56 protein-coding genes and 1 pseudogene (2 of these 57 cut by a window edge) are annotated in these 53,985 nt (G+C 72.5%); 27 read left to right on the forward strand and 30 right to left on the reverse strand.

The features are described from left to right. Positions 1 to 1,978, forward strand: partial view of a phosphocholine-specific phospholipase C gene (locus AB0O11_RS24450; RefSeq protein ID WP_363390764.1) — the 3' portion only. 1,142 nt of this gene lie to the left of the window's left edge; the window shows 1,978 of its 3,120 coding nt (coding positions 1,143–3,120); the start codon falls outside the window, past its left edge; it ends in the stop codon at positions 1,976 to 1,978. Between the two features lie 341 nt (positions 1,979 to 2,319). On the opposite strand, the gene AB0O11_RS24455 is transcribed toward AB0O11_RS24450, so the two are convergent. The 6 genes from AB0O11_RS24455 to AB0O11_RS24480 form a co-directional block, all read right to left on the reverse strand. Beyond that, complete coding sequence (locus AB0O11_RS24455) at positions 2,320 to 3,324, reverse strand: TIGR03571 family LLM class oxidoreductase (protein WP_363390767.1); 1,005 nt, start codon at positions 3,322 to 3,324, stop codon at positions 2,320 to 2,322. A gap of 74 nt (positions 3,325 to 3,398) precedes the next feature. After that, positions 3,399 to 4,229, reverse strand: coding sequence for an aldo/keto reductase (locus AB0O11_RS24460; protein WP_363390770.1), 831 nt, complete (start codon positions 4,227 to 4,229; stop codon positions 3,399 to 3,401). Further along, positions 4,226 to 4,600, reverse strand: a complete 375-nt coding sequence (locus tag AB0O11_RS24465; RefSeq protein WP_363390773.1) for a nuclear transport factor 2 family protein — start codon at positions 4,598 to 4,600, stop codon at positions 4,226 to 4,228. The genes AB0O11_RS24460 and AB0O11_RS24465 overlap by 4 nt, the downstream gene beginning before the upstream one ends. Beyond that, positions 4,597 to 5,019, reverse strand: coding sequence for a heme-binding protein (locus AB0O11_RS24470; protein WP_363390776.1), 423 nt, complete (start codon positions 5,017 to 5,019; stop codon positions 4,597 to 4,599). Before AB0O11_RS24470 ends, AB0O11_RS24465 begins: the two co-directional genes overlap by 4 nt. A gap of 44 nt (positions 5,020 to 5,063) precedes the next feature. Continuing rightward, positions 5,064 to 6,266 carry an MFS transporter gene (locus AB0O11_RS24475; RefSeq protein WP_363390779.1) on the reverse strand — a complete coding sequence of 401 codons (1,203 nt, stop codon included), beginning with the start codon at positions 6,264 to 6,266 and terminating at the stop codon, positions 5,064 to 5,066. A gap of 209 nt (positions 6,267 to 6,475) precedes the next feature. Further along, a complete protein-coding gene (locus tag AB0O11_RS24480) occupies positions 6,476 to 6,943 on the reverse strand; it encodes a MarR family transcriptional regulator (RefSeq protein WP_363390782.1) in 468 nt (155 codons plus the stop codon). 332 nt (positions 6,944 to 7,275) lie between these two features. On the opposite strand from AB0O11_RS24480, the gene AB0O11_RS24485 reads away from it, so the two are divergent. The 3 genes from AB0O11_RS24485 to AB0O11_RS24495 all read left to right on the forward strand — a co-directional run bounded on the left by AB0O11_RS24485 (position 7,276) and on the right by AB0O11_RS24495 (position 10,363). Next, complete coding sequence (locus AB0O11_RS24485) at positions 7,276 to 7,866, forward strand: lytic polysaccharide monooxygenase (RefSeq protein ID WP_363390785.1); 591 nt, start codon at positions 7,276 to 7,278, stop codon at positions 7,864 to 7,866. 258 nt (positions 7,867 to 8,124) lie between these two features. Beyond that, entirely contained in the window at positions 8,125 to 9,222 is a 1,098-nt protein-coding gene (locus tag AB0O11_RS24490) for a chemotaxis protein (RefSeq protein ID WP_363390788.1), read from the forward strand. Between the two features lie 97 nt (positions 9,223 to 9,319). After that, the gene (locus AB0O11_RS24495; RefSeq protein ID WP_363390791.1) at positions 9,320 to 10,363 is read left to right on the forward strand and encodes an MsnO8 family LLM class oxidoreductase; all 1,044 of its coding nucleotides are present in this window, start codon (positions 9,320 to 9,322) and stop codon (positions 10,361 to 10,363) included. Here the strand turns inward: AB0O11_RS24495 and lanKC are convergent. From lanKC to AB0O11_RS24510, 3 genes are all read right to left on the reverse strand, one after another. Next, positions 10,302 to 13,082, reverse strand: coding sequence for a class III lanthionine synthetase LanKC (gene lanKC, locus AB0O11_RS24500; RefSeq protein ID WP_363390794.1), 2,781 nt, complete (start codon positions 13,080 to 13,082; stop codon positions 10,302 to 10,304). The two genes, AB0O11_RS24495 and lanKC, sit on opposite strands and share 62 nt — an antisense overlap. 153 nt (positions 13,083 to 13,235) lie before the next feature. Further along, on the reverse strand, positions 13,236 to 13,415 hold the full coding sequence (locus tag AB0O11_RS24505; protein WP_363390797.1) for a hypothetical protein: 180 nt from the start codon (positions 13,413 to 13,415) through the stop codon (positions 13,236 to 13,238). 65 nt (positions 13,416 to 13,480) lie between these two features. Beyond that, positions 13,481 to 13,675: a hypothetical protein gene (locus tag AB0O11_RS24510; RefSeq protein WP_363390800.1), complete on the reverse strand. Its 195-nt coding sequence runs from the start codon at positions 13,673 to 13,675 to the stop codon at positions 13,481 to 13,483. Between the two features lie 594 nt (positions 13,676 to 14,269). On the opposite strand from AB0O11_RS24510, the gene AB0O11_RS24515 reads away from it, so the two are divergent. Next, positions 14,270 to 14,440: a hypothetical protein gene (locus AB0O11_RS24515; RefSeq protein WP_363390803.1), complete on the forward strand. Its 171-nt coding sequence runs from the start codon at positions 14,270 to 14,272 to the stop codon at positions 14,438 to 14,440. A 49-nt stretch (positions 14,441 to 14,489) separates the two neighbouring features. On the opposite strand, the gene AB0O11_RS24520 is transcribed toward AB0O11_RS24515, so the two are convergent. Both AB0O11_RS24520 and AB0O11_RS24525 read right to left on the reverse strand, forming a co-directional pair. Next, a complete protein-coding gene (locus AB0O11_RS24520) occupies positions 14,490 to 17,390 on the reverse strand; it encodes an AAA family ATPase (protein WP_363390806.1) in 2,901 nt (966 codons plus the stop codon). A gap of 142 nt (positions 17,391 to 17,532) precedes the next feature. After that, positions 17,533 to 17,922, reverse strand: a complete 390-nt coding sequence (locus AB0O11_RS24525) for a recombinase family protein (protein ID WP_363390809.1) — start codon at positions 17,920 to 17,922, stop codon at positions 17,533 to 17,535. A 341-nt stretch (positions 17,923 to 18,263) separates the two neighbouring features. Between AB0O11_RS24525 and AB0O11_RS24530 the strand changes: the two genes are divergently transcribed. After that, positions 18,264 to 18,467: a hypothetical protein gene (locus tag AB0O11_RS24530; protein WP_363390812.1), complete on the forward strand. Its 204-nt coding sequence runs from the start codon at positions 18,264 to 18,266 to the stop codon at positions 18,465 to 18,467. Between the two features lie 115 nt (positions 18,468 to 18,582). On the opposite strand, the gene AB0O11_RS24535 is transcribed toward AB0O11_RS24530, so the two are convergent. From AB0O11_RS24535 to AB0O11_RS24565, 7 genes are all read right to left on the reverse strand, one after another. Continuing rightward, a complete protein-coding gene (locus AB0O11_RS24535) occupies positions 18,583 to 19,755 on the reverse strand; it encodes a methyltransferase domain-containing protein (RefSeq protein WP_363390815.1) in 1,173 nt (390 codons plus the stop codon). Positions 19,756 to 19,758: 3 nt separating this feature from the next. Further along, positions 19,759 to 19,917: a hypothetical protein gene (locus AB0O11_RS24540; RefSeq protein WP_363390818.1), complete on the reverse strand. Its 159-nt coding sequence runs from the start codon at positions 19,915 to 19,917 to the stop codon at positions 19,759 to 19,761. A gap of 136 nt (positions 19,918 to 20,053) precedes the next feature. Continuing rightward, positions 20,054 to 20,896 carry a helix-turn-helix transcriptional regulator gene (locus AB0O11_RS24545; protein ID WP_363390822.1) on the reverse strand — a complete coding sequence of 281 codons (843 nt, stop codon included), beginning with the start codon at positions 20,894 to 20,896 and terminating at the stop codon, positions 20,054 to 20,056. Continuing rightward, the gene (locus AB0O11_RS24550; protein WP_363390825.1) at positions 20,893 to 21,303 is read right to left on the reverse strand and encodes a DUF6879 family protein; all 411 of its coding nucleotides are present in this window, start codon (positions 21,301 to 21,303) and stop codon (positions 20,893 to 20,895) included. The genes AB0O11_RS24545 and AB0O11_RS24550 overlap by 4 nt, the downstream gene beginning before the upstream one ends. Before the next feature lie 234 nt (positions 21,304 to 21,537). Beyond that, on the reverse strand, positions 21,538 to 21,729 hold the full coding sequence (locus tag AB0O11_RS24555) for a DUF397 domain-containing protein (protein ID WP_363390827.1): 192 nt from the start codon (positions 21,727 to 21,729) through the stop codon (positions 21,538 to 21,540). Positions 21,730 to 21,790: 61 nt separating this feature from the next. Beyond that, the gene (locus AB0O11_RS24560; protein WP_363390830.1) at positions 21,791 to 21,982 is read right to left on the reverse strand and encodes a DUF397 domain-containing protein; all 192 of its coding nucleotides are present in this window, start codon (positions 21,980 to 21,982) and stop codon (positions 21,791 to 21,793) included. After that, a complete protein-coding gene (locus AB0O11_RS24565; RefSeq protein ID WP_363390833.1) occupies positions 21,975 to 22,838 on the reverse strand; it encodes a helix-turn-helix transcriptional regulator in 864 nt (287 codons plus the stop codon). Before AB0O11_RS24565 ends, AB0O11_RS24560 begins: the two co-directional genes overlap by 8 nt. A gap of 266 nt (positions 22,839 to 23,104) precedes the next feature. Here AB0O11_RS24565 and AB0O11_RS24570 point away from each other — a divergent pair, with 266 nt between their 5' ends. From AB0O11_RS24570 to AB0O11_RS24600, 7 genes and pseudogenes are all read left to right on the forward strand, one after another. Next, positions 23,105 to 23,467: an ATP-binding protein gene (locus AB0O11_RS24570; RefSeq protein ID WP_363390835.1), complete on the forward strand. Its 363-nt coding sequence runs from the start codon at positions 23,105 to 23,107 to the stop codon at positions 23,465 to 23,467. Then, entirely contained in the window at positions 23,467 to 23,718 is a 252-nt protein-coding gene (locus tag AB0O11_RS24575) for a hypothetical protein (RefSeq protein ID WP_363390837.1), read from the forward strand. The genes AB0O11_RS24570 and AB0O11_RS24575 overlap by 1 nt, the downstream gene beginning before the upstream one ends. A 278-nt stretch (positions 23,719 to 23,996) precedes the next feature. Then, the gene (locus AB0O11_RS24580; protein WP_363390839.1) at positions 23,997 to 24,308 is read left to right on the forward strand and encodes a hypothetical protein; all 312 of its coding nucleotides are present in this window, start codon (positions 23,997 to 23,999) and stop codon (positions 24,306 to 24,308) included. Next, the gene (locus AB0O11_RS24585) at positions 24,232 to 24,762 is read left to right on the forward strand and encodes a DUF6879 family protein (RefSeq protein WP_363390842.1); all 531 of its coding nucleotides are present in this window, start codon (positions 24,232 to 24,234) and stop codon (positions 24,760 to 24,762) included. The genes AB0O11_RS24580 and AB0O11_RS24585 overlap by 77 nt, the downstream gene beginning before the upstream one ends. A gap of 30 nt (positions 24,763 to 24,792) precedes the next feature. Continuing rightward, positions 24,793 to 25,641, forward strand: a complete 849-nt coding sequence (locus AB0O11_RS24590; protein ID WP_363390845.1) for a helix-turn-helix transcriptional regulator — start codon at positions 24,793 to 24,795, stop codon at positions 25,639 to 25,641. Positions 25,642 to 25,811: 170 nt separating this feature from the next. After that, the gene (gene tgmA, locus AB0O11_RS24595; RefSeq protein ID WP_363390848.1) at positions 25,812 to 26,075 is read left to right on the forward strand and encodes a putative ATP-grasp-modified RiPP; all 264 of its coding nucleotides are present in this window, start codon (positions 25,812 to 25,814) and stop codon (positions 26,073 to 26,075) included. Next, a pseudogene (locus AB0O11_RS24600) lies at positions 26,075 to 26,443 on the forward strand (MvdC/MvdD family ATP grasp protein); the annotation flags it as partial. The gene tgmA and the pseudogene AB0O11_RS24600, both read left to right, overlap by 1 nt. A gap of 600 nt (positions 26,444 to 27,043) precedes the next feature. Here AB0O11_RS24600 and AB0O11_RS24605 read toward each other — a convergent pair. Both AB0O11_RS24605 and AB0O11_RS24610 read right to left on the reverse strand, forming a co-directional pair. Then, positions 27,044 to 27,958 (reverse strand): GNAT family N-acetyltransferase, encoded by a 915-nt coding sequence (locus AB0O11_RS24605; RefSeq protein WP_363390851.1) that lies wholly within the window; start codon positions 27,956 to 27,958, stop codon positions 27,044 to 27,046. Positions 27,959 to 28,048: 90 nt separating this feature from the next. Beyond that, a complete protein-coding gene (locus AB0O11_RS24610) occupies positions 28,049 to 28,255 on the reverse strand; it encodes a hypothetical protein (RefSeq protein WP_363390854.1) in 207 nt (68 codons plus the stop codon). A gap of 349 nt (positions 28,256 to 28,604) precedes the next feature. Between AB0O11_RS24610 and AB0O11_RS24615 the strand changes: the two genes are divergently transcribed. Next, entirely contained in the window at positions 28,605 to 29,627 is a 1,023-nt protein-coding gene (locus AB0O11_RS24615) for a DUF4232 domain-containing protein (protein ID WP_363390857.1), read from the forward strand. 59 nt (positions 29,628 to 29,686) lie between these two features. Further along, positions 29,687 to 30,520 (forward strand): hypothetical protein, encoded by an 834-nt coding sequence (locus AB0O11_RS24620; RefSeq protein ID WP_363390860.1) that lies wholly within the window; start codon positions 29,687 to 29,689, stop codon positions 30,518 to 30,520. 304 nt (positions 30,521 to 30,824) lie between these two features. Here the strand turns inward: AB0O11_RS24620 and AB0O11_RS24625 are convergent, their stop codons facing one another. Beyond that, positions 30,825 to 31,850, reverse strand: coding sequence for a helix-turn-helix domain-containing protein (locus AB0O11_RS24625; RefSeq protein ID WP_363390863.1), 1,026 nt, complete (start codon positions 31,848 to 31,850; stop codon positions 30,825 to 30,827). Between the two features lie 332 nt (positions 31,851 to 32,182). Between AB0O11_RS24625 and AB0O11_RS24630 the strand changes: the two genes are divergently transcribed. Continuing rightward, positions 32,183 to 32,698 (forward strand): hypothetical protein, encoded by a 516-nt coding sequence (locus tag AB0O11_RS24630; protein WP_363390866.1) that lies wholly within the window; start codon positions 32,183 to 32,185, stop codon positions 32,696 to 32,698. Here the strand turns inward: AB0O11_RS24630 and AB0O11_RS24635 are convergent. Continuing rightward, positions 32,623 to 33,432 carry a DUF1877 family protein gene (locus AB0O11_RS24635; RefSeq protein WP_363390869.1) on the reverse strand — a complete coding sequence of 270 codons (810 nt, stop codon included), beginning with the start codon at positions 33,430 to 33,432 and terminating at the stop codon, positions 32,623 to 32,625. The two genes, AB0O11_RS24630 and AB0O11_RS24635, sit on opposite strands and share 76 nt — an antisense overlap. 239 nt (positions 33,433 to 33,671) lie before the next feature. On the opposite strand from AB0O11_RS24635, the gene AB0O11_RS24640 reads away from it, so the two are divergent. Both AB0O11_RS24640 and AB0O11_RS24645 read left to right on the forward strand, forming a co-directional pair. Next, the gene (locus AB0O11_RS24640; RefSeq protein WP_363390872.1) at positions 33,672 to 34,682 is read left to right on the forward strand and encodes an aldo/keto reductase; all 1,011 of its coding nucleotides are present in this window, start codon (positions 33,672 to 33,674) and stop codon (positions 34,680 to 34,682) included. Between the two features lie 48 nt (positions 34,683 to 34,730). Next, entirely contained in the window at positions 34,731 to 35,150 is a 420-nt protein-coding gene (locus AB0O11_RS24645; RefSeq protein ID WP_363390875.1) for an SRPBCC family protein, read from the forward strand. A 9-nt stretch (positions 35,151 to 35,159) separates the two neighbouring features. Here AB0O11_RS24645 and AB0O11_RS24650 read toward each other — a convergent pair whose 3' ends face one another. Genes AB0O11_RS24650 through AB0O11_RS24665 form a run of 4 tightly spaced genes read right to left on the reverse strand, consistent with a single transcriptional unit; the run spans position 35,160 to position 38,641 of the window. Further along, the gene (locus AB0O11_RS24650) at positions 35,160 to 36,359 is read right to left on the reverse strand and encodes an ABC transporter permease (RefSeq protein ID WP_363390877.1); all 1,200 of its coding nucleotides are present in this window, start codon (positions 36,357 to 36,359) and stop codon (positions 35,160 to 35,162) included. Continuing rightward, complete coding sequence (locus AB0O11_RS24655) at positions 36,341 to 37,063, reverse strand: ABC transporter ATP-binding protein (protein ID WP_363390880.1); 723 nt, start codon at positions 37,061 to 37,063, stop codon at positions 36,341 to 36,343. Before AB0O11_RS24655 ends, AB0O11_RS24650 begins: the two co-directional genes overlap by 19 nt. Beyond that, positions 37,060 to 38,151, reverse strand: a complete 1,092-nt coding sequence (locus AB0O11_RS24660) for a peptidoglycan-binding protein (RefSeq protein WP_363390883.1) — start codon at positions 38,149 to 38,151, stop codon at positions 37,060 to 37,062. Before AB0O11_RS24660 ends, AB0O11_RS24655 begins: the two co-directional genes overlap by 4 nt. Further along, positions 38,144 to 38,641 carry a hypothetical protein gene (locus AB0O11_RS24665; protein ID WP_363390886.1) on the reverse strand — a complete coding sequence of 166 codons (498 nt, stop codon included), beginning with the start codon at positions 38,639 to 38,641 and terminating at the stop codon, positions 38,144 to 38,146. Before AB0O11_RS24665 ends, AB0O11_RS24660 begins: the two co-directional genes overlap by 8 nt. 123 nt (positions 38,642 to 38,764) lie before the next feature. Between AB0O11_RS24665 and AB0O11_RS24670 the strand changes: the two genes are divergently transcribed. The 3 genes from AB0O11_RS24670 (at position 38,765) to ligA (ending at position 42,775) form a co-directional block, all read left to right on the forward strand. Further along, the gene (locus tag AB0O11_RS24670; protein ID WP_363390889.1) at positions 38,765 to 39,430 is read left to right on the forward strand and encodes a response regulator transcription factor; all 666 of its coding nucleotides are present in this window, start codon (positions 38,765 to 38,767) and stop codon (positions 39,428 to 39,430) included. Between the two features lie 29 nt (positions 39,431 to 39,459). Continuing rightward, entirely contained in the window at positions 39,460 to 40,647 is a 1,188-nt protein-coding gene (locus AB0O11_RS24675; protein ID WP_363390892.1) for an ATP-binding protein, read from the forward strand. Positions 40,648 to 40,723: 76 nt separating this feature from the next. Then, positions 40,724 to 42,775 carry an NAD-dependent DNA ligase LigA gene (gene ligA, locus AB0O11_RS24680; protein WP_363390895.1) on the forward strand — a complete coding sequence of 684 codons (2,052 nt, stop codon included), beginning with the start codon at positions 40,724 to 40,726 and terminating at the stop codon, positions 42,773 to 42,775. 117 nt (positions 42,776 to 42,892) lie between these two features. Here ligA and AB0O11_RS24685 read toward each other — a convergent pair whose 3' ends face one another. Continuing rightward, the gene (locus AB0O11_RS24685) at positions 42,893 to 45,637 is read right to left on the reverse strand and encodes a WD40 repeat domain-containing protein (RefSeq protein WP_363390898.1); all 2,745 of its coding nucleotides are present in this window, start codon (positions 45,635 to 45,637) and stop codon (positions 42,893 to 42,895) included. 351 nt (positions 45,638 to 45,988) lie between these two features. On the opposite strand from AB0O11_RS24685, the gene AB0O11_RS24690 reads away from it, so the two are divergent. After that, positions 45,989 to 46,801 carry an arylamine N-acetyltransferase gene (locus AB0O11_RS24690; protein WP_363390901.1) on the forward strand — a complete coding sequence of 271 codons (813 nt, stop codon included), beginning with the start codon at positions 45,989 to 45,991 and terminating at the stop codon, positions 46,799 to 46,801. 54 nt (positions 46,802 to 46,855) lie between these two features. Here AB0O11_RS24690 and lipB read toward each other — a convergent pair whose 3' ends face one another. After that, positions 46,856 to 47,497 (reverse strand): lipoyl(octanoyl) transferase LipB, encoded by a 642-nt coding sequence (lipB, locus tag AB0O11_RS24695; RefSeq protein ID WP_363390904.1) that lies wholly within the window; start codon positions 47,495 to 47,497, stop codon positions 46,856 to 46,858. A gap of 66 nt (positions 47,498 to 47,563) precedes the next feature. Further along, positions 47,564 to 48,655, reverse strand: coding sequence for a transposase (locus AB0O11_RS24700; protein WP_363390964.1), 1,092 nt, complete (start codon positions 48,653 to 48,655; stop codon positions 47,564 to 47,566). A gap of 503 nt (positions 48,656 to 49,158) precedes the next feature. Here AB0O11_RS24700 and AB0O11_RS24705 point away from each other — a divergent pair. The 3 genes from AB0O11_RS24705 (at position 49,159) to AB0O11_RS24715 (ending at position 51,554) form a co-directional block, all read left to right on the forward strand. Next, a complete protein-coding gene (locus tag AB0O11_RS24705) occupies positions 49,159 to 49,845 on the forward strand; it encodes an SMI1/KNR4 family protein (RefSeq protein WP_363390907.1) in 687 nt (228 codons plus the stop codon). Positions 49,846 to 50,311: 466 nt separating this feature from the next. Then, positions 50,312 to 50,950 (forward strand): ATP-dependent Clp protease proteolytic subunit, encoded by a 639-nt coding sequence (locus tag AB0O11_RS24710; RefSeq protein WP_363390910.1) that lies wholly within the window; start codon positions 50,312 to 50,314, stop codon positions 50,948 to 50,950. Between the two features lies 1 nt (position 50,951). After that, complete coding sequence (locus AB0O11_RS24715; protein ID WP_363390913.1) at positions 50,952 to 51,554, forward strand: ATP-dependent Clp protease proteolytic subunit; 603 nt, start codon at positions 50,952 to 50,954, stop codon at positions 51,552 to 51,554. Positions 51,555 to 51,618: 64 nt separating this feature from the next. Here AB0O11_RS24715 and AB0O11_RS24720 read toward each other — a convergent pair whose 3' ends face one another. Further along, positions 51,619 to 52,071 (reverse strand): helix-turn-helix transcriptional regulator, encoded by a 453-nt coding sequence (locus tag AB0O11_RS24720; RefSeq protein WP_363390916.1) that lies wholly within the window; start codon positions 52,069 to 52,071, stop codon positions 51,619 to 51,621. Between the two features lie 557 nt (positions 52,072 to 52,628). Here AB0O11_RS24720 and AB0O11_RS24725 point away from each other — a divergent pair. Next, on the forward strand, positions 52,629 to 53,648 hold the full coding sequence (locus AB0O11_RS24725; protein ID WP_363390919.1) for a DUF4190 domain-containing protein: 1,020 nt from the start codon (positions 52,629 to 52,631) through the stop codon (positions 53,646 to 53,648). A gap of 142 nt (positions 53,649 to 53,790) precedes the next feature. Further along, on the forward strand, positions 53,791 to 53,985 hold the 5' portion of the coding sequence (locus tag AB0O11_RS24730; protein WP_363390922.1) for a carbohydrate-binding protein. The gene runs 27 nt beyond the window's last position; the window shows 195 of its 222 coding nt (coding positions 1–195); its start codon is at positions 53,791 to 53,793; the stop codon falls past the right edge of the window.

Genomic DNA, 53,985 nt, shown 5'->3' on the forward strand with positions numbered 1-53,985 from the left:
CTCCACCTACCACCGGGTGGTGAGCCAGGACGGCAGGTACCGGGTCAAGGCCGCCGACGGAACCCTCACCTGGTCCGACACCCTCCCGGCCGGCGAGACCCTGGTCTCCGGCCCCTACCCGATGGGCCTGGGCGTGCGGGTGCCGATGGTCGTCGTCTCGCCGTGGACCCGCGGCGGCGTCGTCGACTCCACCGTCTACGACCACACCTCCGTCCTGCGCTTCCTGGAGCAGCGCTTCGGCGTCCAGGAGCCCAACATCAGCCCCTGGCGGCGCGCGGTCTGCGGCGACCTCACCAACGTCTTCGACTTCTCCGGCCGCAACCCCGCCTGGCCGCAGCTGCCCGACACCAGCGGCAACCGCCAGAAGGTCGTCGACACCGGCAAGCTCCCCGCCCCCACCGTGCCCAGCCCGCAGACCTTCCCCCAGCAGGAGCGCGGCACCCGCTCCTCCCGCCCCGCCCCGTACAACCTGCTCGTCAAGCCCCGGCTCAAGGGCGACGAACTGACCGTCGACTTCGTCAACCAGGGCCGCCAGGGCGCCGTCTTCGCCGTCTACCCCGCACCCGGCGAGGCCCCCAAGCACTACACCGTGGCCGCCAGGAGCCGCCTCTCGGACGTCTGGAAGGTCGGCCCCGCCGGCTACGACCTGCGCGTCCACGGCCCCAACGGCGCCCTGTGGCACCTGCGCGGCGACACCACCTCCGCCTACGAGATCTCGCTCTCCGAGGAGAGCGACGGCAAGGTGCTGGAGGTCGACGTCATCAACCGCTCGCGCACCGCCCAGACCTTCCTGGTCGGCGACCTCGCCTACGGCGACGGCCTGCGCGAGGTGCGGGTGGCGGCCGGCGACGACCGCACCGTCAACCTCAAGGTCGGCCCCGAGGGCTGGTACGACGTCGCCGTCGGCGTCCAGGGCGAGCTCGGCTTCCGCCGCCGCATCGCCGGCCGCTTCCCCTGGGACGACCGCACCGTCACCGACCCGGCCCTCGGCCTGGCCGACCCGCTCACCGTGAACCTCGCCCTCGGCGCCGCCTCCGCCACCATCGACGAACCCGTCCTGCTGCCCGGGCGCCCCGCCACGATCACCGCCACCCTCACCGCCACCACCGCCCTCACCCGACTGGAGGCCCAGCCGCTGCTCCCGCCCGGCTGGACGGCCACCGCCGTCATCGCCGCGCCCGACAAGCTCGCCGCCGGCGCCACTGCCACCGCCGTCTGGCAGGTCACCCCGCCCGCCCAGCTGCCCGTCACCGCCACCCACCGCCTGCTGGTCACCGCCCGCGCCCAGGCCGACGGCCGCTTCGCCGTCGCCGACGGCGAACTCGCCGCCCGCCCCGCCCCGGTGATGACCGGCCACCTCCTCGACGAGGACTTCGAGTCCCTCGCCGACGCCCTGCGGCCCGAGGCCGGCCTGCTCGGCTGGACCGCCCAGGCCCCCAAGGGCTGGTCGGTGGTCAACGCCCCCGCCATGCCGCAGGGCACCGTCCGCCTCCAGGGCTGGACCTTCCACACCAAGCGCGAATGGGCCGCCCTCGGAGCCCAGGACCGCGGCAACTTCACCCGCGCCCTGGGCGTCGTCGCCGTCGCCGACCCCGATGACTGGGACGACACCGGCTCGCCCTCCCGCAGGGGCGTCTTCGACTCCACCCTGGTCTCGCCCGCCGTCACCATCCCGGCCGGCACCGACACCCTCCACCTCGCCTTCGACTCCCACTACCGCCAGGAAGCCCCGCAGAAGGCCTCCGTCACCGCCGTCTTCGACAACGGCACCGAGACCCGCCTGCTCGCCTACAGCTCCGACACCACCGGCAACGACAACGCCGGCAAGGACGCCCAGAACACCCGGATCACCCGCAGCTTCGCCGTCCCGGCCGGAGCCCGCTCGGTGACCCTCAAGTTCCGCATGTACGACGCCGGCAACAGCTGGTACTGGGCCGTCGACCACGTCCGCCTCGACACCCGCCCCATCACCGGCTGACCTCCTCAGCCCCGCCCGGGCCCGTCCGAGCCTTTGCGCCCGGGCGGGCCCGGCCGCCTCCCACAGCAGGTACAACTACGGCACGACCACAGGGGAGGAACCGACAGTGACCGACGCAACGACCCCCGCGGCCAGGGCCGCCCGGCTCCACGACCGCTACCCCACCCTCACCGAACTCACCGACACCGCACGCCAGTTGACCGCCGAGTGGCCGGACCTGTGCCGGATGCGCACCGTCGGCACCTCCCGCGCAGGGCGCCCCCGTGCGCCTGCTGCGCCGGGGCCTGCACGTGTGCCCGCGTCCCGGGGCGGGACGCGGGCGGTGCGGGTCCGCTGTCGGCTCAGCCGTGCTGTCCGGCGACGGTGGCGGGGGCGGCGAAGCGGGGCAGGACCTCCTCGGCGAGTTCCTGGAGCAGCTCGTCGACGGGGCGGTCGTTGGGGCGCAGGTTGAAGGAGACGTGGGCGACGCCGAGCCCGGACATCAGCTCCAGGTACTCGATCAGGGCGGTGCGCCCGGTGCTGAGGCCGAGCCGGATGGGGCGCGGCGCGGTGGCGGGGTCCTCGGCGAGGGTGAGCACCATCGGGGTCAGGTAGGGCTTGTCGCCGGCGAGGTCGCGCCACTGGCGCATCCGCAGGCGCAGTGCGTTCAGGTCGCGCGGGTAGTTGAGGGAGGCGTCGGGGTGCTCGGCGATCCACTCGGGGCTCTGCTGGGCGCCGCCGGCGACGGCGATCGGGATGCCCGCGGGGTGGACCGGCCGGGGCAGGACCTCCAGCCGGCGCTCGGTGCCGAGGCCTGCGGCGGGCAGTTCCAGCGGGCCGGGGCGCCAGGCGGCGCGCAGGGTCTCGACGCCGGTGCGGAAGGCCTGGCCGCGGCTGTGGAAGTCGCGCTCGAACAGCGGGTACTCCACGGGGCGGTCGCCGCTGGCCAGGCCGAGCAGCAGGCGGCCGCCGGAGAGCACGTCGACGGTGGCGGCGGCCTTGGCGACGAGCAGCGGTTCGCGCAGCGGCAGGACGACCGCGCCGGTGGCGAGGACCGCGTCGTGGGTGAGGGCGGCGAGGTGGCCGAGGTGGGTGAAGGTCTCGAAGACGCTGCCGGCGTCGCCGAACTGGACGGGGTCGTAGAGCGGGACGTCGCGTACCCACAGGGCGGCGAAGCCGAGGCGGTCGGCGAGTCGGGCGAGGCGGGCGTGCTCGGCGAGGTCGGGGACGCCGAAGGGGCGGCCGGCCTCGTGGTCGGCCCGGCCGCGGTCCTGGCCCCAGTCGTTGTCCAGGGGCAGTTCCAGGCCGATGGTCAGCCGGCCGTCGGCGGGGGCCAGTCGGGCGAGTGCGGGGTGGAGGAGTGCCATGGCGGGGTCCTTGAGGGGGCCCGTCCCGGGCGGCGGTGCGACCGCCCGGGACGGGAGTGGTGGGGCGGGTCGGATCAGTTGAACTGGTCCGGGTGCGGGCCGGTGCGCAGGCCGCGGTCGGTGGCGGCGATGGCGGCCATGTCCTGCTCGGTCAGCGCGAAGTCGAAGACGTCGAGGTTCTGCCGGATGCGGGCCGGGGTGACCGACTTGGGGATGACGATGTTGCCCAGCTGCAGGTGCCAGCGCAGCACGACCTGGGCGGGGGACTTGCCGGTGCGCGCGGCGATGGCGGTGATCGCCGGGTCGTCCAGGACGGCGCCCTGGGCGAGCGGGCTCCAGGCCTCGGTGGCGATGCCGTGCTTGGTGTGGAAGGCGCGCAGTTCGGCCTGCTGGAGGCCGGGGTGCAGCTCGACCTGGTTGACGGCGGGCACCAGCGAGCTGTTGTCCAGCAGGCGCTGGAGGTGGGCGGGCTGGAAGTTGGAGACGCCGGCGGCGCGGATGCGGCCCTCCTCGGCGAGGCGCTCGATGGCGCGCCAGGAGTCGAGGTAGAGGTCGCGGGCCGGGGTGGGCCAGTGGATGAGGTAGAGGTCGGCGTAGTCCAGGCCGAGCTTGGCGAGGCTGGCGTCGAAGGCGCGCAGGGTGGCGTCGTAGCCCTGGTCGGCGTTCCACAGCTTGGTGGTGACGAACAGGTCCTCGCGGGCCACGCCGGAGGCGGCCAGGGCGCGGCCGACGCCGGTCTCGTTGCCGTAGACGGCGGCGGTGTCGATGCTGCGGTAGCCGGCCTGAAGAGCGGAGGCGACGGCGGCGGTGGTCTGCTCGTCGGGGACCTGGAAGACGCCGAAGCCGAGCTGGGGGATCTCGACGCCGTTGTTCAGCTTCACGGTGGGGACGCTGGGGGTGGTCATGGCCGGGTGCTCCTTCGGGCGGTGCGGTCGGTGAGGGTGTAGTGGACGGTCTGGGCGCTGATGAGGCCGTCGCGGAAGACGAAGGTGTCGACGCCGTCGGCGACCTCGTGCCCGGGGGTGGTGGCGCTCCAGCGCAGGAGCAGTACCTCGCCGGCGAAGCGGGGGGTGAGCTGCCAGTCGGCGTCCGGCAGGTCGGCCAGCAGCCGGCCGATGGCCTGCCGGATGCCGGCCCGGCCGTGGAAGGTCCCGGCCGGGGTGACGGCGACGGCGTCCTCGGTGTAGTTGCCGCTGATCAGGTCGAGGTCGCCGGTGCCCAGGCGTTCGCCGTGGTCGGCGAAGACCTCCTGCGGGCTGCGGGTCGCGGCGCTCACCGGTCGAGCTGGGCGAGTGCGGCGGTGGCGAAGGAGTGGTCCTGCTCGGGGGCGCCGCCGCCGACGCCGATGGCGCCGATCAGCCGGCCGTCGCGGTGGACCGGGATGCCGCCGGCGATGAACAGCAGCGGGCGGTCCAGCGCGGTGGGCAGGGAGTGGAACGGCCCGTCGGGCTTGACCAGGTCGACCAGGTCGGCGGTCGGGGCGTTCAGCTGGAGGGCGGTGTAGGCCTTGCGGGTGCTGGTCTCGCCGGAGATCAGCACGGCGCGGTCGTCGCGGCGGAAGGCGAGCAGGTGGCCGCCCGCGTCCAGGACGGTGATGCTGACCGTCACGCCCGCGGCCTCGGCGGCGGTACGGGCGGCGGCGACGAGGGTCTCGGCGTCGGCGGTGGTCAGCGGGGCGACGGCGGTGGTGCTCACGGTGGTTCTCCCGGTGGTGGGGTGGGGTGGGGTCAGGTCGATGGTCAGTGGTGCAGGGCGGCGTGGCGGGGAGCCGCGCCCGTGGTGACGGCCTCACGGGCGTGGTCGCGGCGCTCCAGGGCGGCGGACCAGAAGGCCAGCAGCAGGGCCGCACCGGCGAGGACGGCGCCGACCCAGTTCGGGGCGGTGTAGCCGAGGCCTGCGGCGATGACGATCCCGCCGAGCCAGGCGGCCAGCGCGTTGCCGAGGTTGAAGGCGCCGATGTTGACGGCGGAGGCCAGGGTGGGGGCGCCGTGGGCCTGGTCCAGGACCCGCTTCTGCAGCGGGGGGACGGTGGCGAAGCCGAGGGCTCCGACCAGCAGGACGGTGACGGCGGCGAGGATCTTGTTGTGCGCGGTGAGGGTGAACAGCGCCAGCACCACGGCGAGCCCGCCGAGGGTGGTGTAGAGCATCGGCATCAGCTTGCGGTCGGCGTAGCGCCCGCCCAGCAGGTTGCCGAGGAACATGCCGACGCCGAACAGCACCAGCAGCCAGGTGACGGAGCCGTCGGCGTAGCCGGCGACGTTGGTCATCATCGGGGCGATGTAGGTGATCGCGGCGAAGACGCCGCCGAAGCCGAGCACGGTCATCGCCATCGCGAGCAGCACCTGCGGGTTGCGGAAGGCGGTCAGCTCCCGGCGCAGGTGGGCGCCCTCGGGGCGCGGCATGGCGGGCACGAGCCTGGCGATGCCGAGCAGGCCGAGCACGCCGAGTGCGGCGACGGCGGCGAAGGTGGTGCGCCAGCCGACGGCCTGGCCGACGAAGGTGCCCAGCGGCACGCCGACGATGTTGGCGACGGTCAGCCCGGTGAACATGGTGGCGATGGCGCCGGCCTTCTTCTGCGGGGCGACCAGGTCGGCGGCGACGACGGAGCCGATGCCGAAGAAGGCGCCGTGGGCGAGCGAGGTCACGATGCGCCCGGCCAGCATCACGGGGAAGGACGGGGCGGACGCGGAGAGCAGGTTTCCGGCCACGAACAGGCCCATCAGCAGCATGAGCATGGTCTTGCGGCTGATCCGGGTGCCGAGGGCGGTCATCAGCGGTGCGCCGATGACCACGCCGAGGGCGTAGCCGGTGACCAGCAGGCCCGCGTCGGGGATGGAGACGCCGTAGTCGCCGGCGATCTCGGGCAGGAGACCCATGATCACGAACTCGGTGGTCCCGATCCCGAATGCGCCGATGGCCAGGGCGATGAGAGCGAGAGGCATGGGCCCAACCCTTCTGTGATTGCTTGAGTGAGCGCCTTGCATGCTTAAACAATAGTTGCAGGCGCGCGATAAGTGCAAGCGCGGATATGGGGCATGCGCTACAGGGTTGGAGGTGTCGCGAACGCGACCGGGCCCGGCCCGTCCGGAGCCGCGCGTGCGGTTCGGGACGGGCCGGGCCCGGGGGAGTGGTGGTGCGGGGCCGGCCGGGGTCAGCGGGCGGGCGGGGCGGTGTCCACGGCCTCGACCGCCTGGACCAGTGAGGCCAGTGCGGGGGTGCGGGCGGCCTCGTCGAGCGCCTCGCGCAGCGCGGCGTCATTGGTCGGCCGGGCCTCCTCCAGGAGTTTCAGGCCGTCCTCGCTCACGTTGGTGTAGATGCCGCGGCGGTCGGTCGGGCACAGGTAGCGCGCCAGTAGACCGCGGTCCTCCAGCCGGGTGACCAGGCGGGTGGTGGCGCTCTGGCTGAGCACGACCGCGTCGGCGACCTGCTTCATCTGGAGGTGTCCGCCCACGCCGTCGTGCTGGCGGCTGAGCACGTCGAGCAGTGAGTACTCGCGCACGCTCAGGTCGTGTTCGGCCTGCAGGGCGCGTTCGATGTGGGACTCGATCCTGCTGTGCAGGAGGGACAGGGCGCCCCAGCCGTTGGCGAGGGCGGTGAGCGCGGGGTCCGTGGCGGTCATGGGGCCCGGCCTCCTTCCGAATGTGGCTGGGTCCAGGATAAGCCATGCATTGAAATATCGGCTAGAGCCTGTATAGCGCTCATGCAAGCAATTGGGGTGCGGGCTCGGGGGTGGGTGCAAGGCGTATGGTGCCGGGCGGTGCCCAGTGTTCGCGGGGCTTTGGCGCAAATGGTTCAGACCATTGACGCGAGGGGAAGGCAGATCCTACGGTGTCGGGCAACCGGCCTGGCGCGGGCATGCCATGTCTCCGGCGGACCGCCTTGCGCACCCCCATGCGCACGCGCACGCCCCGCGCCGGGCGCACACTCCATCCACCCCCGCGGAGGAGCACCATGCGCAAGCGCCATCTGATCGCCGCCGCCGCGGCCGCGATCGTCCTGCCGATCGCGGCGGCCCTGCCGGCCCAGTCGCACGGCTTCATCAACCTGCCGCCGAGCCGTTCCGCGCTCTGCGGCGCCAACGCCGTCCCGTGGGACTGCGGCGACATCCAGTGGGAGCCGCAGAGCGTCGAGGGCCCCAAGGGCTTCCCGGGCCGCGGCCCGGCGGACGGCACCATCTGCGCCGGCGGGGACGCCCGCTGGGCCCCGCTGGACAACCCCCGGAACGGAGCCTGGCCGACCACCAGGGTGACGGCCGGTCAACAGCTCACCTTCACCTGGGAGATCGAGGCCCGGCACTCCACCACGAACTTCAAGTACTACCTGACCAAGCCCGGCTACACCGCGAGCCAGCCGATCACCCGGGCCGCCCTGGACCTGACCCCGTTCCTGACCGTCCCCTACAGCGGCCGCCAGCCCGCCGCCACCACCACCCACACCGCGACCCTGCCCACCGGCCGCACCGGCCACCAGGTGATCGTCGCCGTCTGGGAGATCGCCGACACCGGCAACGCCTTCTACTCCTGCACCGACGTCCAGTTCTGACCCGTCCAGTTCTGACCCGTCCAGTTCTGGCCCGTCCGGTTCTGGCCGCCGCGCCCCGCAGGCGCCGCCCGACCCCGGACGGCGCCGGCGGGACGCCGCCCGCACCGCAGCCCCCCGGCCCGGGGCCGCATCCCGGGGCCGTGCTCGCGCGCCGAAGAAGCCGCAAATAGGTACATTGACGACATTTGGCAGCAGTGTCAGGCTTCGCGCGTTCAACGAAAGAAGGCCGGCCGCCTTCGGCCTTCGGAAAGGGTCTCCATGCGCCCCGACCTCAGCCCCGCCGTCCTCGCCGAGCTGCGCCGGCCGCGGCCCTATCCGGCGGTGTCGATCCTGATGCCCACGCACCGCCGGGAGCCGGACAACACCCAGGACCCGGTCCGGCTGCGCAACCTGCTGGCCGAGGCCAAGGAACGCGTCCAGGCCGACCCGAAGGTCTCCCGCGCCGACCGTCTCGACGTACTGGACCAGCTGGACCGGGCCCTCACGGAGGTCGACCTGGTGCACGCCGAGGACGGCCTGGCGGTCTTCGCCGCACCCGGCGAGCACCAGGTCTGGTCACTCGGGCGCACCGCCCCCGCCCGGGTGGTCCTGTCCGACACCTTCCTGACCCGCAACCTGGTCGCCGCGCAAGCCGCCGAGCGCCCGTACTGGGTGCTCGCGGTCGCCGCCGACAAGGTGGTGCTCTGGGGCGGCACCGAGGAGCGGGTCGCCGAGGACAGGGACCACGGCTTCCCGCTGGTGCGCACCTTCGACAACCCCGACCCCGAGCGGCAGGAACAGATCGGCGACACGCCCAGCACCTTCCGCGACGAGGCGACCAAGACCTTCCTGCGCCAGGCCGACACCGAGGCCGGCAAACTGCTGGCCGGCGCCCCCCGCCCGCTGTACGCGGTCGGCGAGGCCGCCGCGCTCGCCCTGCTGGACGCCGTCGGCCCGATCGCCAAGGAGTCCACCGCACAGCTCCCGCACGGCGGCCTGGCCCAGGCCGACGCCGAGACCGTCCGCAAGGTGGTCGAGCCCGCCGTGCGCGCCCACGCCCAGCGCGAGATCGAGGAGAGCCTCGCCCAGCTCGACAGGGCCCGCGGCGCCCAGCAGTTCGCGGCCGGCCTGGACGAGGTCTGGCAGGCCGTCGGCCAGGGCCGGATCGCCCGCCTGGTGGTCGAGGAGAACTACCGCGCCACCGTCCGCGACGACGGCGAGCACCTCGTGCCCGCCGAGGCCGGCCAGACCGGAGCCCGCGAGGACATCGTCGACGAGGTGATCGAGCGCACCCTGGACACCGGCGCCCAGGTCGGCTTCGTCCCCGACGACACCCTCGCCGACAGCGGCCGGATCGCCGCCGTCCTGCGCTACTGACCCGCCTTCAACCCCGCCCGCCCCGTGGCCGTCCGCCCGGCCACCGCCGCGGCCGTTTCTCGTTGAGCCGTCCGCTGCGGTGTGCGAGCATCCAGCCATGCTGACCCCAAATCCTCCCTATTTGTCCGTTCTTGATGTTGCCGCAGTAGGCCCGGGGATCGCGGCGACGCAGGCGCTGGCCTGGACGACCGAGGTGGCCCGGACGGCCGAGAGCCTGGGGTTCCTCCGGCTCTGGGTGGCGGAACACCACGGGGTCCCCGACATCGGGTCGAGTGCACCGGCGGTGCTGGTCGCTCATCTGGCCGCGAGGACGCGGACGCTGCGAGTCGGATCGGGCGGCGTGATGCTTCCGAATCATGCGGCACTGGTGGTGGCCGAGCAGTTCGCCACCCTGGCTGCGCTTCATCCGGGTCGGATCGACCTCGGGATCGGCCGGTCGAAGGGCACGGACGAGGTGACGGCGCAGGCGCTGGGCCGGCTGCCGGACGGCGGCGAGCCCGGGCCGTTCTCCGAGCAGCTCGACCAGCTGGCCGGCTTCCTGGACGGGGGCCTTCCAGCCGGGCACCGCTTCGCGGGCGTGCGGCTGTCCCCGAAGACGGACCCTCCTGCGCTGTTCCTCCTCGGTTCCGGCGTGGAGAGCGCACGGATGGCGGGATCGCGCGGCTGGGGATTCGCGTTCGCCAACCATCTCGTGCCCGAACTGACGGCCACAGCGCTGGAGGCGTACCGCGCGTCGTTCCGCCCGTGCGCGTCGCGGCAAGAGCCCCATGCCATTGCGACGGCCCTGGTGGTGTGTGCCGCGACGCAGGACGAGGCGGAGAGGGCGGCGGTCGGCGCGGCCGCCGTTCGCGTCCGACGCAGGCTGGCCGGACCGAACGCGTCCTCGCTCACCCCGGCCGAGCTGTTGAGTCCCGAGTTCACCGAGGAGGAGGCCCTGGGCGTGACGCAGGGGCTCTCCGGCGGCCGTGCCCTGGTCGGCACGCCGCGGTCCGTCGGGGCGGACCTGTCCTCCTTGCACCGTGCAAGCGGGGCGGACGAGTTGATGCTGTGCCCACTGGAGTTCGACGGTCCCGCGCGGATCAGGTCGCTGACGCTCGTGGCCCAGGCGCTGCCCGAAGCAGTTCGTCGACCACGAAGTTGAAGTTGCCGGCGGTGGCCTTGCCCACGTTCAGCAGGCGGTCCAGGAAGAGCGCGACGCCGGCGGCACCGGTGGCGAAATCCGCGCTCTCCCGCACTGCCTGCTCGCCGGGGAAGGCGACCCCCTCGGGGCAGGGGATGCGGGAGAGCAGGACTCCTTCGGCCGTCCGCCAGGCGGAGTGCAGGTACCGCGCATCCTCGGTGAAGTCCCACAGGTCGAGCAGGGCGTTCCCCAGGCCTGCCAGGCCGTGGAACAGCTGCGGGAAGACGGTGTACTTGCGTTCGGCGTCACGTGCGAGCGGCTCAAGCCAGTTCTCGAGGTCGGCGTCGGGGGCGACCGCGAGGTAGCGGATCAGTGTCGTGAGAACTCCGGCCGAGCCGATGTCCCAGTAGCAGCGCGGAACGACCTCCTCGGCGTCGAGGTCCCGTGGTTCGAAGGCGGGGAAGCCTGCGAGCTCCCCCGGGGCGTGCCACCTGGCCTGGCCCAGTTCGAAGGCCAGGGCGGAGCGGCCTGCTTCCAGGGCCCGGGGCTCGCCGGTCGCGCAGTACAGGTAGAGCAGGAACAGGGCGATGCCGCTGCCACCGAAGGCGTACCCGAGAGGCGTTTCCCCCGCGCTGTCGCGCCATCGCGTTCCCCGGTCGTCGCGGACGGCGATGGTCAGGAGATGGTCGCCGATCCGGGAGGCTTCCTCAAGGAGCCCGTCGTCCAGCCCGTTCTGCCACAGCCTCAGGCAGGCGAGACCGTAACCGGCCGCGCCGTGAAGCACGTTCGGCGAATCGAGCAGCAGGTCGTGCCGGCGTGCATCACGGAGGACGGTGAGGGCGAGTTCCGGGCGGCCGAGTTCGTCGAGGACCCATGCGACGCCTGCCTGCCCCAGGTAGAGGCCCGGCGGGAGCAGGTCGTTTCCGGCGTCCCGGTCCAGGAGCCACTGTGTGAGGTGCGGGGGTACCGCGCCGCGGATCCCGTGGACGGCGTGAAGAACCCCCGCGGCGCCGAATGCCACCGAGAGCGGGTTCGTTTCGAAGACGGACAGATCGGCCGGGAACAGCCGGTCGTCGCGCGCCGGGTCGGCCGTGCCGAGGAGGTACTCGACGGCCGCGTCACGGGTCTGCGCGCAGAGCTCGCGGGTGTCGTCGGACGGTGCATCGGGTGGGCGAGGGGAGGAGCCGGCGAACCGGGCGGTCGACCGGGAGGTCAGGCCGCGTACGGCAGCGGTTCGGACGGGGACCTCGGCGATGACCTCCGCGACCTCGTCCATGGCCGGTTCACGGCCGGGCACCGGTTCCATGAGGTCGTCGACGAGCGCGACGAACTCCGCGGACAGCGAGAGGTCGGAGGTCAGGGCCGCCAGGAACCGCCGACGGGCAGGCTGGTGCAGACCGATGATGCCATTGGCGAGCATGACGCTGCCGAGAATGATCGAGCCCAGCGCGTAGCAGTCGTTCGCACGGTCGCTGGTTCCGGTCCGCAGTGTCCGCTGCGCAGCCATTCCGGGCGTGTGCAGGCCGACGTGCGGATCGATCCCGTCCTCGACGGCGCATTCCATGTCGATGATCCGGATCCGGGTGTCGTCCTCGACCAGGACGTTGCCGAAGGAGAGGTCCCCGAGCACGATGTCCTGCCGGTGCGCCGACGCGATCGCGCGGGCCAGCTGGGTCCAGAGCCCGCGCATGTCGGCGTAGTACCGGTCCAGAGCGGCATCGGTGACGTCCACCCGGTAGAGCGGGTTGCGCCTGATGGTGTAGCGCCCGAGGTGGTCGCCGGGCACGAAGTCCTCGACGAGGAAGGCGTGCCCGTCCTCTTCGAAGTACTCCCTCGGCCGGACGAAGTACTCGCTGCCGCACAGCCGGCCGAGCAGGCGGTACTCCTTCTTCAGGACGTCGACGGCGTCGAGGTGTTGCCGGCCGACCTCGATGCCGGGCCGGGACTCCTTGATGACGACATCCTCTTCGGTGCTCCGGTCGGTTGCCCGGTAGACCCCGCCCCGGTTGGAGAAGCTCAGTGCCGATTCCATGAGGTAGCGGCCGTCGGACAGGGTGGTGATCCGGCGCGGTTCCGGAGCTTCTGACGGTCCTGAGGCCGCTGACGTCCGAACGGGGTCGCGGGCCCAGTCGGGGGCGCTGAAGTACGGCAGGCGCAGGTCGGGAGTGAGCTGACCGTCGGGGGCGGTGATGACGAACTGCCGGCGTCCGTCCGCCTGGAGCACGGTCCTGGGGCTGAAACCCCCGTAGCGGTAGTGGACACAGCCGGATCCCAGCCAACGCCGGTCCGACAGGATGTACGGTCCCGTCAGGTCCTGCAGTTCCCGGGTCAGCCGCCGGCCGAGGCGCAGGAACTCCTCCTCGCTGCGAGGGTAGGCGGTGATGAACTTTCCGCTCGACCCGCGCGGCCAGAGCTTTCCGTTGACCAGGGACACGGTGGCCCGGTCGACGAGGAACTTGAACGAGACGGCCTCGTCGAGCAGACACGGCAGCGCCCGCCGCAGGCAGTTCACAGAGTCGGCCGCGCGCACCGAGACGTGGATCTTCCAGCCCTGCCCCGGCATTGGCCCACCGGGGGCTGTGGAGATGTACCACAGACCACGACGCCGGACCTCCCGGTCTGCGGGCATGACCTCCCGGTAGCAGGCGAGGTGTTCGTCGCCTGGGGTGTATGTGGACGAACTCTCGAACCACCGTGGGTGGTAGTGGGAGTACGCGTCGATGAGTTCCCAGCTGTGCATGGTGATCGGCCTCGGGGTTCGGGGGCCGCAGTGGACAGCCGGGGCCCCTCTTCACCTGACGTGGCCCAACTGTGCAATGCAGGCTGATCGCGAAGAGGGGCGGTGGAACGGCGACGGGGACCGCGTGCTCCGCGCGGGCGGTGCGGTCGTGGCTCAGCAACTGTTGTTGTTACAGGAAGTGACGCTGATCACGTCGCCCCCGCCGCCGTCGGGCAGCGCCCGGCGGGTGCGTTCGACGATCAGCCTCTGCAGCTCCAGGATGGACGGTGTCACCAGCTTGGCCAGGTCCTCGTCGGACGGAACCGGCTGCGCGGGCTGGGCGGACTCAGACATTGGAAGATCCCTTCGGCTCCGGGTTCGTTGCCGCGGACGAATCCACAGAGCGCCGTGGGCGGAAGTCACTGCGGCGCGGCTTCAGCCTCCGACAGACAGCTGTGGTGGTTGCAGGACGTGACACTGACGACAGCGACGTCCCCGCCGTCGGGCAGGGCGCGCCGGGTGCGCTCAACGAGGAGCTTCTGCAGCTCGAGAACCGAGGGCATCACCTGCTTGGCCAGGTCCTCGGGCGAGCTCTGCTGGGCAGGTTCGGTCATGGGACTGTCTCCTTCTGAGAATCGGCCCGCACGGAGACGACTGGAAGATCTTTCGCATAATGACCGTCCCCTTCGAGTCTCCTCTCACCTGTTTCGTGCCGCACGTCGGACAAGGAAGCCCTGCGGTCTCCCCCCTCGGAAATCCCGGAGCGTCAGATACCCGACCGGCTCTGGTTCTCCACGGTGGCAATCAACGGCCCGGCCCCGTAACGACGCTGTGTCACCGAAACGGGGAGATCGTCGGACCACAGGACCATCACGCACCGGGAAGTCGCGAATCCGGCCTCACGGGAAGTAGCCGTCCCCGGCGCCGGACATCAGCGTCCGGGCCGGTGGCGGCAGCCGCAGCCAGGACGCGAACCCGGTCACCGCTTCCATGCCGACCACCGACGTGCACGGCAGCACACCGTCTTGGCGCCCGGCCGCCGTGGCCGTGACCGGGCGGGGCTGACGACCCGTCCGAGGACCGGGCCACGGCGGGTACCCAGGATTCGGTACGGGATTGGGTAGCGGTACGCATTGATCCCGCCCCGGCCCGACCGGTTTCCTGGAGCCCGCCCGAACCGACGACCCTCATCCCCCCGGAGGCCGCCCATGACCCGCCGCGAACGTCTCCGGCTCTACGCCGACGAGCACTTCACCGCCCCCGACCCCGGGCTGGTCCTGCCCGCCCGCCGCAGCAGCGGCCTCCGCCGGCCGGGCCTGGCCCGCCTGGCCCGGCTCTCCCGGCTCGTCGAGCGCGCCGGGCACCACCGGCACGGCTGACCCCCGGACCGGGTCCCGCCCTCTGAGGGAGCGGGCGGGACCCCATGCTTCAGGAGACGCCCTCCGGGGCGTCGTCCTCGGCGGCCAGCGCCTCGCCCAGCCCCGCCCGGCCCACACCGAGCTTGCGCAGCGCACTCGCCACGTGGTGCTCGACCGTACGGGTCGACAGGAACAGCGCCCGGGCGATGTCCTGGTTCGCCGCACCCTGGGCGGCCAGGGCGGCGACCTGCCGCTCGCGCGGGGAGAGCCGCTCGCCGTAGCCCCGCCGCCCCGGCGAGGCCGCCCGGCCCAGACCCAGCTCGCGCCGCAGCCGCTGACAGCGGGCCGCGTCCGAGGCCGCGCCCAGCGCCAGGTAGGCCTGCTCGGCGGCGGCGATCCGCTCCGCGGCCGCCGCCCGGTCGCACCCCGCCGACACGGTGCCGGCCCGCTCCTCGGCCCGCGCCGCCTCGTACGGGCGGCCGATCCGCCGCCAGAGCCCACCGGAGCGCACGAACTCCGCGCACGCACCCGCCGGATCCCCGTCGGCCAGCAGCAGACCGCGGACGAAGGCCAGCGCCGCACCGGGAGCCGGCGCGTCCCGTCCCTCCAGGTGCGCCCCCGCCTGCCCGGCCAGCTCCACCGCACCCGCCCGGTCGCCCGCCGCCAGCAACACCTCGACCGCCACCGGCAGCAGCTCGGCGGCCCGCGGCCAGGCGTCCGCCGCGCGCAGCGCGGCCAGCGCCGGCGCGAGCGTGGCCGCCGCCCGCGCGACGTCCCCCTCCGCCAGCTGCAGCGCCGCCAGCCCCGCCGCCGCCCGCAGCGCCCCGGTCACCTGCGACTCCCGCTCCCCGTACGGGCCCGCCTCGGCGAAATGGGCGTGCGCCACCGCGAGCCGCCCGCGCGCGGCGGCCAGCCGGCCCAGCAACAGGGCCTGCTCGACCCCGGCCATCGCGAGGTCGGGGAACTCGGCGCCCAGCGCGGCCAGCCGCTCCTCCAGCCCGTCCCACTGCCCGGCCAGACCGTCCAGCCGCACCAGGGCGATCCGGCTGTAGCACTCCAGATAGGGGATGGCCGCCTGACGGGCCAGGCGCCGGCTCTCCTCCAGCAGCCGCGCGGCCCGCCGGTCGTGGCCCAGCTCGACGGCGATCTCGCCCGCGTTGTACAGCGCGCGGGTGGTCTGCCGGACGATCTCCCACCGCTCCGAGGCGCGCGGCAGCCCGTCCAGCTGCGCCCACACCGCCGGGTCGCCCTCACGCGCGAGGAAGGTCAGCCGGGTGGCCCGCACCGCGGCGGCCACCTCCTCGTCCGGGCTCGCGGCCAGGGTCCGCTCGGCCCGCTCCAGCCACTGCCAGGCGCGCTCGCCGGCGCCGTCGCGCTCGTTCATGGCCAGCGCCACCATCGCCCGGGCCGCCCGGTCCGGACGCTGCTCCAACTCGTCGAGGGACTCCTCGATCCGCGCGAAACCGGCCCGGTCCCCGCCGTGCACGGCCATCAGGAGGCCCAGCGACAGGCGGATCTCGCCGCGGTCGGGCACCGGCAGCCGCGGGTCGGCGATGATCGCGGTCAGCACCGCGGCACTGGCCACCGAGTCCACGCCGTCGGCGGCGATCCGGGCCAGCGCGAGCGCGGCCCGCCCACGCCGCCGCGGGTCGAGGTCGGGCTCGTCCAGCAGCCGGCGCAGCAGGGCGCCGGCGCTGCCGCTGTCCCCGAGCGCGACCGCCTGGCCGGCGGCGGCCTCGGCCACCTCCTGCCAGGCCGCCCGGTCGCCCAGCGCCAGGGTGTGGTGCGCGATCTGCACCAGCGGCCGCGGCTCGCGCGCGCCCAGCGCCGCCACCGCCCGCCGGTGCAGGGCGGTGCGCCGCGGCCCGGGCAGCCGGCGGTAGGCCACCTGCTGCGCCAGGACGTGCCGGAACCCGTAGCGGGCCAGCGGCTTCTCGTTGAGCACCGCCGCCCGCAGCGCCTCGGTCAGGCCGTCCTCTGCGGCCTGCGGGTCGAGGCCGGCCACGGCGGCGAGCAGGTCCTCCCCGGCCGGCACGCCGAGCACCGCGGCGGCGGAGGCGATCGCGGCGGCGTCCGGGGACAGCACCGCGAGCCGCTCGGTGACCGCGTCGCGCAGGCCGCGCGGCACCTCGGACTGCTCCAGGTCGGCGGCCAGGTCCGCGGCGTTGGTCAGCGCGCCGGCGCCGCGCCGCTCGCCCAGCGTGATCAGGTCCTCCTCGGCGACCAGCGGCAGGCCCTCGCTGCGGTCGAACAGCACCCGGGTGAGCGCCGCGGTCGCGCGCGGGCCGAGCGCGGCCCGGGCCAGCTCGTGGACCTCGGCCTCGGCGAGCGGGGACAGCCGGATCAGCGCGCCGCCCACGCCGGCCGGGCGCCGGTAGGCGGCGCCGAGGACGGGGGTGTCGGGCGGCAGGTCCTCGGCCCGGTAGGTGAGCACCAGGGCCAGCCCCGCCGGCACGTCCCGGGCCAGCAGCAGGAGCAGCTCGCGGGTGGCGTCGTCCACCCAGTGCAGGTCCTCGACGACCAGGACCGTCTCGCCGAGCGCGCCCAGCAGGGCGCGCACCGCCTGGACGAGCAGCCGCAGCCCCGGTGGCCCCTCGCCGACGCCCGCGGGCAGCGGCGGGAGCCGGTCGGCGAGGTCGGGCAGCAGCGGGCGCAGCGCCCCGGCGCTGGCCGGGATGCGGTCGGCGGGCGGCAGGAACGGGCCGACGCCGCGCAGCGCGTCCACCACCGGGCCGAAGGCCAGCGGCTCGCGCAGCGGGTGGCAGAAGCCGGTCAGCACCCGGCGGCCCGCCGCGGCCGCGCCGGCCGCGGCCTCGGTCACCAGGCGGGACTTGCCGAGGCCGGCCTCGCCCTCGACCAGCACCACGGCGGGCGGGCGGAGCATCGCCCCGGTCAGACGGTCCAGTTCGGGCCGGCGCCCCACGAACGCGAATCCGGCGCCGGGCGATCCCGGCTCGACGGGCCGACTCACGGCCGTCCGGTTGGTTCGGGTGCGCGGCGCTCGCCGAGGAGGGATGCGAAGGCCATGGCCCCATCATGCCGTGACGGCTCCCGGCGCTACCCGTCGGGTCGTCGCCTGCGCACCAGGACCCGGGATGGACGAGGCCGGGCGTTCAGGCGGTGCGGGCGTGGACCGGCAGGCGGTGCGGCAGGGCGCCCCGGCCGGGCAGTTCGAGCACCGTGCAGCCCAGCGCCTCCAGCCGGTGCACGGTCGCCCGGGCGCTGCGGTCGTCCAGGGAGAAGACGAACGGCCCGGGCACCAGCACCACGTTCACCCAGCCACGTGCGGCCCGCTCCAGCAGCCGTTCCAGGGCGGGGCGCCGGTCGCCGGAGCGCACCCCGTCGTCCAGGAACGCGCCGGGCACCGGCAGGCCGCGCTGCCGGGCCAGGCGTTCCAGTGCCGCGCGCTGGTAGTCGAGCCCCGCCGGGTCGGCGGGGTAGCAGCGCAGGTACAGCGCGGCCCGGGCGGGGCGGCGGGTCGGCGGGAGGGGGCGGTCGGCCATGTCGTTCACCTGACCTGTTCGGTGAGGAGTGCGACGGGGTGGGGGAGAACCCGTCCACTCCAGCAGGCCCCGGTGAACGGTGCGGGATCAATAGCGGTCGCCACCCAATCGCGCGAGCGCCGGGCAGGCGGCGACGGGCCTCGCAGGCCCCGGGCGGCGCTTGCGTCCCGACCGTCCCCTGCGGCGGCCCGGTGCGTTGACGACGCGTCAATCCCTGGGTTTGAAAAGCGCGTTCGCAACGATGGAGAAACCGGCGTGATCGACAGGCACGCCCTCGCCAGGGCCGTCGGACTCGGCGCGGGCACCACCGCGCCGTCCCGGGCCGCCCTGCCCCGGACCGCATGTCCCACTTCATCGACACCGCCCTCGCCGACGACGCCGACGCAGCCGCGAACCTCAACTACTGGGCGCACTGGATCGGCGAGACCCCACTCGAACTCTCCGACGACTTCATCGCATTTCCGGCGCCGGGCCCCTGGCCCGGACACAAGCTGCTTGCCCACCTCGCCGATGGCATCGACCCCACCATGGCTACCTCGACCTGAACATCCACAGCGTGTGGTCGCTGCTCCGGATCCGGCCGAGTGCACAGGTCGCGGACAACGCGGTGGAGCGCTCCTCGCGGAGTGGGAAGTCGGCCAGGCCGACTTCCCACTCCGATCAATGCGGCGCCGGTACGGGGTTGTCCGGGCTGTCCAGCCACACCGTCTGCCCGTCGGGCGTGGCGGTGAGCCCGAACCGGTCGAAGCCGGGGCGTCCCTGGCGGCGCCACCAACGCCAGGCCGCCTCCACCTCGCCCCAGAGGCTGCGGGGGCCCGACTGCACCACCTCGTAGGCGGTCCGGTCGGGTTCCCAGTCGGCGGTGGCCCAGGACGTGACGGCCGTGTCGTGGAGCCACAGCGTGTACGTGCCGTCGGCGTACCGCTCGGTCAGCGGGAACGCGTCGGGCACCTGCACGCCGATGGCGAACATGGCCAGCCACCCGCCGATGTCGTCGGGGGAGAGGGACGTCGACGACCTCGTCCCGTCGGCCGGCCACGGCCCGGACAGGTACTCCAGGCTGCCGGGCCGCGCGGTCCGCTGCTGGCGGAGCCGCATGAAGGCGGACGACCCGACGAACCGGCCGCTCGCCGTGCCGTCATCGCCGACCGTGAGCCGGGCGACGGCCTCCCCGCCGTACTCGGGTGCCCACGGGGCGACGATCACGGCGCCGGGCCGGGACTGCTCGATCCAGGCGTACGGGATCCGGCGGACCGAACAGGTGGCGATCACCCGGTCGAACGGCGGGCCGTCGGCGAAGCCCTTCGACCCGTCGCCCACCACGAGCCGAGGCTCGTACCCGGCGCGTGTGAGCCGGTATCGTGCGGCGGCCGCGCTGTCCTCGTCCACCTCGACCGAGACGACGTTCTCGGCCCCGACTCGGTGGGACAGGAGGGCCGCGTTCCACCCGGTGCCGGTGCCGATCTCCAGCACCCGGTCGCCGTCGGCCACGTCCAGGGCGGCGAGCATGGAGAACACCATGGTCGGCATGGAGCTGGACGAGGTGGGCACGGTGCCACGGCCGTTCCCGTTGTGCTCGCCGTCGTCCCACTGCGTGGTGAGCGGCGCGTCGGAGTGGACGGCGTTCAACCACCCGTCCGGATCGGCGAACCGGTGCACGGACTCGCCTTGGCGCACCCCGTCCGCCCGGCCGGGCCAGATCAGGTCAGGGACGAACCAGTGGCGCGGAACGGCGTGGTACGACGCCAGCCAGTCGGGGACGAGGGACCCGTTCGCGATGAGCGCGGAGGCCAGCCGGGCCCGGCCGGCCTCCGCTTCGTGCTGGTCGCTCATGCGTCAGCGGCCGGACGCCGGGCCGCTGCCGTCCGAGGTGTTCCCGCCCTCGTCGCTGCCGCCGCCACCGTGCTTGTTGCCGCTGTTGGAGTCGTCCTGCTGACCACCGCCCTGGCCGTTGCCCTGGCCGCCCCCGTGCTTGCCACCGTCGAACATCGGCATGTACTTCCCCTTCGAAGCCGGTCAACTCCCGTGCTGGTCACGGGGTCTGGTGAGGACGTTAGACGGGGGCGAACCGGCGGCGAGTGCGTGATTCTTGAGTATTCGAGCCGCTGCGAGTGAAGTTCGCAGGGATTCCTCACACGTCCCCGAGGGCCCTGCGGCACCGCGTGATGACCCGGTGGGCATCGGCGCCGTAGACGGCGGAGTCGGCCAGCGTGTCCCAGACGCGCCGGTACAGCGCCACGTTGTCCGGTTGGTCGAGCCAGAGCTCGGCGTGCCAGTCCTCGACGATGACGAGTCGTTCGTCATGGATCCAGAAGCCGTTGGCCGGAGGCAACTTGAGCGACGCCTCGAACGGCACGATGCCCAGGGAGACGGTGTCCAGCCCGATCACGCCGCTGAGCCGGTCGAGTTGGGCGGCCATCACGGCCGGCGGGCAGACCAGGCTGCGCAACACGGATTCCCACATGACGATGTGGTACTTCTTGCCCGGCCGGTACAGGCTCTCCTGTCGTTGGATGCGGGCGCGTACGGCTTCCTCGATGTCGCGCGGTGACTGGTGGAGGTCGACGAAGGCGCTGAAGATGTGCCGGGCGTAGTCGGGTGTCTGGAGTATGCCGACGATCATGGCGCCCTCCCACGCGCGCATGACCGCTGAGCGGTCGTGTTCGGCGGTCAGCGTGTCCTGTACCGGCTTGTGCCCGGCGGCCAACTGCCGCCGCCAGGAGCGGGTCCCTGACTCGAAGGCGCGCAATCTGGCCGACAGCTCGGCTGCTGCCCGGGGCTGCCCGATACCCTCGGCCCAGGACTTGAGATCGTCGTGAGTGGCCGTCTGCCGGCCGGTCTCCAGCTTGCTGACCTTGGATTGCGTCCAGCCCAGTCGGTCGGCCAGTTGCCGACCTGTGAGACCGCCCCCGGCGCGCAGCTCACGGAGCCGCAGGCCGAGGGCGATTCTGGCTTGCTGGAAGTCGGTACTCACACGTCGGACGGTACCCCAGCGGCGAACTCTCGGTGCGGGGTGGCGTGGTGCCAGGCGGTGTCCCGCTCCTGGCAGGCACGAGCCACCTTCACCGGGTCGGTGATCACCTCGATCTCGGTGATGTCGTCCTCGGCGTCGAAGTGCAGCAGGGCGATGTAGCGCGAATCGAACAGCCAGGCATCCTCCGCCGGGAGGCCGAGCCGCTCGGCGTCGGCACGCCAGAGGTACCGGATGTCCTCGCCGACCAGACCGTTCCGCTCGGAGTTGTTGAGCAGGTAGCGCTGCCCCGTGGTGGGCGGGTTGTCCATGATCCGAACCCGCTCGAATCGCTTGCCCAGGGCCGCCTGTTCGCGGCGCGTGCGGCACCAGGGGTGGTCCAGGTCCCATTCGGGGTCCAGCCCGGCCACGAACCGACGTTAGGTCTCGCGCCCAACCCGAAGACTGAGGTGCAAGTCTGGCGCGCCGTCGGCATGGAGCTGGTCACCGACCCGTTGGAGGTCCTTCGCGCCCGCAGGCCCGCGACGCCGCCTGGCACCACGCGGTGCGCTACACGGAGTTTCGAGCTCACGCTGCTTTGTCGTTCTGAGGCCGGTTGGTTGTTGCGGCCCCTCGCGCGGGTGCGCGCGAGGGGCCGCTGGGGTTCAGGCGTGGTGGTCGAACTCGCCGGCCTTGATGCCGTGGAGGAGGGTGGCGAGGGTGGTGGGGGCGGTGCGGAGGATGAGGTGGGCTTCGTCGGACTCGCGGAGTTCGACTGCCCCGTCAACCGTGCGGACCTCCACGCACTCACTCGAAGCGCCGCTGTAGCTGGACTTCTGCCAGTTGGACTCAGGCATCGCTGTTTTCCGCTTCTCGCCTTGCGCCCCTCGCCCGGGGTGGGCGAGGGGCGCGGGATTGTCAGGCGTGGTGGTCGAACTCGCCGGCTTTGATGCCGTGGAGGAGGGTGGCGAGGGTGGTGGGGGTGGTGCGGAGGATGAGGTGGGCTTCGTCGGACTCGCGGAGTTCGACTGCCCCGTCAACCGTGCGGACCTCCACGCACTCGTTGCTTGAGGCGCTGTAGCTGGACTTCTGCCATGCCGGATCAGGCATACGTATCTTCCAGTTCCTTCTTGATGGATCGGATGAAGTTTCGAGACCCATCTTCAGGGAGAGCTGTGGTGTCAAGACGTGCGAAGATCACCCGGTACCTGGCAAGGTCAGCTGGAGAGTCGAAGAACAGGGCGCCTTGTGAGACGTCCAACTGGATGGTGTCGAGTTCAGGGACCGGTCCTTCCGCGAACGTCAGGTTCTCTCCGGCGCCAGGGAACGTGTCGACCGCGAACGGAACGACTCGAACGGAGATGCCGGGCTGCTGGGAGTCTTCGAGCAGGGCATCAAGCTGGTCCACGAGCACCTTCGGCCCACCGAATTGCATCCTTAGCGCGGCTTCGTGGATGAATGCTCGAAACGGTGTCCGGCCGGAGCGGATGACCTGCTGCCTCTGGATGCGGAACGCAGTTCGGATGTCGACATCCTTGCGGGGTAGCGGTGGATAGATCCTCTTGAAAACGGCCGAGGCGTAGCTGGAGGTCTGGAGAGGGCCGGGGATGTATGTGGTGGTGCACATGGAAAGCTTCTTCGCGTGGCCCTCGATCTCGGCGACCTCAAGGTAGTCCGACGTAAGGACCTCGCTGTACTCCTCCCACCAGCCCTTTCCTCTCTCCGTGATTATGTCGGCGAGCGCGTTGATCAAGGGCCGATTGGCGCAGTTGCACGCGGCCGCGATGGTGTGGAGCCGTTCGGCGCTGATGCCGATCCGGCCAGACTCCATCTGTGTTACCTGGGCTGGACTCATGCCCACGGAGCGGCCGAGTTGCGAGCCACCGAACCCGGCCTGCTCGCGCATCCTCCGTAGCTCAGTCCCAAGCCTGCGCTGACGGAGCGTTGGGTTCGATCGTGGAGGCATGGTTTCCTTCCAGGCGTGCGTGTGGCCAGTGTGCCGCGTGCGTCGAGCGGCGGTCCACCGGTTACCACCGTAGGGGGAAGAATCCAGGAAGAGTGGAAATTTGGATACTCACGTGGGCTATGGTCGATCTCACATCGATCCGACGGATCGTCAGTAACGCTTGCCAGCAAGCACCGCAGAGCAGCCACGTCCATCACCACTGGCCTGGCTCACGGCGACACATGTTCCGCCGGTTCCTCCCTTACTCACGCCTCGGGAGAACTCCCATGCGTCACATCAACACGCCCACCATCGCCATCGCCCGCCACACCCTCCACAACACCATGACCCGCGTCGGCTGGTCCCCGTCCGTGATCTTCGACGCGCAGCTCGCACTCTGTGAGCTCCTCGTCAACGCCTGGCGGCACGGCGACACCCCCGCCCCGCTCATCGAGATCATCTCCACCAACGGCTCCCTCCGCGTCTCCGTCACGGACGAGAGCCCGGTGCTCCCCACCGCCCCGCCGCTCTCTCTGCTCGCCGAGTCGGGCCGGGGCCTCCAGCTCGTCGCGGGGCTCACCCACCGCTGGGGCGTCGACCCCCACGAGCGCGCCAAGTCCGTCTGGTTCGAGCTGGATGGTGCCGCGTGATGGCCCGCCGCCACCCGATGCTGCCGACCGACCCCCGGATCCGGCACTACACCGACGACCACGTCCGCACCCTCCTCGCTGAAGTCCAGGAGCGCGGGCGGAAGTTCGGCCTGATCTTCCCTTCCGCCACCACCGACAAGACCCTCGACGGCCGCGTCCTCGTCTGCTTCAACACCGCGCCCGCGTCGACGCTCCTGAACCTCCTCGTCCTGCTCCACGACGCCGAACGCGAGATGCCGTGCGATTCCTGATCGGGACGGCCTTCGCCGTCCTCCTCGCCCTCGCCTTCGCGATCGTCGCCCTGGGCGTCGTCACCGCCCTCCGCGCGGCCCCGCCCGACGAGGACGCCTGACCGCCGGCCCCCGCCGCCCGCGCGCCGGGGGCCGCGGCACTGCTCCAGGCCCCGAGGTCCATCGGATGGGCGGTTCGTCAGGAAACGCCGGTCAAGGCGGCATCGGACGCCGGATGCTGGTAGCCACGTCAACTCCGATCGCAAGAATGCGCAAGCTGCGTGACAGGAGAGGTAGCCATGGGCCTAGAGTTCTTCGGAATCGACCCTGAGACCAACGAGGAAGGCTCGCCCACCGTCTGGGCGGACGTGGCTCGGCGTCGACTCGTGATCCAGGGCGACACCGTCACCGGGGCCGAGCTTGCGGAGGTCAGCGAGACCGAGTGGGTTACCGGTCACAAGACCGGCGTGCCTGCCCACGAGTCCGTGATCAGTATCCCCGAGCGAATGATCCCCTTCATCAGGAAGGCTTGCGATGCCATCGAACGTGCCGGACTTCAGGACTCTGCTCCGGGAGACGAAGAAGTCGGCCGTGCATCTGGAGATGCGTGATCAGTACAGCGTCGCCGACGAAGCCGACCAGTTCGCCGCGTGGAAGGCCGGGCACCGGTACTCCCCGGAGGACCGGGACGAGTGGTGGCACCCGTTCCACGACTTCGTGGTGGAGACCATTGCCCGTGGAGTGGCCATCCGGCGTGCTCGGATCGTTTCGGAGCCCGTCACCGAGTACATCCGCTACGAGCACTCCCACACGTTCACCAACATCGCAGCCGGTGAGCAGATCCGATGGCTGCCCCGGAGCCGGGCGCTGGACCTTGCGCTGCCGGGGGCCGACTTCTGGTTGTTCGACAATCGGATCGTGCGGTTCAATCTGTTCACCGGTGACGGTGAGTGGGCTGATCCCCGGAACGTGATGACGGGGGAGCCGGCCACCGTGGAACTGTGCGCGAAGGCTTTCGAGGCCGTGTGGGAACGGGCGGTACCCCACGAGGACTTCGAGGTCTGAGTCAGCTCCGAACCGCCGGGTGGACAGCACATGTCATCGTCGCCTTCGTCCAGCGTTGTCGCAGCGCGGAAGGCCATCGCCGACCAACTGGTCGAGATTCGCAAGGACGCTGGGCTCAAAGGGGGCGAGCTGTCCGCCCTGTGTGGTTGGCATCCAGCCAAGACCTCTCGCATCCAGTCCGGCAAGGCCGCCCCGTCGGAAGACGACATAAGGGCCTGGTGCATTGCCTGCGGGGCCGGCGACCGGATCCCTGACCTGATCGCGGCATCCCGCGCCGCCGACTCGATGTACCAGGAGTGGAGGCGCCGGAACAGCTCCGGTATGAGGCTCGCCCAAGAGAAGGTCATCAGCGACTACGAGCGCACGAGGCTCTTCCGGATCTACGTCTCGAACGTGCTCCCCGGCTTCTTCCAGACCGCCGAGTACGCGACGGCGCTCATGCAGTCCATCACGGACTTCCAGGGCACTCCGAATGACGTTGCAGCGGCCGTACCAGCACGTCTGGCACGGGCGCAGCTCATGTACACAGGGACGCGACGGTTCGCGGTCCTGATCGAGGAGTGGGTGTTGCGAACCAGGATCGGCAGCGCGGAGGACATGGCCGCGCAGCTCGGCCACCTGCTCACCCTGATGTCGCTGCCGTCCGTCTCCATCGGGATCATCCCGGTCGGCCGCCCGCGCGCCATCTGGCCCCTTGAAGCCTTCTACCTGTTCGATGATCAACGGGTGGCAGTGGAGACCCTGACGGCGAAGGTCAATGTGCTCCAGCCCAGAGAGATCACGGACTACATCCGGGCCTTCAGGGGCCTGTCCGACATGGCCCTGTACGGGGTGAGGGCCAGGGCGCTGATCGCCGCCGCAATTGCCTCCTTGGAGTGATGGACCCGCAATAAGGCGCAAGTTCGTTGAGTGCGCCGTACCGGGGTTCCTACGGTCTATCACGCACTCACCGCACCATCCCGACCCAACGGGACGGGATGACACAACTCGGCCGACTGGCCGAGCTGTTGGTCCTTTCAGCACCACCACGAAATGGAGGCGCAGCGCAGATGATGACAACCGCACCGTGGGGTACCACCCGCATGGAGCCGTTCGCGGCCACCGTCCCGGTCCCGCAGTGCACGCCCGTCATCGACCCCGAGACGCAGGTCGCCGTGTTCGTGGACGAGTACGGCCGCACGGTCGAGATGGGCGGTCACGGTACCAGTACCAGCGGTTTGACGCCCACGCAGACCACGCCCGACGGGAACCCGGGCAGCCCGACCGACACCGACACCACCGAGTCCTACGACCAGGACCAGAGCAACAGCTGATGGATGACCGAAGCGGGTCGGTGCTGGTACTGACCAACCCCCTTGACGTGACCGCGGATGCGGTACTGCGGGTGCTCGCCGAGCGCCGGGTTCCGGTGGTCCGTCTCGACCCCGGCACCGACCTGCACACGGATGCCTCACTGACTGCCACGTACCGCACGGGCGACCAGCGGGGCACCCTGCACACGGCCAGCCGGGACCTCGATCTCTCCGCAGTCCGGTCCGTTTGGGTGCGCCGGGCCTCGCCCTACGAGGGCCCGTCCGAACTGGGCGGCCAGGACCGCCGGTTCGCCGCCTCGCAAGCCCTGTGGGGTGCGGGCGGCATCCTGGCGTCGCTCCCCGCCGCGCACTACGTGAACCACCCCTGGGCAGCATCGACCCGGCGACGCTCGACAGCTGGACGGGCAGTTGGGTGGCCCAACTCGCCGCGCCCGCAGCCATCCGCGTGGGTGTGGGGGCTCGGCAAATCCTCTGGGACCTGTCCACCGGGTCGCAGGCACGGACGGCACCCGGCCCCAGCGGCGGGTGGGCCGTGACACAGCGCGGGCCCGTCCGCCTGTGGGGCCAGGTCGAGCGCGCGGTTCAGTGCTGGCAGGCAGCCGGTGAGCCGCACCAGGACGGTTTCGGGATCACTGTGTCGGCGGCCGCACAGCGAGTCTGGCTCGGTACGGAGGACGGGCCGGGCTGGGACCTTCCTGTCTGAGCAGGGCAGACTCAGCCCCGGCGCGACCCGGCACCGAGCGATGGTTGACCCGTGATCAACCCGGGTCCGTGATGAAACCCTCGCGCAACGAGGGGAACGGGCGATGCCGCACGCGGAGTAGCGTCCCGCTTGATCGGTAGCCGTCCACGGCTGTCCCGGCGTCTTCGAGTGTCCGGTTGCCGCCGGAATCTCGCTGACCGGCTCGGCGGGATTCAGGCGTGGACCGTGGCAGGTACGGTGCCACGGCAATGCCTGCGGAGCGGTCCTATGCGCCGAGGTCCTTGCGGAAGACTGTGGAGCTGTGCCGAACCGTCATGCCGACCCGTAGGTAGAGGTCGAGTGCGCCGGTGTCCGAGTGGGTCCACAGGGTGCAGGAGCAAAGGCCCGTGCGGTGGAAGGCGCGGAAGGTGTGGCGCAGCAGGAGCCGGGCGATGCCGCGGTTGCGGTGGTCGCGGCGTACGGCGACTTCTTCGAGGTACCCCTCGTTCGTGCCCGGCACGTTCAGCGCCAGGGCGGCGCCCACCAGATGATCACCGGCGAAGGCCAGGGCCGACTGCTGAGGGGCGAACGTGGGCCGCTCCACGGTGTGGGCGGCCCATTCCTCGTACGACTGCCGCCGCTCCTGCCATTCGTCGAACGCGTCCTGGACGAGGACGTGCGTGGCGGGCCCGTCGCCGGCGCGGAAGGGCCGCACCGTGATGCCTGCCGGGGGCTCGGGCACTGCGGGCTCGGTCGGCATGGCGAACTCCAGCAGCCAGGCCGTCACCAGCGGTTCGTACCCGTGTGCGTGCAGCAGCGCCACGGCGCCCGCGTCTGCGTCCGGCACGGTCTGCACGATGCGGGCGGTGCCGGCCTGCCGGGCCCGCGCCAGCGTCCAGCCGAGGAGCGCGGCGCCCAGGCCCCGGCCCCGGTGCTCCGGATGCACGTCCACCTCGGAGCGCCGGTCCACCCAGGCGCGGGCGGCGAGGTGTCCGGCCGCATCGAGGACGAGGACGGTGTCCGACTCCAGCACCAGGCCCGGCCGCGCGAAAACGGCGGCTATGGCCCCGGCGTCGCTCTGCCCCTGCCCGTGCACCTCCCGTTCGCAGGCCGTGACCAGCGCGTGAATCGCCGGGACGTCGTCGGTGGTCGAGGGCCGCGAACGGTAGCCGGGCGGCAGGGACGGGACGAGGGAGGGCATCAGCGGAGGGTAGCCGTGCGCCGGATTTTCACACAAGAGGGCGACCATTGCCGCGGCGTAGGCAACCGGGCGGTCCTCGTTGCGTGGGGGCTACGCGCTGCTGCCCCTGCCGTGCAGGAGGTCCGCGATGCGCGCGTCGACCTGCTCGCGGTCGTAGCCCCGCCACCTGATCCGGAACGCCGGCGGGGACGGCGGTGGACCGGCTTCGGACAGGGCGTTGAGATAGCTGTCGACTTGAGGTCGGTCGTAGCCGCGCCGCACCAGGTCGAAGCCACGGAACTCTGACGATGTCGACACCTCGCGGGTCCTCCGATCTGTCCTGCCCGAGGCAGGTCGCTGGGATTGAGGTCGGTTCGCAGAGCTCACCGGGCCGGGGTGGCGTGCGAAGGCGGCTGGAAGCAGGAGCGGTCCTTCCAACTCCTCTGAACGGTAACCCTCAGCGGCACCTGCCCGCACCCGAGGCCGAGGACGCGCACTCCTCGTACCGGCCGGCGCCCGAGGTCGGAGGAGTTCCGTCCGGGCGTGGTGTTCGGGGCCGTCGCGGCCAGGGGCAGGCCGCCGAGACGGCGCGGACCGTGGCAGGGCTGTTGCACACGAAGTGGCGCAGCTCACAGCCGTCCGGCGCGGGGCGTGATCGACTCACCCGATGCGCCAGCTCTCCACGCCCCGCCGCCTGCTGACGGCTCGTCACCCCGCCGCGCCCGCCGTGGCCACCGCCATCGCCGCTCTGCTGCTCGCGGGCTGCGGCACCGCGACGACCACGGCCTCCGGCGGCGGCCCGGGAGCCTCCGGCAGCCCCGGGTCGTGCGGCACCCCGCCGCCGAGCGCGCCCGGCGCGCCGCAGCCGACCAGGCTCGCCCAGGGCGGGGTGCGGATCACCGCCGTCGGCCCCGCCTGCTTCGAGTACGAGGTGACCAACCCGAACAGCGAGCCGTACGACGTCACCGTGGTGTTCAACGGCCCCGACCCGGGCCGGGGCGCGGCGGTGTTCGGCAGTCCCGGGACGGGCGGGGGAGGGAACCTCACCCGGACCGTCACCGGGCTCGCCCCCGGCGCCACCGAGAAGGGGCGCATCGACCTGGCCGTGCCCGGCCGGACTGCCCAGGCGGGCCCGCCGCCCACCCTGAGCGCGCCCGAGGCCCTCGCGCCGAAGCCGGAGCTGCTGACGGTCCGCAGCGTGCCCACCGCCGAGGCACCCCGCCCCGACGGCCCCTGCCCGCCCTCCGGCCTGCGGCTGTACGCCGACGAGGGCAGCGCCGCGATGGGCCTGCGGGTGGTCGGCCTGCACCTGCGCAACTGCGGCGCCGCCACCGTCACCCTCGACGGCTACCCGCAGGTGCAGCCGCTCGACCTCGACCACCGGCCCCTCGACGGCGTGCGCATCCTGCGCGGCGGCGCCCAGATCGCCACCGGTACCGGCGCCGACGACCCGCCGCGGAAGTTCGACGTGCGCCCGGGGGAGGGCGCCCGCGCCACCCTGGTGTGGCGCAACACCACCGAGGCCGGCACCCCGCAGAACGCCCCCTACGTGCGGGTGCGCGCCACCCCCGACGCGGCCCCCGTCATGGTCGTCCCGGAACTCGACCTCGGCACCACCGGACGCCTCGGCGCCGGCGCCTGGACCAGGGAGGACGTGAACGACCGGCCGTCACCGCCCCCGGCACCGTGACCGCACTGTGATCGGACCGTTGTCCCGTGCCGTAGTCATGATCATTATCGTGCGTCGGTATGTCCCACACCGATCCGGCCCAGCGGCCCGACGACGACTCCCGCTGGAACGTCACCCTGGACGAGGACTTCGTCCGCGCGGCCGACATCAAGGAGGAGAACCTCCACCGACCCGCCGGCACCCCGCCCGGCCCCAAGCGGGTCTGGCCGCGCAACCTCGCGCTCGCCCTCACCGCCGCCGCACTGACCGCGGGCGCCTTCACCCTGCTGCGTCCCTCCGGCGACGAGAGCGGGACCCCGGCCGCCGCGGCCCCGTCCGCTTCGGCTTCCGTCACTGCGTCCGCTTCCGCCACCGGGTCCCGGGCCTCCGCCGCCCCGGACGGTTCCCTGCTGCCGCTCGACCAGCTGTTCCCCGCCCAGGTGACGGCGGCCGGCGGCGAGGTCTACACCAGGGTCGGATCGACCGTCATGAACTCCTGCGTCGAACCGGACTCGGTCGGCCCGCGGCTGATCGGGCTGATCCGCGCGTCGAAGGGCTGCCTGGGCGAGCAGATCGCCCTGTACACCGACAGCGCCAAGAACCAGTACAACCTCGCCGTCTTCACCATGGCGGACCCGAAGGACACCGTTCACCTGGTCACCACGCTGAGCATGGCCTTCGACGACTACCAGGTCGGCGCCCAGGCCCCGCCGTCCGCCTCGGGCCTGGCCACCCTGCCCCCGGACAGCGGCATGGTGCAGGTGTTCTCCGGCGCCGGCCGGGCCATGATCGCGGGCCTCGGCCAGTGGTCCGACGGCCGCGCCACCGACTACCAGACCCTCGTCGACAAGCACCTGAACCCGCTGCAGAAAGCGATCGCCCAGGCCGTCTTCGCCCACGAGTCCGCCCGCTGAGCCCAGCCGTCCAGCGGCCCGCCCGGTGCGGGACCCGGCGGCCCGGCACGCTCCCCCGTGGCGTGCCGGGCCGTCGGCGCGAAAACGGAATGTGATGTTCCGTCGCGCGGTGTCCCTCGTGGAGGATGCCAGGGCGTCACCCCGCTGTGTTGGCACCGAGTGGACAGTTCTTGGCATTGCGTCCACTGATCCGGGTTTCCCGCCCGCTCGTGCGCGCCAGGTGCTCACGATGCGGGGTTTTCGCGTCCGCCCGCCCCGTTCGCACGGGCTGTCCCGCTCGCAGGGGCCGCCCTGTCCGTACGGCCTACCCGCCCGCGCCCGCGCCCCCGGCCAGGGCCCGGTGACGGTGTTCGCGGGGGGAGAGGCCGTACGCGGCCTTGAAGGCGCGGCTGAACTCGGCGGCGCGGGGCAGGCCGCAGCGGGTGGCGACGGCGTGGACGGGCAGGGCGCGCAGCGCGGGGTCGGCCAGGTCGCGCCCGGCCCGCTCCAGCCGGCGGCGGCGGATGAAGGCGGCGACGGTCTCGCCGCCGGACTGCCGGGTGAACAGGCGGTGCAGGTAGCTGACGGAGATGTGGTGGGCGGCGGCGATCGCGGCGGGCGTCAGTTCGGGGTCGTGCAGGTTGCGTCCGATGAAGGCCCGGACGTTCTCGACCAGGGCCCGCTGCCGGGTGTCGTCGGGCACGGCGGCCTCGGCGTCCAGTTCCCGGGCGAGCCAGGCGGCCACCAGGTCGACCACGACGCCGCCCAGGCGGGGGGCCTCGACGGGGCCCAGGACGGCGGCCTGCCGGTCGAGGTTGAGGAGGAAGTCCGAGAGCAGCGCGCAGGTGCCCTCCCGGGAGGAGAAGCCGCGGCCCAGCAGGTCCTCCAGCCGGTGCGGCGGCAGCGGCAGCAGGGCGGTGGGGAAGTCGACACCGACGGCTTCGATCCGCAGGTCCCCGGGGGACCGGGCGGCGCGGGAGCCGAAGGCCCGCAGGTCGAACGGGTGGGAGCTGTCGAGCATGTGCAGGTTGCCGGGCACGAAGGTCTCGGTGCGCCCGGCGTCGCGGGTCAGGGTGAAACCGCCGTCGAGCAGCAGGGTGAGGTGGAACACCTCCGGGTCCGAGCGCCGCACCCGGCGTGCGGTGCGGTGGAAGCGGGTCGGCAGGAAGGAGCTCCGCAGGAGGGTCACCGGGCCCAGCTCCAGGCGGCGCATCTCCGCCCGGAAGTCGTCGCAGTGGACGCTGGTCACCTCGCTGTCCCGGGTGCGGCTGACCAACTCCCGCCAGCAGTCGAACCGTTCCTTCACGGGTACGCCCTCGCTGCGGAACACGCTCTCCGTGCTCGTGGCCACTGTCCGCCCTTCTCTTCCGGGGTCCGTCCCCTCCCTGCCCGGCCGGGCTCCCCTTCCCCACCAGGTGTCACCGGCTCCTTGCAGCCGGTGACACCGAAACCTACAAGGTCAGGCCCGGTGACCGCCGCCCGGGCCCGGGTACGGCCGCCCTCTCCGGGAATCCCGGTGAACCGGCCGCCGCGCACCGCCCGTTGACATGAACACAGGGGTCGAGAGGCTCCGCTCCCATCGCACGACCGCCGGGCGGCCCCCGGGCCCCGGGCCCGTGCGGCCGTCAACGACACCGTGCCGCGGCCGGCCGGGAACCGCGCCGCAGCAGAAAGAGGGGAACGATGAGGAACACCGGAACGGCCAAGCGCGCTCTCGCCTTCGCCGGCGCCGCACTGGCACTGGCCTCGCTCACCGGGCTGACGACCGCCACCAGCGCCTCCGCCGACGTCAACAGCGAGTGGAACTGCTCGCGCAACCCGAGCGGCTGGGACCACATGAACTGGGGCAGCTGCCTGCTGCCCGGCGACTCGCTCGTCTCCGCCAACGGCGCCTACCGGCTGACCTACCAGACCGACGGCAACCTCGTGGAGTACGACCGCTACGGCACCGCGCTGTGGAACACCGCCACCTTCGGCGCCGCGGGCAAGGCGATCATGCAGTACGACGGCAACTTCGTCGTCTACGACACCTTCAAGAACGCCAAGTGGGCGACCGGTTCCGGCTTCGGCTGCAACCCCAGCGCCAACTGGGTGCGCATGCAGAACGACGCCAACATCGTCGTCTACCGCCCGCACGACAGCAGCAGCCCCTGGGTGCCGGTCTGGTCCTCGCAGTCCGGCCGCGTCGGCACCTGCTGACGAACCGTCGACGCCCCGGCACCGGCGGCCGCCCTTCGGCCGCCGGTGCCGCCACCACCCGCTTCCGGTTCCGTCGCACCGGCACCGACAGCGCCTTCGGGACCGTCGGCCAGGTCGCCTTCACCACCTCCTGACTCGGGCGGCGCGCCGGCGGGGGAGGGGTGCCGGGCCCCGCCCCCGCCGGCCGCGGCCGCCGCCCGCCCGGTTCCGCTGCCGGGGCTTCGCGGGACTCGGGCGGACCAGACGAGGAGCCCGTGCCGGCAGCGCGCGGCGGTGCGGACGAACGCGGTGAGGGCTGCATGGTGCGCCTGGAGGTGGGGCAGGTCCGGGTCGTCCTCCCCGAGGCCGGTCGGGTGGACGTCCGCCCGGACGAGGCCGGCCGCGGTGGTGTCGCCGAGCAGGGCGGGGAAGGGGAGGTCCGCGAGCGCGTCGGCGGCGAGCCGGGCCTGCTCCGGCGTGAGCACGCGGGGCGGCCCGTAGCCCCGGTCGCCGGCCCCGGGCAGCTCCTGTCCGCCGTGGGCGAGGTCGACCGGGAAGGTCCGCTGTCCGAACAGGAAGCGCAGTGCGTCCCAGGCCTTGCCGGTGTCGTGGGTCCGGCGCTCCGAGGGGCTGGCCGCCCGCTCGGACTCCTGCTCGGCCACCTCGTCGGCGAATGCCGAGAGCCAGTCCGGATCCCGGGCTGCCCGATCCAACTCCCGTTGGTTCAGGCGGAGATACCGCGTGACAATGCTCATGGGGGCAGATCCCGCGAAGGGCTGCCGGCAGATCCTGCGAAGGGCCGCCGACGGATCCCGCGAAGGGCCGCCCGCCCGGGTGGCATCCCCCCGGGACGGCCCGCCCCTTGCATTGCCCCGCGCATGCAACTATTGTTTATGCATGTAAGGCGCGTTTGCACCAATTGCTCGGTGTGTGCGCAACCCCCGGCGGGCACCCCCTCCCCACGGATACCCGCCTGCTCCGCAAAGGCACTGACATGTCCCTCAAGGAAACCCTTCCCGGCAAGCTCGGCTTCGGCACCGCTCCCCTCGGCAACATGTTCCGAGCGATCCCCGACGTCGAGGCCCTGGCCACCGTCGAGGCGGCCTGGGAGCACGGCATCCGCTACTACGACACCGCCCCCTTCTACGGCGCAGGCCTCTCCGAGGAGCGTCTGGGCAAGGTGCTCTCCACCAAGCCCCGCGACGCCTACGTGCTGTCGACCAAGGTCGGCCGCGTCATCCTCGACGAGCCGGAGGGGGGCGACCGCGACCTCGGCGAGAAGGGCGGCCTGTTCGAGCACGGCAACCCGAACAAGATGCTCCACGTGTGGACCGCCGAGGCCACCGAGCGCTCCATCGAGGACAGCCTCAAGCGCCTGGGCACCGACCGCCTGGACATCGTCTGGGTCCACGACATCGCCCAGGACTTCCACGGCGACCAGTGGCTGGCCAAGTTCGAGGAGGCCCGCACCGGCGCCTTCCGCGTCCTGTCCCGCCTGCGCGACGAGGGCGTCATCAAGGCCTGGGGCCTGGGCGTCAACAAGACCGAACCGATCGAGCTCACCCTGGCCCTGGACGAGCCCCGCCCCGACGGCTTCCTCCTGGCCGGCCGCTACACCCTGCTCGACCACGAGCACGCGCTGCAGCGCCTGCTGCCGATGGCGCAGGCACAGGGCGTCGACATGGTCGTCGGCGGCCCCTACAGCTCCGGCATCCTCGCCGGCGGCACCCACTTCGAGTACCAGGCCGCCCCGCCGGAGATCATCGAGAAGGTCGCCCGCCTCAAGGCCCTCGCCGACGAGCACGGCGTGTCCATCAAGGCCGCCGCCCTCCAGTTCTCCCTCGCCCACCCGGCGGCCGCCGCCGTCATCCCCGGCGCCACCAAGCCCAGCCGCATCGCCGAGGACCTCGCCGCACTGAACGAGACCGTCCCGGCCGCCTTCTGGACCGAGCTGCGCGCCGCCGGCCTCGTCAGCCCGGCCGCCCCGCTGCCCAACGGCGCCTGAACCCCCGCCCCCACCCCACCCCAGTACCGGAACCCAGGAGAATCGATCATGGCCTCCACCTCCGTCAGCCGCATCGTCCCCGCCTCGCCCGACAAGGTCTGGAACCTCATCGGCGGCTTCGACGCCCTGCCCGACTGGCTCCCCTACATCCCCGAGAGCGCCGCGTCCGAAGGCGGCCGCGTCCGCAGCCTGAAGAACCCCGAGGGCGAGGTCATCGTCGAGCGCCTCGTCGACTTCAACGAGGCCGAGCGGCACTACGGCTACGCCATCCTCCAGGCCCCGTTCCCGGTCACCGGCTACGTCTCCACCCTGCGCGTCCACGCCGTCCCCGGCCGCGACGACGTCGCCGAGGTCCAGTGGTCCGGCCGCTTCAACCCCGAAGGGGCCACCGAGCAGGAGGTCGTCGACCTGTTCACCGGCATCTACGCCGACGGCCTCGACGCCCTCGACAAGACCCTCGCGGGCTGATCTTTCCTCCTACCCCGACTGGAGAGCGAGGGTCGGTGAGAGCCGGGCAGCACGGACTGCCGGGTACAGTCCGGCCACCGACCCGATGAGCAGGGTGGCGGCGAAGCCGCCGCCGACCGCCCACGGAGGGATCACCCAGGGCATGCCGCCCGAGGCGGCGAACGCGTACGTGGCTGCCGAGCCCAGCACCACACCGGCCAGGCCGCCGAGTCCGGAGAGCAGCAGGGACTCGGTGACGAACTGGATGCGGACCTGTCCGCGGGTGGCGCCCAGGGAGCGGCGCAGGCCGATCTCGTGACGGCGCTCCAGCACTGAGATGATCATGGTGTTGGCCACCCCGACGCCACCGACCAACAGTGCCACGCCGCCCAGTCCGAGCAGCAGACTGTCGAATGCGCCCTCGGTCGCGGCCTTGGCCTGAAGGGCTGCGGACGGGCTGGAGACCTTGACGTTCTGCGGATTCTGCGGGTCGGCGGTGCGTGCGAGGAGCTCGCGGACCGACTCGACGGAGGCATCCGAGGAGCGTTCGTAGATCTGGGTGGGGTGGCCGTCGAAGTCCAGGAGCGTGCGCGCGGCCTCCCAGCCCACCAGCGCGGACCGTTCGATCTCGGGCGCCAGCGGAATCGGGTCGAGGATGCCGATGACCGTGAAGTACTGGCTGCCGATGAACACTTGCTGACCGGGTCCGGTGATGCCCAGGCGTTCGGCGGCGACGCTTCCGAGCACCACCGAGGGGTAGCGTCCGTTCGCGTCGTTGAGCCAGGTGCCCGCACCGATCGTGCCGCGCAGAGCCTTCAGCAGATCCTCGCCGGCGGCTTTCACGGCGAGACCGGAGGTGTCGCTCTTGGAGATCTTCTCGCTGCGCCGCACCGTCGGTTTCAGGTCTCCGGTCGCGCCGACGTGCTCGACGCCGGGGATGCGGCTGATCATGCCCAGTGCCTCCTCGGGCAACTGGGCTGCTTTACCGCTGAACATGTCCTCGCCGGGGGCGACCTTCAGCATGTTGGTGCCCAGCTTGTCGAGCTGCTGGAGCAGTTGGGCCTTGCTGGAGGCGGAGATGCCGACCACCGCGATCATCGTGGCGATGCCGATGGCGATGCCCAGTGCGGACAGTACGACGCGCATCGGCCGGGAGCGCAGGCCCGCCGAACCGACGTGGAGGACGTCGCGGGGGCCGAGGCGGGCCGGGGTCAGTCGGTCGCGTGGCATTGTTCCTCGCCTTCTGCCGGCTTCGGCGCTCCGGTGTGCGTGTCCTCGACGACCCGCCCGTCGCGGATGCGGACCTGGCGCGGCAGGGCGTCGGCGATCCCGCTGTCGTGGGTGATCACCGCGATGGTGGCTCCGTCCGCGTTGAGGTCGTGCAGCAGCTGCATGACGGCTTCGCCGGAGGCGGAGTCCAGGGCACCGGTGGGCTCGTCCGCCAGCAGGAGGTCCGGCTCGCCCACCACCGCCCTGGCGATGGCCACCCGCTGTCGCTGTCCGCCGGACAGCTCGTGCGGGCGGTGGTGCATCCGGTCCCCGAGCCCGACACGTTCCAGCGCGGTGGTCGCGCGCTTGCGGCGCTCGGCCCGCGTCAGGCCGGAGTAGAGCAGGCCCTCGGCGACGTTGTCCCGGGCGCTGACCCCGGCCACGAGGTGGAAGGACTGGAAGACGAAGCCGATGTGCCGGGCGCGCAGTGCGGACAGCCGACGGTCGGAGAGGGCCGCGATGTCGTGGCCCGCGATGGCGACGGTGCCGGCGGTGGGGCGGTCCAGGGTGCCGACGATGTGCAGGAGGGTGGACTTGCCCGAACCGGAGGGGCCGACGATGGCGAGCAGCTCCTCGCGTTCGATGCACAGATCCACCCCGCGCAGCGCCGCGACCCCGCCCGGATACTCCTTGGTGACCTGGTTCAGTTCGACGACGTTGGTCATGTGTTGGGCACTCCGACCTTCATGCCTTCCGTGAGACCGGATCCGCTGACCTCGACCCTTCCCTGCCCGAACAGGCCGAGCTTGACGGGAACTTCGCGGGCCTTCCCGTCTTCCACGACCTGGACGCCGAAGCCGCCGGCGGGCAGGGCGAGCAGCGCGTTGACCGGGACGGTCAGTACGTTCTCGTGCGTCTCGCCCTTGAGCTCGACGGTGACCGGGGCCTGGTCGATGCCCTTGACCTGCGACGGATCGTCGAAGGTCACCCGTGCAGTGACCTTGGCGGACTGATCCTGCCCGCCGCCGCCCTGGTCCTTCTCATCCGAACCGGCGCTGCGGTCGACGGAGGCGACCTTTCCCTTGGCCTTGTCACCGCCGGGGAGGTTGATCTCCACACCGGTACCGGGCTCGGCGAGCCCGGCATCGGAGACGTCGAGCTTGATCTGTACCTCGCGCTCGGCCCCGGTGACGGTCAGCACCGGGCGGCCCGGGCCCGTCCGGTCGCCGACGGCCGCCTCCTTCTTCTTGACCCGCACCGAGCTCGGTGTGAAGGCGATCTGGTCGGGGCCCGTCTCACCGGTCTGCTGCAGGCCGTGCGACTTCTGCCAGCGTTTGAGCGCCTCCGCCGTGCCGGAGGTGAACTCCTCGTCGACGGTCAGGCCCGCCCCGTAGCCGAGGGCGCGGAGGTTCTGCTTCAGCTGCCGGACGTCCGGCCCCTTGTCCCCGGCCTTCAGCGTCCGGTACATGGGCCGCTCGCCGTACAGCAGCCAGACCTTGCCGCCGTCGGCCTCGTAGAGCGCCTCGTTCTGCTTGATCACCGCGCCGTTGTCCGGGAGCCAGGTGAGGGTGCCCTCGGCGCCGCCGTTGAGCTTGCGCTCCTCGGAGTAGCCGAGGGTTCCGTCCACCCGGGTGCGGCTGCTCAGATCCTGCCGCTTCACCGTGTCGGTCTTCTGCGGCAGGCCGTCCGTGCGCCGCTCCTGGCCCCTGGTGTCGTCACCGCTCACCGAGACGGCCGCTGCCCCGCTCACCAGTGCGCCCGCCACGACCAGCGAGGCGATCACGTACTTTCCGGGACGCCTGCGCTCACTCACCGTTCTGCTCATTGCACGCCTTCTGGGCCTTCTCCATCTTGTCCTGGCTCACATTGGCGCCGCCTCCCACCTGGCTGGTCAGCCGGCCGTCCTTCATCTCCGGGTCCGGCATGTCGATACCCTGCTCACGCATGCACTTCGCGAACTTGACGGCCTCGTCGAGGGCCTTCGCCTGCTCTTCCTGGCTCATTTCCTTCGCAGCACCGGGCAGGTCCTTGCAGGCCTCCTGCGCCTTCTTGAACACCTTCTCGTCCCTGACCTGGACGCCTGCGGCGTGATTGCCCTCCGGCTCCTGCACCTCCACACCGTTGTCACGCAGACACTGGCGGTACTTGTAGCCGTCGTCCTCCTTCGTGTCCTTACCGGACGCGCCCGAGCCCTGAGCACTGCTGCCCTTGCCGGAATCCACACCACCTCCGGTGCAGCCGACAGCGAACAACGCCAGACCCGCGACGAACGCAGCCGCCATGCCGTGCTTGACACTCCCCATGGAATTCCTCCGTATCCGAGACCCGATGGCCGACGGAAGGAGGCTGACACAAGCCCGCATTTCGTCTCTCTTAGCGAAAGCGCTTACATCGACGAAATGTCGCATCAGGTACACATGGATGTCATGCGTGTACTGATCGTGGAGGACGAGGAATTCCTGGCGGACCTGATCGCCGAGGGACTGCGGCGCGACGCCCTCACCGCCGACGTCGCCTACGACGGCTGGGAGGCACTGGACCGGCTGCGCCTGGGCGACTACGACGTGCTCATCCTCGACCGCGACCTGCCCGGCCCGCACGGCGACGAGATATGCCGACACGTCGTCGAAGCGCGCCTGCTGACCCGGGTGCTGATGCTCACCGCCGCCGGTTCCGTCAGCGAGCGCGTCGAAGGTCTCGGCCTGGGCGCGGACGACTACCTCTCCAAGCCCTTCGCCTACGAGGAACTGCTCGCCCGCGTCCTGGCCCTGGGCCGCCGCACCCGGCCCGCCCTGCCGCCCGTGATCGAACGGGCGGGCGTCACCCTGGACACGGCCCGCCGCCAGGCCTTCCGCGACGGCCGCTACCTCGCACTGTCCCGCAAGGAATTCGGGGTGCTGGAAGTGCTGATGCGCGCCGAGGGCGCGGTCGTCAGCGGCGACGACCTGATCGAGCAGGTCTGGGAGGAGAACAGTGGCTACCGCGCCAACGCCGTCCGGGTCACCCTCAGCAAACTCCGCGCCAAGCTGGGTGAACCCCAGGTCATCGACACCGTGCCCGGCCACGGCTACCGCATCAGTGGAGCCACGTGAACCGGCCGTCCACACCGCGCACACGACGCATGCGGCTGCCCGGCGGCGAACGGGTCCGGCTGACGGCGCTCTACGGCGGACTGCTCGTGCTGGCCGGAGCCATGCTCATCGGCCTGATCAACTTTCTCGTGACCCAAGACCTGTACACCACCATCCGTACAGCCGTGGCACGGTCTCCGGCCGATATCCCCGAGGGCTCTGATCCCTCCCTCTACGTCTCCGCCGGACGCGTGATTCCAGGGCCCGTCCCCGCTCAACGCGACCAGGGAACCTCCGAGACCATCACGGTGTTCACACAGGCCGCTGAACAGGCCGCCCAGAACCGGCTGTTGACCGTCTCACTGGTCACCCTGGCCGTCTTCGCCATCGTCTCCGTCGCGCTGGCGTGGTGGATGGCCGGACGGGTGCTGCGCCCAGTGGGGGTGATCACCCGTACCGCCCGGCGACTGTCCGGGGAGAACCTCCACGAGCGCATCGCCCTCGAAGCCCCCGCGGGCGAGCTCAAGCAACTCGCCGACACCTTCGACGACATGCTCGACCGCATGGAGCACCTGGTCGGCGCGCAGAAGCGGTTCGCCGCCAACGCCGCGCACGAGCTGCGCACGTCGCTGGCAGTGCAGCGGGCGGCGGCGGAGATCGGGCTGGCCACCTCCGACCCGGAGGCCGTCGCGCGCATCCGGCGCAAGCTCATCGAGGTCGCCGACAGCAGCGAACGGCTCATCGAAGGCCTGCTGCTGCTCTCCGTCTCCGATCAGGGCCTGGACCACCGCGAACCGGTCGTCCTGGACGAGCTCGTCCGTTCCATCACCGCCGAGTACGCCGTCTCACAGCAGGCCCGCGGCCACGGCATCACCGTCCGGTCCCGGACCACGCCCGTGACGGTGCAGGGCGACCCGGTACTGCTGATGCACCTCGTGCGCAACCTCGTCGGCAACGCCCTCCGGTACAACCACGACGGCGGCCACGTCACGGTCACCGTGCACGGTCGGGCGCTGGAGGTCGACAACAGCGGCCCCCATGTGCCGCCGGAGACCGTTCCGTATCTCTTCGAGCCCTTCCGGCGCCTGGAGGAGCGCCGGCACGCCGCCGGCGAGGGCGCCGGCCTGGGCCTGTCCATCGTCGCTTCGATCGCCCGCGCCCACCAGGCCCGCACCGACGCCGAGGCGAATCCGGACGGCGGACTGACCATCCGCATCGTCTTCCCGAGCCCCGGGTGACAACCCGCCGCCGGACAGTCGCACCACGGCCCTCCCGACGCAAGGCTTTGTCAGTGCCGACCGCCATGATTCCCGCATGATCGACACCGCCGCTCCGCTGTCCTCCCCGTCCGCGTACGCCGACGCCGTCGCCACCGCCGTCCAGGCCGCCGCCGCGTACTACGCCGACGGCTCCACCCCGCTCGGGGACGACGAGTACGACGCCCTGCTGCGGGCCATCGCCGCCTACGAGAGCGCCCACCCGGGCCAGTCGCTGTCCGACTCGCCGACCGGAAAGGTGGCCGGCGGCGCCGTGACCGGCGACGTCCCGCACAGCGTGCCGATGCTCTCGCTGGACAACGTGTTCTCCGCCGAGGAACTGGAGTCCTGGGCCGCCGGACTGGAACGGCGCCTGGGCCGGCCCGTCGCCGCCTGGTGCGTGGAGCCCAAGCTCGACGGCCTCGCCATCGCCGCCCGCTACCGCGCCGGGCACCTGCAGCAGGTGATCACCCGCGGCGACGGCCTCGCCGGCGAGGACATCACCCACGCCGCCGACGCCATCCTCGGCCTGCCCGCCGAACTGACCGAGCCCGCCGACATCGAACTGCGCGGCGAAGTCCTGCTCACCCAGGACCAGTTCGAGCACGCCAACCGGGTGCGCGCCGACCACGGCGCCACCCCCTTCGCCAACCCGCGCAACGGCGCCGCCGGCACCCTGCGGGCCAAGGACCGCCCCTACCGGATCGAGCTGACCTTCTTCGCCTACGACGCCATCGGCCCCGAGGACCTCGCCCACAGCACCCTCCTGGAACACCTCGCCGCCCTCGGCGCCAACACCGCCGCCACCACCGCCGCCCGCCCGCAGCACTGCGCGGGCACCACGGAGGTCCAGCAGCGCATCGAGGAGATCGCCGCGCTGCGCGCCGAGCTGCCGTTCGGGATCGACGGCGTGGTGGTCAAGGCCGACCTGGCCGCCGACCGGGCCGAGGCCGGCTCCGGCTCGCGCGCGCCGCGCTGGGCGGTGGCCCGCAAACTGGCCGCCCAGCACAAGGTCACCCGGCTGCTCGGGGTCGAGTGGAACGTCGGCCGCACCGGGATCATCGCCCCGCGCGCGGTGCTGGACCCGGTGGTGATCGACGGCGTCACCGTCACCTTCGCGACCCTCCACAACCCCGCCGACATCGAACGGCGCGGGCTGATGATCGGCGACCAGGTCTTCGTCTACCGGGCCGGCGACGTGATCCCCCGGGTGGAGGCCCCGGTCCTCGACGCCCGCACCGGAGCCGAGCAGCCGATCGCCTTCCCCGAGGCGTGCCCGCGCTGCGGCGACGCCATCGACACCACCGAACAGCGCTGGCGCTGCATACGCGGCCGCAACTGCCAGGCCGTCGCCTCCGTCCTCTACGCGGCCGGCCGCGACCAGCTCGACATCGAGGGCCTCGGCGGCACCCGCGCCGTCCAACTCGTCGAAGCCGGCCTGGTCACCGACCTGGCCGACCTGTTCACCCTCACCCGCGAGCAGCTGCTCACCCTGGAACGGATGGGGGAGACCAGCGCCGACAACCTGCTCGCCGCGATCGCCGCCGCCCGCACCCAGCCGCTCAACCGGGTCTTCTGCGCCCTCGGCATCCGGGGCACCGGACGGACCATGTCCCGACGGATCGCCGCGCACTTCGGCAGCATGGCGGCGATCCGGGCCGCCGACGCCGAGACCCTGGCCGGCGTCGACGGCATCGGCACCGAGAAGGCCCGCGTCGTCGCCGCCGAACTCGCCGAACTCGCCCCGCTGCTGGACCGCCTCGCCGCCCTCGGCGTGGGCACCGCCGTCACGGCCCCGGCCGCCACCGCCACGGCGGCGGGGGAGAGCGGCACCGGCGACACCGGCGGGGACGGCGGCCCGCTCGCCGGCGAGGCCGTCGTCGTCACCGGCAGCATGACCGGCGCCCTCGCCGACCTCTCCCGCAACCAGATGAACGAACTGATCGAACGCGCCGGAGGCAAGGCCTCCTCCTCGGTCTCCAAGCGCACCACCCTGCTGGTCGCGGGCGAGAAGGCCGGCTCCAAGCGCGCCAAGGCCGAGGAACTCGGCATCCGCATCCTCACCCCCGAGGAGTTCGCCACCCTGGTGGCCTCCCACCTGCCGGCCTGACCCCGGCCGCATCGTCAACCACCAGCACCGGAAGGGCCGTTGGGTGGCCGACCGGCGGCCCCCGCCCCGTCCGAGGGTCCGGCCGGCCGGGCGGACCCTCGCGTTCCCGCCGACCCGTCAGGCCGAGGGCACGTCGGCGGACTCCACCAACCGGAACACCGAGACCTCCCAGCCGAACCCGACCACCAGCCGGTTCGCCGGGGCCGCGGCCAGCGCGTGGACCGGCATCGGCAGCACCAGGCCGGGGCCGACCTGGTGAAGCGTGGCCAGGTCCCAGGTCCGTACGGTGCCGTCCCCGCCGCCGGTGACGAGGGCCGGACGGCCCGCGACCTGAGCGACGACCATCGCGGTGACGTCGTCGTCGGCGGCGCGCAGGGGCGGGCCGACCAGGGCGCGGGTGGTCAGGTCCCAGACGTGCACCAGGCCGTCGTCGCTGCCCGCCGCCACGACCGGGCGGCCGTCGACCACCGCCGTCGCCACCGCCTCGATGCCCGGCCCGTCGTCCGTGTCGTCCGGTTCCCCCGCGTCGTCCAGATCGTCCTCGTCCTCCGGCTCTTCCTCGTCCTCCGTGTCCTCCGGCTCCTGCGCGTCGTCGTCGCCGCGCGGCGAGGCGCCCGGGAGCCCGATCGGCTCGCCGACCGGAGCGCCGGAGGCGAGCTCCCACACCCGCACCGTCCCCTCGTCCGCGGTGACCGCGACCGCCCGGCCGTCGACCACCGCCGTGGCCACCGCGGTCACGTCGGACTCGTGTCCGGCCAGGGGCCCGTGGAGGGCCTCCCCGGTGGCGAGGTCCCAGATCCGGACGAGGCCGTCCGTGTCCCCGGTGACGGCGACCGGCCGGCCGTCCAGCACCGTCGCCGCCACGGCGCCCACGTGGCTGTCGTGGACCAGCGGCGAACCCACCGGGCTGCCGGTGGCCGGATCCCACAGCCGGGCCTCCTCGTCGTACGGCTCGATGGTGACCACCACGGGCCGGCCCTCGACCACCGCCGTCGCCATCGCCTTCACCGGCTCCCGGCGGCCGGTGAAAGGGGTGCCCGCCTCGGCGCCGGTGGCCAGGTCCCACAGGCGTGCCGAGCCGTCCCAGGCGCTGCTGACCACCAGCGCGGTGCCGTCGACCTCGACCGTCGCCGCGGCGGTCAGCTCGCCACCGTGCCCGGGAAGCGGGTCGCCCACGGACCGGCCGTCGACGGCCGGGTCCCAGCGGTGCACCCTGCCGTCGTCGGCACCGACGAGCACCACCGGCCGCCCGTCCTCCGTCACGGTCGCGGCCAGCGCCCGGGTCCGGCCGTGGGGCCCGGCGAAGGCCTGGGCGAGCTGCCGTCCGGTGGCCGGGTCCCACAGCCGCACCAGGCCGGACCCGTCGCAGGTGACCACCGCCGCCCCGGCCCCGGTGTCCGCCGCCGCCACCGTCTGCGGCCACTCGCCGGCGGCGACGAGGCGCTCGCCCAGCTGCCGGCCCGTCACCAGGTCCCACAGGGTGGTCGTGCCGTCCGGACCGCCGACGGCCACGGTCTCCCGGCCGTCGACCACCAGCGCGGCCAGCGCCTGCACCGAGCCGGTTCCGGTGGCCAGCGGTGCCCGCAGCTGACGCCCCTTCGCGAGGTCCCACACCCGCAGCGTCCCCCCGAAGTCGGCGGTCACCGCCACGGGCCGGCGGCCGAACACCGTCGTGGTCATCGCCGCCGGCCTGTCCCGGTGGGAAGCGGCGGAACCGGCCGGCTCGCGCATCGGCTTGCCGACCGGCTCGCCGGTGGCCAGGTCCCAGACCCGCACGCTCCGGTCGTCGCCGCAGGTGACGGCCACCGGGCGGCCGCGCACCGTCGCCGTGGCCACCGAGGTCACCCAGTCGGTGTGCCCGGCCAGCGGCGGGTGCAGGAGCCGGCGCGTCGTCAGGTCCCAGACCCGTACGTCCTCGTCGGTCCCGGCCGACACCGCCACCGCCCGGCCGTCCAGTTCGGCCGTCGCCACGGCGTGGACCGGCCCGACGTGGCCGGTCATCGGTTCGCCGACCGGCTCGCCGGTGGCCAGGTCCCACAGCCGCACGGCGCCGTCGTCCCCGCCGCTGACCACGACCGTGGCACCGTCCACCGCGACCGGCCCCACAGCGACCGCCGACACCCCCTTCCCGTGACCCGCCACGCTCCAGCGGCAGCCGCCCAGTTGGGCGCCGCTGGCCCACTCGACGCGCCGGCGCGGGAAGCGCTCGTCCGCCACCGGGACGGCCTCGATCCGCGCCAGCAGCTCCTTGTCCCCGTACCGGGCGGCGTCGAGCGCCAACAGCTGGCGGCGCACCTCGGCGCCGGCCCCCCGGTGCCGCTGGGCCGAAGCCTCGTACACCGCGGCGCCCAGGCGCCCGAAGCCCCAGGCCTCGGGAAGCAGGGCCAGCACGGTCGCCGGGTCGGCGTTCACCAGGAACCCGGCGTCGGCGAACGGGATGGAGCCCAGGTAGACCGCGACGGACCGGCGCAGTTCGGGATCCGGCCCCGCGGCCGAGCGCAGCCACAGCGCCACGGCCTCCTCGACCTGGCCGTCCTCGGACAGCATCACCCCGAGCCGCTCCTCGGCCAGCTGGCGGTAGGGGTCGACCTCCGACGTGACCGCGCCGCGCAGCAGCCGGTGGGCCTCCGCCCGGTCGCCGCGGAAGCGCGCCTGGTCGGCCGCGTCGATCGCCGCCGCGGTGCCGACCATGTCCTCGGCCAGCCGCGGAGGCAGCGCGGACAGGTCCACCAGCTCCCCGGGACGCGTCCACGCCCGCGGGTCCTCGTCGACGGGCCGGACGGGTGCGCCGTGCCCGGCCTGCGCACGGCGGCCGCCGAACAACCGGCCTATCCAGCCGCGCTGCTCCCTCGATCCAGTCATCGCTCCCCCAACTCCGGTACCGGTCCGGATCAGCCTACTGATTCGCCCCGGACGCCGATCCGCTCCCGGCCGGGCGGCCGGAACGTGACGGTCCGCCCGGAGGGCGCCGGCTGCGACCCTGACGGCTTCCTCGACGGCGACACCGCCGGCCTCGGCGCAGCTCCCGCGAGGGCCGGAAGGGCAGTGCGGGGCATCGTCCGGGGACGGCGCGGCCGCCCCCCGTAACGGCCGCCCCCGAAACAGCAGCCGCGCAACAGCAGCCCCCCGGAACGACCGCCCCCGGAAGGTCGACCCGGGGCGTAGGACCAAAAGCCGATGGCCCCCCGGCCCGCGCCCGGATGAAATGGCCGGATGGACCACGCGCCACACCCCGAGCAGCCGCACCCCGGACTCACCGCCGCCCAGCGGACCGCCTACCTCGACCGCATCGCCCTCCCCGACCCCGGCACGCCCTCCCCGGAGGCCCTCGCCCGGCTCCAGCTCGCGCACCTGCGCACCGTCCCGTTCGAGAACCTGAGCATCCACCTCGGCGAACGCGTCGACCTCGACCCCGGCGCCCTCCTGGCGAAGGTCGTGACCGGCCGCCGGGGCGGCTTCTGCTACGAACTCAACGGCGCCTTCGCCGAGTTGCTCACCTCACTCGGCTACCGGGTGAGCCTGCTGGCCGCCCGCGTCCACGACGGCGAGCGGCTCGGCCCGCCGTTCGACCACCTCGCACTGCGGGTGGACCTCGACGAGCCGTGGCTGGTCGACGTCGGCTTCGGCCGCTTCAGCCGCACCCCGCTGCGCCTGGACGAGCGAGGCGAACAGGCCGACGCCGAGGGCGCGTTCACCCTCGTTCCGGTCGGCGAGCACGGCGACCTGGACGTCCTGATGGGCGACGCACCGCAGTACCGCCTGGGCCTGCGCCCGTACCAGCTCGCCGACTTCGCCCCGACCTGCTGGTGGCAGGCCACCTCGCCGGACTCCCACTTCACCCGCTCGACGGCCTGCTCGCTGCTCACCGCGGACGGCGGCCGGGTGACCATCAGCGGCAACCGCCTGATCACCACCACCCCGGCCGGCGAGCGCACCGAGCGGACCCTCACCGACGGCGAGGCCCTCGCCGCCTACCGCACCCGCTTCGGCATCGCGCTGGAGCGCCTCCCGGCCCTCCCGGGCTGAGGACGCGTACAAGTGCCTTGGCCGCAGAGAGGCGAGCCCCGGCGTACCAGGTCGTCAAACCGCCCCGAGCGCCGCGGCCACGGCCTCGCGCACCGTTCCTTCGGCAGGGGCGGGCCTGCCCGTAGCAGCGGCCATTTCCGCAAGCGAGGTCATTGCCACCTCGGGAAGCCCGCAGGCCGTGAACGCCGAGAACGCCGCCAGGTCCGGTGCGATGTTCAGGGCGAACCCGTGGCTCGTCACGCCGCCACGTATCCTCATGCCGATCGAGGCGACCTTCTTGTGCTCCGGCGTCCAGACCCCGACCAAACTCTGGGCCTTGGGCGGGGTGTCGCGTCGGACGGCCTGCAGACCCAGCGAGTCCAGGGCGCTGACCAAGCCGTGCTCCAGCCAGCGCACGATGTCCCCGGGGCCGCGCTCACGGAGATTGATCACCAGGTAGCCGATCAGCTGTCCCGGTCCGTGGTAGGTCGCCTGACCACCCCTGTCCACCTCCACCAGAGGAATCCCGGTGTGCGCAGGCAGTTCATGACGCGGTGTCCGGGCACTGTAGGTGATCACTGGAGGATGAGTGAGCAGTACCAGCCGATCCGCGATCAACCCCGCTTGACGCTGTCGGACCCAGGTGCCCATCTGCTCAACCGCTTCGACGTAGGGAATCTCACCCAGATCAACCCGTTCCAGCTCGCGCTCGCCCACACCCGACCCTCTCGGTGCCAAACCCACTCAGTGACTCCTCCCCCGGCTGAGGCCGGGGGCTTCTCGCTAACCCGGGCGGGCGTTGCGACGGGCCAGCCCGGCCCGGAGGACGTTGACGGCTCCCACCGTGTCGGCGTGCGCCCGGTGGCCGCAGCCGGTGCAGTGGAAGGTGTCCTGGGTGGGCCGGTTCTCCGCCGCAACATGCCCGCATGCGGGACACGTCCGGGAGGTGTTGCGGGGGTCCACGGCGATCACTTCCCGTCCGGCGCTTTCAGCCTTGGCGTGCAGGATCGTGAGGAACACCCCCCATCCGGCATCCGATATCGAGCGATTCAACCCCGCCTTGGCCGCAGCCCCGTTGGGGAGAAAGACACCCGGCCGCTCGGGATCAGGCCTCGGCGCGGGGGCCTTGACCATGCTGCGGATCCTGAGGTCCTCGTGCGCGATGAAGTCATGCTCCCGCACGAGATCGAGGGCGGTCTTGTGCGCGTGGTCGAGCCGTTGACGGCGGACCTTGCGGTGCAGCCGCGCGACGCTCTCCACGGCCTTGCGGCGGCGGTTGCTGCGGCGTTTGCAGCGGGAGAGGGCCTGCTGGGCGGCTTCGAGCTTCGCGGCGGCTGTCCGGCCGTGGCGGGGGCTGGGAACGAACCCGCCATCGGAGTCGGCGAGGAAGCTGGCTATGCCCATGTCGATGCCGACCACCGCACGGTGCCGGTTGACCTTGACGTGCCCAATGCCCTGGAAACGGACACGGGTCACCGCATCGTGCGGGGTTGAGTCCCAGCGGCAGCCGTCGCCGTCCTTGGGGAAGTCCACCGTGTCGAACCGGTTCACGCCCCGAAAGCGCGGGTATCCGGGTTTCCCGCCGGACGTGACCCGGCGGAAGAACGCCGCGAACGCCTTGTCCAGTCGTCGAAGCGTCGCCTGCTGGGAGGAGAAGGACCAGCGGCCCTGACACTCCGGGTCGAACGCCCGGATCTCCTTCAGCTGCGCGGACTGGTCACCGTACCGGACCGTCGTCCCGGAGACATGCCGCCAGGCATCACGCCGTTCCTGCAGCGCCCCGTTGTAGAGCGAGCAGTGATCCCGCAGCATCTCGGAAAGTGCTTGCTGCTGGCCCACGGTGGGCCGCAGCAGGAACTTGTACGCACGAATCAACACGACCCACCCCCTCCACCGGCTCGCCAATCACCATGCCACACGCCACTGACAGAAGACACCACGAACGTTCTGCCACGCAGGGATGCGGCGGCGCTCCGCGCCGCCGACCTCAGGATTGGATTCCCTCCCCGGCTGAAGCCGGGGATACCCTCCGAAGATCAGGGATGGACAGGCCGAGCGTACGCCGAACGAAGATGCGGCCAGGGCGAGCATTGCCCGACGTGGCACCTGGCGGCCGCCGTCGCGCAGCAGAAGCAGGTCGCGGCCGTGGGCGAGGGCGCCGCCGTCGACCGCGAGCGCCGAAAGGTACTGGTCGCCACGGGCGTCAGTGTGGCACCCACCCCCGACACCCTGGCCGCCCCGCGCACCCCGGGGCGAGCTGAGGACCCGGGCCCGTCCGCCGATTCTCCGTTGATCACCCCCGCCCTGACCTGGCACGATCGTCCGCACGGGGGGATGGCGACGGGCCGGCGCGGACGCCGTCCGCGAAGGAGGACACGGTGGAGACCACGGAGCGGGACGCGGGCTGGGCGGGGGTGCGCGAACAGGTGCTGGCCCTGCGGACGGCGCCGTTCGCGGCAGAGGTGTTCGGCGCCCGGCGGGCGTCGGGGCACGGCTTCCTGCTGGAGGCACCGCTGGAGGAGACCGAGCTGGCCGACGCGGAGGCGCAGTTCGGCGTCCGCCTCCCGCCGGACTACCGCTCCTTCCTCCTTGAGGTGGGCGCCGGCGGAGCAGGCCCGCACTACGGGCTCTTCCCGCTGCGGCGCGACCGGCAGGGCTGGCACTGGAGCGAGGACGGTGTCCGCAGCGACGGTGCGCTGCTCGCGCGGGACTTCCTGTCGGCGCAGGAGCGCACGCGACTGGAGGAGGACCTCGACGCCCGCGAGCCGGTCGAGGCGGACTTCCCCGACGACGAGTCGTACCGTGCGGCGTTCCGGGCCTGGGACGCCGAGTGGAAACGCCTGGACCAGCGGATCACGGCCGGAGCGATCCGCCTCGGCCACGAGGGCTGCGGCTACTACACCTGGCTGGTCGTCACCGGCCCGGAGCGCGGCACCCTCTGGTTCGACGGCCGCGCGGCCGACCTCTCGCTGACCCCGCTCACCAGCGGGGCCGACCGGCTCGGCTTCCGCGGGTGGTACCTGGACTGGCTGGCCCGAGCCACCCGGACGGCACACGGCCGGTGAGCCCGACGCCGGCCGACGCCGCCCGGCCGAAACGGACGGGTGCGCCGTCATCGGCCGTCAATCCACGGTTTATCGCGCTGCCGCAGAGTGTCCCCCGGCCGCAGGAGTGCCCTGCGGCCGAGATCGGGGGCCTCGTGGGAACGTACGCCAGGACCGCCGGTGCCGCGACGGCCGGTGGCAGCGGCACCAACGCCACCGCCGAGTTCTCCGCCTGGGGCCGGTAGCCACCGCACCACGGGAGCACCCCACCGTGGTGAACACCCGCTACCCGCCCCGAACGGCAGGTAGCGCCCCGGCCGGCCCGACCTCCGTCGGACCGGCCGGGCCCGTCCCGACCGCCACCCGGCCCGGTCCGGAACGCCGCCTCTGCCGGTGGCGAATCTGCGGCGGGCAGAGAAACCGCATCCGGGGGCCGCCCCGGGCCAAGAGTGGAGTCGACGGCAAACCGCCCCGACGAGGAGAGCAGATGACTCCACTCACCACGCCCCCGCCCCGCGCCGCGGAGGGCGACACGCAGCCCAGCGCCTTCGACGACCACCTCGCGGCGCAGCTGCTCGCCCAGCGGATCGTCCTGCTCGGCACGCAGGTCGACGACGTGTCGGCCAACCGGGTGTGCGCGCAGCTGCTCCTGCTGTCGGCCGAGGACCCGCGCACCGACATCAGCCTGTACATCAACAGCCCCGGCGGCTCGGTCACCGCGGGTCTCGCCATCTACGACACCATGCGGCTCATCCCGAACGACGTCTCGACGCTGGCGATGGGTTTCGCCGCCAGCATGGGCCAGTTCCTGCTCACCGTGGGGGCGTCCGGCAAGCGGTTCGCCCTGCCGAACGCGCGGATCATGATGCACCAGCCCTCGGCGGGCATCGGCGGCACCGCCGCGGACATCGAGATCCAGGCGGAGAACCTCCAGTTCACCAAGAAGGCCATCGAGCGGATCACCGCCGAACACACCGGGCAGAGCGAGGAGACCATCGCGCGCGACGGCGACCGGGACCGCTGGTTCACCGCCGGACAGGCCAGGGAGTACGGGATCGTGGACCGGGTGGTGGAGTCGGTCGCCGACATCCGCCCGGCCGCCTCCCGCCGACGGATCGGACTGTGACATGGGCTCGTACACGGTTCCCTACGTCATCGAGCGGACCGCGCAGGGCGAGCGGTCCTACGACGTCTTCAGCCGGCTGCTGAACGAGCGGATCATCTTCCTCGGCACCGAGATCGACGACTCGGTCGCCAACGTGGTCATCGCCCAACTCCTGCACCTGGAGGCGGAGAACCCGGAACGGGAGATCTCGATCTACCTCAACTCGCCCGGCGGATCGTTCACTTCACTGATGGCGATCTACGACACGATGACCTTCGTGCAGGCGCCGATCTCCACCTTCTGCGTCGGCCAGGCGGCGTCGACGGCGGCGGTGCTGCTGGCCGGCGGAGACCCCGGGCGACGGTTCGTGCTCCAGCACGCACGGGTGCTGCTCGGCCAGCCGGCCAGCGGCGGCCGGCAGGGGACGGTCTCCGACCTCAGCCTCGCGGCCAAGGAGATGGTCCGCATCCGCTCGCAGGTGGAGGAGGTCCTCTCCCGGCACACGCACCACGACGCGGCGACGCTGCGCGCGGACATGGACCGGGACAAGGTGCTCACCGCCGAGGAGGCCGTCGCCTACGGGATCGCCGACGAGGTGCTGAGCCGGCGGCTCGCGTTCGCCTGACCGGCGCGCGGCCGGGTACGACGAGGGCGTGCCCCCGCCGTACCCGGCCACTGGTCCGGTCCGGTCAGGCGGCGAGGCAGAGGCCGTCGTACCGCCCCGTGGGCGACGTGCGTCCCCGGCCCACCAGAGCCCGGCCCTGGCCCACCCGGCTCGGGGCGGACCGGGCCAGCCCGTCCTGGGCGAGCGAGAGCAGGTCCCCGAGGCCGAGGCCCAGCGCCCGGGCGGCCGCCGCGAGCACCTCGGAGGAGGCCTCCTTGCGTCCGCGCTCCAGCTCCGACAGGTACGGCATCGAGATCCGGGCCGCCTCCGCGACGTCCTTCAGCGTGCGCTCCTGGGCGAGCCGCTCGCGCCGCAGCACATCGCCGACGACGTCGCGCCACAGCGGCTCCCTCCGCGCGGGTGCCTGCGGGGCCCCCGTCGGCCGCTGCGGAGGACGGGACGCACCGTCGGATGCGGGCGGCGAGGCCTGCGGACGCAGGGGGATGACGCGGGCTTCGTTCTGCGCATGAGTGCTCACCCCCTCAGCCTAGGGACCCGGGGCCCCGGGGGAAGAGCACGGCGTTCTGCCCTGGGTGAAGCCGCCGGGCAGGCCGCGGCCGCCGCGAACCGGCGGCCGACTCCGCGTCCTCAGGGGCGGGGTGTCCAGCCGGGCCGGGTGAGGGCGGTGTCCGCGAGGACCTCGGTCCCCTGCGTGTGGACGGACTGCAAGGGCCTGATCTTCCCGCACCTGGCCCGCACCGCCCTGCGCATCGTGGCGGACGAGCTGCGCGAGGCCGGGGTGCGGCAGGCGCACCTGGTTCAGTCCGGAGCTTCCGGGCGGCTGACGACCGGAGCCGCCTCGGGACCGCGGCGTCGGGGCCGGCGCCGGGCACCTGTATGTTGATCACTCGCCGGCCCTGTCGGTGTCCCGTCCCAGGGGGTTGACGCGCGGGTCCGGTCCGCAGTGGTGGCCGTTTCGCGCAGGCCGGGCCACTGCCGCCGGGGAGCCGGAAAAGGGAGCACGAGGACCCGGCAAGGACCTCGCCCGCGGGGCGGACGGCAGCTCATCGTCTCGACGTTCTCGAAGGATCCCGTATGACCGTTCCCGTCCCGCCCGACGGCAGCCCGCAGCCCGCCGAGGAGCCGGCCGGCACCAACCCGTGGGCGCCGCTGGACCCGGGGCAGGGCGAGGCCGCGGTCCCCGCCCCCGCCACTGCCCCCGGCCCCGGCCCCGCCGGGGCGCCCGCCCCCGGTGTGCCGTACTGGCCGCCGTACCCGATACCGGCGCCGCAGCCCCGCAACGGCCTGGGCATCGCGGCCATGGTCCTCGGGATCGTCGGTGTCGTCCTCGGCCTGGCCGTCATCCTGTTCTGGATGTCCTGGCTGCCGGCCCTGCTCGCCGTGGTCTTCGGCGCCATCGGCCTGGGCTACGTGCGCAAGGGCCTGGCGACCAACCGGGCGATGGCCCTGGCGGGCGTGATCCTGGGTGTCACCGGCCTGCTGGTCTCGGTCGGCGCCGGGGTGCTCGTCGTGGCACAGGTGCATGCGGTCGACGAGGAGCGGCGGGCGGAGGCGGACGCCGCGCGCGCCCGCTCCGAGGCCGCGACCAAGGCCGCCGAGGCACGGGCGGCGAAGGAGAGGGAGCGGATCGAGGCCGAGCGGAAGAGGATCGAGGCCGAGCAGGAGAAGGCGGCCGCGGACGAGAGGGCCCGGCGCCTGCCGTTCGGCCAGTCCTACACGTACGAGGACGGGCTGAAGGTCACGACGGCCGCGCCGGAGCCGTACTCCCCGCTCCGGACCGTGTTCGAGCCCCCCAAGGACGCCGAGATCATCCAGGTGAAGATCACCGTCGTCAACACCGGATCGCAGGAGCTCTCGCTCTACGGATCGGGGCTGCCCATCGTCAGGGACGCCAAGGGCAACCTCGTTTTCTCGCTGATCGACGGAAGCGAACGGCTGAAACTCCTCACCGGCTCGCTGGCCCCGGGCCAGGAGGCCACCGGCGTGTACGCGTACGCCCTGCCGAACAGCGCGGCCGACCGGTTCTCCGTCGACTTCACCTACGGCACCGGGCGCCAGCGCAAGAACGTCATCTGGACCGGCCCTCCCAGCTGACAAGGACAAGCGGCCGAAGACGGGAGCGCCCCGGTTCAAGTCCCGCAGGGACAACCGGCAGGCGATCCGCCTCACCGCCGATGCCGGGTGGAGAATCACCGGCGGCGGGAAGCTGCGCCTGCCGAGGACCGGCGACGCACGGGTGAAGCGGTCGCGATCGCTGCCGTCGGTGCCGTCCACGGTGACCGTGGTCAAGGACGCCGCCGGGCGGTACTTCGCCACCCACCAGGCGGGCGACGTCGTGACCTGCAACGGAGTCAGCCACCGCTGCCTCCAGGGCCGCACCGCCCAGACCGGCCGGGAACCGCCGGCCGTCCCGGCACTCCGGCAGCCCGTG

This window comes from Kitasatospora sp. NPDC093102 (assembly GCF_040683915.1).
GTDB lineage: Bacteria > Actinomycetota > Actinomycetes > Streptomycetales > Streptomycetaceae > Kitasatospora.

Coding starts and splice junctions, on each gene's coding strand:
- AB0O11_RS24455 (WP_363390767.1), bottom strand. CDS start 3,324: ATGGCACTCCTCCACCCCGCACTCGCCCGACTGGCCCCCGCCGACGGC.
- AB0O11_RS24460 (WP_363390770.1), bottom strand. CDS start 4,229: ATGACCACCCCCAGCGTCCCCACCGTGAAGCTGAACAACGGCGTCGAG.
- AB0O11_RS24475 (WP_363390779.1), bottom strand. CDS start 6,266: ATGCCTCTCGCTCTCATCGCCCTGGCCATCGGCGCATTCGGGATCGGG.
- AB0O11_RS24480 (WP_363390782.1), bottom strand. CDS start 6,943: ATGACCGCCACGGACCCCGCGCTCACCGCCCTCGCCAACGGCTGGGGC.
- AB0O11_RS24485 (WP_363390785.1), top strand. CDS start 7,276: ATGCGCAAGCGCCATCTGATCGCCGCCGCCGCGGCCGCGATCGTCCTG.
- AB0O11_RS24490 (WP_363390788.1), top strand. CDS start 8,125: ATGCGCCCCGACCTCAGCCCCGCCGTCCTCGCCGAGCTGCGCCGGCCG.
- AB0O11_RS24495 (WP_363390791.1), top strand. CDS start 9,320: ATGCTGACCCCAAATCCTCCCTATTTGTCCGTTCTTGATGTTGCCGCA.
- lanKC (WP_363390794.1), bottom strand. CDS start 13,082: ATGCACAGCTGGGAACTCATCGACGCGTACTCCCACTACCACCCACGG.
- AB0O11_RS24505 (WP_363390797.1), bottom strand. CDS start 13,415: ATGTCTGAGTCCGCCCAGCCCGCGCAGCCGGTTCCGTCCGACGAGGAC.
- AB0O11_RS24510 (WP_363390800.1), bottom strand. CDS start 13,675: ATGACCGAACCTGCCCAGCAGAGCTCGCCCGAGGACCTGGCCAAGCAG.
- AB0O11_RS24515 (WP_363390803.1), top strand. CDS start 14,270: ATGACCCGCCGCGAACGTCTCCGGCTCTACGCCGACGAGCACTTCACC.
- AB0O11_RS24525 (WP_363390809.1), bottom strand. CDS start 17,922: ATGGCCGACCGCCCCCTCCCGCCGACCCGCCGCCCCGCCCGGGCCGCG.
- AB0O11_RS24530 (WP_363390812.1), top strand. CDS start 18,264: ATGTCCCACTTCATCGACACCGCCCTCGCCGACGACGCCGACGCAGCC.
- AB0O11_RS24535 (WP_363390815.1), bottom strand. CDS start 19,755: ATGAGCGACCAGCACGAAGCGGAGGCCGGCCGGGCCCGGCTGGCCTCC.
- AB0O11_RS24540 (WP_363390818.1), bottom strand. CDS start 19,917: ATGCCGATGTTCGACGGTGGCAAGCACGGGGGCGGCCAGGGCAACGGC.
- AB0O11_RS24555 (WP_363390827.1), bottom strand. CDS start 21,729: ATGCCTGAGTCCAACTGGCAGAAGTCCAGCTACAGCGGCGCTTCGAGT.
- AB0O11_RS24560 (WP_363390830.1), bottom strand. CDS start 21,982: ATGCCTGATCCGGCATGGCAGAAGTCCAGCTACAGCGCCTCAAGCAAC.
- AB0O11_RS24565 (WP_363390833.1), bottom strand. CDS start 22,838: ATGCCTCCACGATCGAACCCAACGCTCCGTCAGCGCAGGCTTGGGACT.
- AB0O11_RS24570 (WP_363390835.1), top strand. CDS start 23,105: ATGCGTCACATCAACACGCCCACCATCGCCATCGCCCGCCACACCCTC.
- AB0O11_RS24575 (WP_363390837.1), top strand. CDS start 23,467: ATGGCCCGCCGCCACCCGATGCTGCCGACCGACCCCCGGATCCGGCAC.
- AB0O11_RS24580 (WP_363390839.1), top strand. CDS start 23,997: ATGGGCCTAGAGTTCTTCGGAATCGACCCTGAGACCAACGAGGAAGGC.
- AB0O11_RS24585 (WP_363390842.1), top strand. CDS start 24,232: ATGCCATCGAACGTGCCGGACTTCAGGACTCTGCTCCGGGAGACGAAG.
- AB0O11_RS24590 (WP_363390845.1), top strand. CDS start 24,793: ATGTCATCGTCGCCTTCGTCCAGCGTTGTCGCAGCGCGGAAGGCCATC.
- tgmA (WP_363390848.1), top strand. CDS start 25,812: ATGATGACAACCGCACCGTGGGGTACCACCCGCATGGAGCCGTTCGCG.
- AB0O11_RS24605 (WP_363390851.1), bottom strand. CDS start 27,958: ATGCCCTCCCTCGTCCCGTCCCTGCCGCCCGGCTACCGTTCGCGGCCC.
- AB0O11_RS24615 (WP_363390857.1), top strand. CDS start 28,605: ATGCGCCAGCTCTCCACGCCCCGCCGCCTGCTGACGGCTCGTCACCCC.
- AB0O11_RS24620 (WP_363390860.1), top strand. CDS start 29,687: ATGTCCCACACCGATCCGGCCCAGCGGCCCGACGACGACTCCCGCTGG.
- AB0O11_RS24630 (WP_363390866.1), top strand. CDS start 32,183: ATGAGGAACACCGGAACGGCCAAGCGCGCTCTCGCCTTCGCCGGCGCC.
- AB0O11_RS24635 (WP_363390869.1), bottom strand. CDS start 33,432: ATGAGCATTGTCACGCGGTATCTCCGCCTGAACCAACGGGAGTTGGAT.
- AB0O11_RS24640 (WP_363390872.1), top strand. CDS start 33,672: ATGTCCCTCAAGGAAACCCTTCCCGGCAAGCTCGGCTTCGGCACCGCT.
- AB0O11_RS24645 (WP_363390875.1), top strand. CDS start 34,731: ATGGCCTCCACCTCCGTCAGCCGCATCGTCCCCGCCTCGCCCGACAAG.
- AB0O11_RS24650 (WP_363390877.1), bottom strand. CDS start 36,359: ATGCCACGCGACCGACTGACCCCGGCCCGCCTCGGCCCCCGCGACGTC.
- AB0O11_RS24655 (WP_363390880.1), bottom strand. CDS start 37,063: ATGACCAACGTCGTCGAACTGAACCAGGTCACCAAGGAGTATCCGGGC.
- AB0O11_RS24665 (WP_363390886.1), bottom strand. CDS start 38,641: ATGGGGAGTGTCAAGCACGGCATGGCGGCTGCGTTCGTCGCGGGTCTG.
- AB0O11_RS24670 (WP_363390889.1), top strand. CDS start 38,765: ATGCGTGTACTGATCGTGGAGGACGAGGAATTCCTGGCGGACCTGATC.
- AB0O11_RS24675 (WP_363390892.1), top strand. CDS start 39,460: ATGCGGCTGCCCGGCGGCGAACGGGTCCGGCTGACGGCGCTCTACGGC.
- ligA (WP_363390895.1), top strand. CDS start 40,724: ATGATCGACACCGCCGCTCCGCTGTCCTCCCCGTCCGCGTACGCCGAC.
- AB0O11_RS24685 (WP_363390898.1), bottom strand. CDS start 45,637: ATGACTGGATCGAGGGAGCAGCGCGGCTGGATAGGCCGGTTGTTCGGC.
- AB0O11_RS24690 (WP_363390901.1), top strand. CDS start 45,989: ATGGACCACGCGCCACACCCCGAGCAGCCGCACCCCGGACTCACCGCC.
- AB0O11_RS24710 (WP_363390910.1), top strand. CDS start 50,312: ATGACTCCACTCACCACGCCCCCGCCCCGCGCCGCGGAGGGCGACACG.
- AB0O11_RS24715 (WP_363390913.1), top strand. CDS start 50,952: ATGGGCTCGTACACGGTTCCCTACGTCATCGAGCGGACCGCGCAGGGC.
- AB0O11_RS24725 (WP_363390919.1), top strand. CDS start 52,629: ATGACCGTTCCCGTCCCGCCCGACGGCAGCCCGCAGCCCGCCGAGGAG.